The 51,421-nt window shown below is 48.0% G+C and carries 51 protein-coding genes and 1 tRNA gene (1 of these 52 running past the window's edge); 26 read left to right on the top strand and 26 right to left on the bottom strand.

The window, feature by feature from the left end; genetic code table 11:
- The 11 genes from HAL07_RS04420 to fliW all read right to left on the bottom strand — a co-directional run.
- The coding region (locus tag HAL07_RS04420; protein WP_162200575.1) for a restriction endonuclease subunit S at positions 1-585 on the bottom strand (585 nt) is incomplete at its 3' end.
- Positions 586-623: 38 nt separating this feature from the next.
- Positions 624-2,681 carry an HsdM family class I SAM-dependent methyltransferase gene (locus HAL07_RS04415; RefSeq protein WP_053945247.1) on the bottom strand — a complete coding sequence of 686 codons (2,058 nt, stop codon included), beginning with the start codon at positions 2,679-2,681 and terminating at the stop codon, positions 624-626.
- 109 nt (positions 2,682-2,790) lie between these two features.
- On the bottom strand, positions 2,791-5,163 hold the full coding sequence (locus HAL07_RS04410) for a hydantoinase B/oxoprolinase family protein (protein ID WP_053941626.1): 2,373 nt from the start codon (positions 5,161-5,163) through the stop codon (positions 2,791-2,793).
- Positions 5,164-5,173: 10 nt separating this feature from the next.
- Positions 5,174-7,315, bottom strand: a complete 2,142-nt coding sequence (locus tag HAL07_RS04405; protein ID WP_053945246.1) for a hydantoinase/oxoprolinase family protein — start codon at positions 7,313-7,315, stop codon at positions 5,174-5,176.
- Between the two features lie 9 nt (positions 7,316-7,324).
- Positions 7,325-7,744, bottom strand: coding sequence for an acetone carboxylase subunit gamma (locus HAL07_RS04400; RefSeq protein WP_053941622.1), 420 nt, complete (start codon positions 7,742-7,744; stop codon positions 7,325-7,327).
- Between the two features lie 9 nt (positions 7,745-7,753).
- Positions 7,754-9,664 carry a hydantoinase/oxoprolinase family protein gene (locus tag HAL07_RS04395; RefSeq protein WP_053945245.1) on the bottom strand — a complete coding sequence of 637 codons (1,911 nt, stop codon included), beginning with the start codon at positions 9,662-9,664 and terminating at the stop codon, positions 7,754-7,756.
- Between the two features lie 72 nt (positions 9,665-9,736).
- On the bottom strand, positions 9,737-10,345 hold the full coding sequence (locus HAL07_RS04390; protein WP_053945244.1) for a 3-oxoacid CoA-transferase subunit B: 609 nt from the start codon (positions 10,343-10,345) through the stop codon (positions 9,737-9,739).
- Complete coding sequence (locus tag HAL07_RS04385) at positions 10,346-11,041, bottom strand: CoA transferase subunit A (protein WP_053945243.1); 696 nt, start codon at positions 11,039-11,041, stop codon at positions 10,346-10,348.
- Between the two features lie 8 nt (positions 11,042-11,049).
- Positions 11,050-12,225, bottom strand: coding sequence for a thiolase family protein (locus tag HAL07_RS04380; protein ID WP_053945242.1), 1,176 nt, complete (start codon positions 12,223-12,225; stop codon positions 11,050-11,052).
- A 122-nt stretch (positions 12,226-12,347) separates the two neighbouring features.
- On the bottom strand, positions 12,348-13,118 hold the full coding sequence (locus HAL07_RS04375; protein WP_202903474.1) for a pyrroline-5-carboxylate reductase: 771 nt from the start codon (positions 13,116-13,118) through the stop codon (positions 12,348-12,350).
- Positions 13,108-13,515 (bottom strand): flagellar assembly protein FliW, encoded by a 408-nt coding sequence (gene fliW / locus HAL07_RS04370; RefSeq protein WP_053941330.1) that lies wholly within the window; start codon positions 13,513-13,515, stop codon positions 13,108-13,110. The genes HAL07_RS04375 and fliW overlap by 11 nt, the downstream gene beginning before the upstream one ends.
- A gap of 129 nt (positions 13,516-13,644) precedes the next feature.
- On the opposite strand from fliW, the gene bamD reads away from it, so the two are divergent.
- Genes bamD through fliQ form a run of 4 tightly spaced genes read left to right on the top strand, consistent with a single transcriptional unit; the run spans position 13,645 to position 17,800 of the window.
- Complete coding sequence (gene bamD, locus HAL07_RS04365; RefSeq protein ID WP_053941329.1) at positions 13,645-14,286, top strand: outer membrane protein assembly factor BamD; 642 nt, start codon at positions 13,645-13,647, stop codon at positions 14,284-14,286.
- 8 nt (positions 14,287-14,294) lie between these two features.
- Complete coding sequence (gene lon, locus HAL07_RS04360; protein ID WP_197271595.1) at positions 14,295-16,691, top strand: endopeptidase La; 2,397 nt, start codon at positions 14,295-14,297, stop codon at positions 16,689-16,691.
- On the top strand, positions 16,691-17,524 hold the full coding sequence (locus HAL07_RS04355; protein ID WP_053941327.1) for a prephenate dehydrogenase: 834 nt from the start codon (positions 16,691-16,693) through the stop codon (positions 17,522-17,524). Before lon ends, HAL07_RS04355 begins: the two co-directional genes overlap by 1 nt.
- Positions 17,525-17,533: 9 nt before the next feature.
- Positions 17,534-17,800, top strand: a complete 267-nt coding sequence (fliQ, locus tag HAL07_RS04350; RefSeq protein WP_053945240.1) for a flagellar biosynthesis protein FliQ — start codon at positions 17,534-17,536, stop codon at positions 17,798-17,800.
- 58 nt (positions 17,801-17,858) lie between these two features.
- On the opposite strand, the gene HAL07_RS04345 is transcribed toward fliQ, so the two are convergent.
- Complete coding sequence (locus HAL07_RS04345) at positions 17,859-18,158, bottom strand: hypothetical protein (RefSeq protein ID WP_053945239.1); 300 nt, start codon at positions 18,156-18,158, stop codon at positions 17,859-17,861.
- A 174-nt stretch (positions 18,159-18,332) separates the two neighbouring features.
- On the opposite strand from HAL07_RS04345, the gene HAL07_RS04340 reads away from it, so the two are divergent.
- A complete protein-coding gene (locus tag HAL07_RS04340) occupies positions 18,333-19,097 on the top strand; it encodes a UDP-N-acetylmuramate dehydrogenase (protein ID WP_082355828.1) in 765 nt (254 codons plus the stop codon).
- 29 nt (positions 19,098-19,126) lie between these two features.
- Here HAL07_RS04340 and HAL07_RS04335 read toward each other — a convergent pair whose 3' ends face one another.
- The 4 genes from HAL07_RS04335 to rpoD all read right to left on the bottom strand — a co-directional run bounded on the left by HAL07_RS04335 (position 19,127) and on the right by rpoD (position 24,152).
- On the bottom strand, positions 19,127-20,482 hold the full coding sequence (locus HAL07_RS04335) for an FAD-dependent oxidoreductase (RefSeq protein WP_053945237.1): 1,356 nt from the start codon (positions 20,480-20,482) through the stop codon (positions 19,127-19,129).
- Positions 20,483-20,552: 70 nt separating this feature from the next.
- Positions 20,553-21,788, bottom strand: coding sequence for a C40 family peptidase (locus tag HAL07_RS04330; protein WP_233702695.1), 1,236 nt, complete (start codon positions 21,786-21,788; stop codon positions 20,553-20,555).
- Positions 21,789-21,813: 25 nt separating this feature from the next.
- The gene (locus HAL07_RS04325) at positions 21,814-22,218 is read right to left on the bottom strand and encodes a low molecular weight protein-tyrosine-phosphatase (protein ID WP_238374484.1); all 405 of its coding nucleotides are present in this window, start codon (positions 22,216-22,218) and stop codon (positions 21,814-21,816) included.
- Positions 22,219-22,259: 41 nt separating this feature from the next.
- The gene (gene rpoD, locus HAL07_RS04320) at positions 22,260-24,152 is read right to left on the bottom strand and encodes an RNA polymerase sigma factor RpoD (protein WP_053945234.1); all 1,893 of its coding nucleotides are present in this window, start codon (positions 24,150-24,152) and stop codon (positions 22,260-22,262) included.
- Positions 24,153-24,291: 139 nt separating this feature from the next.
- Here rpoD and tatB point away from each other — a divergent pair, with 139 nt between their 5' ends.
- From tatB to HAL07_RS04250, 14 genes are all read left to right on the top strand, one after another.
- Entirely contained in the window at positions 24,292-24,717 is a 426-nt protein-coding gene (gene tatB, locus HAL07_RS04315; RefSeq protein ID WP_053945233.1) for a Sec-independent protein translocase protein TatB, read from the top strand.
- The gene (tatC, locus tag HAL07_RS04310; protein ID WP_053941319.1) at positions 24,710-25,417 is read left to right on the top strand and encodes a twin-arginine translocase subunit TatC; all 708 of its coding nucleotides are present in this window, start codon (positions 24,710-24,712) and stop codon (positions 25,415-25,417) included. Before tatB ends, tatC begins: the two co-directional genes overlap by 8 nt.
- Positions 25,410-26,438, top strand: coding sequence for a tRNA preQ1(34) S-adenosylmethionine ribosyltransferase-isomerase QueA (gene queA / locus HAL07_RS04305; RefSeq protein WP_053945232.1), 1,029 nt, complete (start codon positions 25,410-25,412; stop codon positions 26,436-26,438). Before tatC ends, queA begins: the two co-directional genes overlap by 8 nt.
- The gene (gene rsmG / locus HAL07_RS04300; RefSeq protein ID WP_053945231.1) at positions 26,435-26,962 is read left to right on the top strand and encodes a 16S rRNA (guanine(527)-N(7))-methyltransferase RsmG; all 528 of its coding nucleotides are present in this window, start codon (positions 26,435-26,437) and stop codon (positions 26,960-26,962) included. Before queA ends, rsmG begins: the two co-directional genes overlap by 4 nt.
- Complete coding sequence (locus tag HAL07_RS04295; protein ID WP_053827917.1) at positions 26,959-27,171, top strand: PP0621 family protein; 213 nt, start codon at positions 26,959-26,961, stop codon at positions 27,169-27,171. Before rsmG ends, HAL07_RS04295 begins: the two co-directional genes overlap by 4 nt.
- Positions 27,165-27,548, top strand: coding sequence for a hypothetical protein (locus HAL07_RS04290; protein ID WP_053941317.1), 384 nt, complete (start codon positions 27,165-27,167; stop codon positions 27,546-27,548). The genes HAL07_RS04295 and HAL07_RS04290 overlap by 7 nt, the downstream gene beginning before the upstream one ends.
- 39 nt (positions 27,549-27,587) lie before the next feature.
- Positions 27,588-27,675, top strand: a tRNA-Ser gene (locus HAL07_RS04285).
- 163 nt (positions 27,676-27,838) lie between these two features.
- Positions 27,839-28,543, top strand: coding sequence for an urease subunit alpha (ureA, locus tag HAL07_RS04280; RefSeq protein ID WP_053941316.1), 705 nt, complete (start codon positions 27,839-27,841; stop codon positions 28,541-28,543).
- Between the two features lie 14 nt (positions 28,544-28,557).
- Entirely contained in the window at positions 28,558-30,267 is a 1,710-nt protein-coding gene (gene ureB, locus HAL07_RS04275; RefSeq protein ID WP_053945230.1) for an urease subunit beta, read from the top strand.
- A 159-nt stretch (positions 30,268-30,426) separates the two neighbouring features.
- A complete protein-coding gene (locus tag HAL07_RS04270) occupies positions 30,427-31,014 on the top strand; it encodes an AmiS/UreI family transporter (protein ID WP_053941314.1) in 588 nt (195 codons plus the stop codon).
- 3 nt (positions 31,015-31,017) lie between these two features.
- Complete coding sequence (locus tag HAL07_RS04265) at positions 31,018-31,554, top strand: urease accessory protein UreE (protein WP_053945229.1); 537 nt, start codon at positions 31,018-31,020, stop codon at positions 31,552-31,554.
- A gap of 7 nt (positions 31,555-31,561) precedes the next feature.
- Positions 31,562-32,257 carry an urease accessory protein UreF gene (locus HAL07_RS04260; RefSeq protein ID WP_053945228.1) on the top strand — a complete coding sequence of 232 codons (696 nt, stop codon included), beginning with the start codon at positions 31,562-31,564 and terminating at the stop codon, positions 32,255-32,257.
- Positions 32,258-32,284: 27 nt separating this feature from the next.
- Entirely contained in the window at positions 32,285-32,884 is a 600-nt protein-coding gene (gene ureG / locus HAL07_RS04255; RefSeq protein ID WP_053945227.1) for an urease accessory protein UreG, read from the top strand.
- A 1-nt stretch (position 32,885) separates the two neighbouring features.
- Entirely contained in the window at positions 32,886-33,710 is an 825-nt protein-coding gene (locus tag HAL07_RS04250) for an urease accessory protein UreD (protein WP_053945226.1), read from the top strand.
- 14 nt (positions 33,711-33,724) lie between these two features.
- Here HAL07_RS04250 and HAL07_RS04245 read toward each other — a convergent pair whose 3' ends face one another.
- From HAL07_RS04245 to HAL07_RS04200, 10 genes are read right to left on the bottom strand one after another with little or no spacing between them, the layout of a single operon-like run.
- Complete coding sequence (locus tag HAL07_RS04245; RefSeq protein WP_053945225.1) at positions 33,725-35,341, bottom strand: tetratricopeptide repeat protein; 1,617 nt, start codon at positions 35,339-35,341, stop codon at positions 33,725-33,727.
- A 9-nt stretch (positions 35,342-35,350) separates the two neighbouring features.
- Entirely contained in the window at positions 35,351-37,069 is a 1,719-nt protein-coding gene (locus HAL07_RS04240; RefSeq protein ID WP_053945224.1) for a DUF262 domain-containing protein, read from the bottom strand.
- Between the two features lie 60 nt (positions 37,070-37,129).
- Positions 37,130-38,263 carry a glycosyltransferase gene (locus HAL07_RS04235; protein ID WP_053941307.1) on the bottom strand — a complete coding sequence of 378 codons (1,134 nt, stop codon included), beginning with the start codon at positions 38,261-38,263 and terminating at the stop codon, positions 37,130-37,132.
- Positions 38,260-38,685, bottom strand: a complete 426-nt coding sequence (locus HAL07_RS04230) for a PaaI family thioesterase (RefSeq protein ID WP_053941306.1) — start codon at positions 38,683-38,685, stop codon at positions 38,260-38,262. The genes HAL07_RS04235 and HAL07_RS04230 overlap by 4 nt, the downstream gene beginning before the upstream one ends.
- A gap of 10 nt (positions 38,686-38,695) precedes the next feature.
- Positions 38,696-39,472, bottom strand: coding sequence for a tRNA 5-methoxyuridine(34)/uridine 5-oxyacetic acid(34) synthase CmoB (gene cmoB, locus HAL07_RS04225; protein ID WP_370695962.1), 777 nt, complete (start codon positions 39,470-39,472; stop codon positions 38,696-38,698).
- A 28-nt stretch (positions 39,473-39,500) separates the two neighbouring features.
- Positions 39,501-40,457 carry a hypothetical protein gene (locus HAL07_RS04220; protein ID WP_053941304.1) on the bottom strand — a complete coding sequence of 319 codons (957 nt, stop codon included), beginning with the start codon at positions 40,455-40,457 and terminating at the stop codon, positions 39,501-39,503.
- A complete protein-coding gene (gene metG / locus HAL07_RS04215) occupies positions 40,457-42,328 on the bottom strand; it encodes a methionine--tRNA ligase (RefSeq protein WP_053945222.1) in 1,872 nt (623 codons plus the stop codon). Before metG ends, HAL07_RS04220 begins: the two co-directional genes overlap by 1 nt.
- Before the next feature lie 59 nt (positions 42,329-42,387).
- Positions 42,388-43,404, bottom strand: coding sequence for a sensor histidine kinase (locus tag HAL07_RS04210; RefSeq protein WP_053941302.1), 1,017 nt, complete (start codon positions 43,402-43,404; stop codon positions 42,388-42,390).
- Positions 43,401-43,721, bottom strand: coding sequence for a hypothetical protein (locus tag HAL07_RS04205; RefSeq protein ID WP_053945221.1), 321 nt, complete (start codon positions 43,719-43,721; stop codon positions 43,401-43,403). The genes HAL07_RS04210 and HAL07_RS04205 overlap by 4 nt, the downstream gene beginning before the upstream one ends.
- A complete protein-coding gene (locus tag HAL07_RS04200) occupies positions 43,718-44,761 on the bottom strand; it encodes a flagellar basal body P-ring protein FlgI (protein ID WP_053945220.1) in 1,044 nt (347 codons plus the stop codon). Before HAL07_RS04200 ends, HAL07_RS04205 begins: the two co-directional genes overlap by 4 nt.
- Before the next feature lie 90 nt (positions 44,762-44,851).
- On the opposite strand from HAL07_RS04200, the gene HAL07_RS04195 reads away from it, so the two are divergent.
- The 7 genes from HAL07_RS04195 to gad form a co-directional block, all read left to right on the top strand.
- Positions 44,852-45,751 carry a TrbG/VirB9 family P-type conjugative transfer protein gene (locus HAL07_RS04195; protein WP_053945296.1) on the top strand — a complete coding sequence of 300 codons (900 nt, stop codon included), beginning with the start codon at positions 44,852-44,854 and terminating at the stop codon, positions 45,749-45,751.
- Positions 45,748-46,875: a DNA type IV secretion system protein ComB10 gene (locus HAL07_RS04190; protein WP_053945219.1), complete on the top strand. Its 1,128-nt coding sequence runs from the start codon at positions 45,748-45,750 to the stop codon at positions 46,873-46,875. The genes HAL07_RS04195 and HAL07_RS04190 overlap by 4 nt, the downstream gene beginning before the upstream one ends.
- Positions 46,876-46,968: 93 nt before the next feature.
- Positions 46,969-47,700 carry a (Fe-S)-binding protein gene (locus tag HAL07_RS04185; RefSeq protein WP_053945218.1) on the top strand — a complete coding sequence of 244 codons (732 nt, stop codon included), beginning with the start codon at positions 46,969-46,971 and terminating at the stop codon, positions 47,698-47,700.
- A gap of 1 nt (position 47,701) precedes the next feature.
- Complete coding sequence (locus HAL07_RS04180; protein ID WP_053940902.1) at positions 47,702-49,153, top strand: LutB/LldF family L-lactate oxidation iron-sulfur protein; 1,452 nt, start codon at positions 47,702-47,704, stop codon at positions 49,151-49,153.
- A complete protein-coding gene (locus HAL07_RS04175) occupies positions 49,146-49,787 on the top strand; it encodes a LutC/YkgG family protein (RefSeq protein WP_053945217.1) in 642 nt (213 codons plus the stop codon). The genes HAL07_RS04180 and HAL07_RS04175 overlap by 8 nt, the downstream gene beginning before the upstream one ends.
- Before the next feature lie 9 nt (positions 49,788-49,796).
- Positions 49,797-50,252 carry a thioredoxin-dependent thiol peroxidase gene (gene bcp / locus HAL07_RS04170; protein ID WP_053945216.1) on the top strand — a complete coding sequence of 152 codons (456 nt, stop codon included), beginning with the start codon at positions 49,797-49,799 and terminating at the stop codon, positions 50,250-50,252.
- A 46-nt stretch (positions 50,253-50,298) separates the two neighbouring features.
- Positions 50,299-51,421 carry the 5' portion of a glutamate decarboxylase gene (gene gad, locus HAL07_RS04165; protein WP_053945215.1) on the top strand. Its footprint extends 326 nt past the window's final position, so only the first 1,123 of its 1,449 coding nucleotides appear in the window; its start codon is at positions 50,299-50,301; the stop codon falls past the right edge of the window.

Genomic DNA, 51,421 nt, shown 5'->3' with positions numbered 1-51,421 from the left:
CCCCCCCCCCCCCCCCGATTTCCAAACAAAATAGTTTGTGAAAATATTTAAGGCGTGTGCTTCCTCTGGGGTTAGCATAGTGTCCTCCAATCCTGTTACTTTTAGATACGCTTGAAGTTCCCTCAAGCGCTCCGCTTGAAGTTCCCTTATAAATACCTCTATCACTTCAAAAGCGATTTCCCCATTCTTGGCAAAGGGCAAAAGGATTTTCTCTTGGCTGACCTTAGCCCAGCCGGATTTGTTGTTCCAGTTAAACTTAGCCAAGACCTTATTTAGGCACACGACCAAAAACAAATATTGCAAGCGGTTTAGCTCTTTGCCCTTAAATTTTAGGGCGTAACAATCTTGCAAAAGCGCAAATTCTCTAGGTTGGTAAAAGGCGGGCGCATCGCCATTAGCCCCCACAGAAATCATATTTTCCAGCACCAAAGCCCCCTCTTTTGGCATATAACAGGCGATGCCGTTGTTTTGCGTGGTGCAAGTGATGGCGGGGATATACCCCTGGCGTGGGCTTGTGGGTAAAAGCCGTTTTTGGTGGCTGTGTTTGGCAGGCTTAAACACCTCAAAAATCTCCCCTAATTGCACCCCACGCCACTCTAGGGCACACAAAGCTTGCCAGCTTTTTAGGCGTGGGTTAGGGGCTTTCCCTCTGTGCCTTTGAGCACTAAGGACACTTCATAGGCTAAAAACTCCGCCACACTCCCGCTAAAATCGCCCAGCTTGGGCGTGGTGTCTATCTTTTGGTGTTGGGCATAGGTCCAGTCCTTGCCGTCTAAATTGATTTTATCCTTAATGCAATGATCTTTATAAAACTTAGGTTCTCCATTATGCGCCACAAGTTCGATCAGTTCGGCGTAACGCTCTTTAGCGTGGTCGGTGTCGCGTAAATTCGTGCTCGCCCGCGCCTTTTTGCGCGCCGCGCGGGTGTAGCCATCATTGCTAAAATCTATGAAAAGCACATTGTCATTAGGGTTGTGGGCTTTCCCCACCTCAAAAACATAGATCGCCGTTTGCACGCTAGATTTACCCACGAACAAATCTAGGGGCATTTTAATGCTCGCCACTAGGCTGCTGTGCTCTAAAATCTTTTTGGTGTAAATGTCGCCATTGCCGCTTCCGGCATTTTCTTGGATGATCACCACCGCGCGCCCCTTCTCCATCCTCTCTAATGCCCGCTCCACAAAAATAAAGCCCTTGCCCTTTGCGCTGTAGGGGGGGTTGAGTAAAAACACATTGGCCTTAAAAGGTTCGTCCTTAAGATCGCCTTGTTCGTAGTAGATAGGCTTTTTAGCTTCAAAATCCTCTAGGCTATCCTTGTGTAAAAAATTTGCACTCCCATCGCCTAGCAAGAGCATATTTAAAATCCCCATTAAGAAAATATCAATGTGTTTCTCAATGCCTAGCAGTTGTTCGTTTTTAATCTTAAGGATCTTCTCCTCCCTAGCTTTAGGGTCGGCGATCTTGTCCTCGCAATCTTTAATCATTTTATTCATGCTAGAGATCAAAAACGCCCCTGATCCGGCGGCATAATCCCACACGAAGGAATCTTTATTGACTTGGGCTAACTCCACCATTAAATCCACCACCTCACGGGGGGTTAAAACGACATCGTTTTTCTTGTTGTCGGGGACATTAAGCCACTTGGTGAGCACATTAAAGAGCCTGCCCGCAATGTCTGCCGTGCTGGTGAGCTTTTTAACCAAAGGATAAACCCCCTCTAAAAACCGCCCATAAATCTTTTTCAAGGGGCTTTCGGCGGTGTTGGCGGTGGTGTAGCTGTTTAAAGACCACAACTTGGAATGGATAAAAATGGTCTCGAGTTCATTAAGGATTAGCTCGTTTTTTTCTGGGGGCAATTTTTTGGCGTTTAAAAAGGCTTTGATTTTTTTAATGAACTCATGCCCATCGTGGGTATCCTTGTCTTGTTCGCTTTTTAAATCCTCTAAGCCCAAAGCCCCCACTCCGGGGCGATCCTGCATCGCCGCCACGCCTGTAGCTGCCATAATCATCCCTACAAGCAGGGGTACCCGCTTATTTTCCTCAAGGTCTAAAATGTCATCACGCAAGAACTGGTTAAGCTTGTTGAGTTGTGCCTCTGTTTCGCTCTCTAAGTCCTCAATGGCTTTGTTGCGTTCTGCCTCGCTTAAGGTGAGCTCATTTAAGGTTTTTTCTAACTTTTCTAAATCCGCCAAAATCCCCAAATCACTAAATTCCCCGATCCTTTGAGGCACGGCTAGGTGCTTGGTGTTGAGGTAGTAAAGGGCGTATTCTTTGTAAAGCTTGCCTTCATTCTCATAGCCATTGATCCCTATGGCGATCGCCTCGTTGTAGCTATAGCTATAATCTAAAATCGCGTTGGCGTAGTGCAACGCCCCATTGAGGGCGTAATTTTTAATGGCGTTAGTGCTTAAATCTGGGCTGTGATCCTTGCCAAACTTGGCTAAACGCCCCTTAAGCCCCTTGACCTCAATCATCACGGGCAATTTGCGTGCGCTGGGCGTGCTTAAAAGCAATTTGAGATCGGGGTAATTCTTGCCACTCCCCCCGCTCTTTGAAGGGGCTTGTTCTAACGCCCTTTGGGTTTCCTCATTGATGGGGGCAGTTTTGGCGTAGTAGGCAATGTTAAGGGCTTCTAGTTCTTTTTTGATTCCGTATTCTATAGTTTCTTCTTGGCTGGGCACGTTTCTCCTTTATAAAAGGGGACATTATAGGGGATTTAAACAAAGAAAGATTTTAAAACAGCCCCAAAAGCGCAGGGGCTAGCCAAGCTTGAAAGCTTGGCAACAAAGGCTAAACCAATTTGGGTTTGACCCCACCCTCGTATTTGATCTCTAGCTCTTCGACTCGTTTTTCTAGCTGGGCGATTTTGACCACATGGCGGTTTGGCATCACCACTAGGGGGATGTCTTTAAGCTTGCCTTTAATGCGCTTGGGTCCGTGGTGATCCCACACGGTGGCGATCAACTCGTCAGGGTTTTCCTCACCCCAAGAGCCGTAATAATAAAGGTCTTTGGGCGGTTCGTCCTTGACATGTTTTTTAACAAACTCATCGTAGGGCAAGCCTCTTTTGAGGCGGGCTTTGCGCTCATTGGCGCGCAACTTGGCGGTGGCCTCTACATCCACCACAAAAGTCTCCTTATCCCACACGACTTTATAAATTTCAGAGGCGACATGTTCAGAGATGCGCCCAATTTGCAAATCCTCCATGACCATCTCAGGGTCGCGCTCAAGCACATCCCCATAACCACCCCCACAGCCTTGGGCAATCATATACAACTCGCCCTCTTGGGAGCGGTCAAATTGCAAGCCCATGTGGTAAGTGGTATAAACCCCGCCCTTAAAGGGGCGTTCATTCATCACGCGCTCCATCGAGAGATCAAACTCTTCAGGGTTCTTTTTGATGATCTCAAAGATGTTGATCCCCTTGACCATCGCTAGGGGGTAAGTCGCACACCCATAACCCCCAAAGAGCCCGGGAACGCTGGAAAACTTCGCCCCAGAGGTAACGGTCATAAAGCCCCATTCAGGGGTGTTGCGGGCGGCCACAATCATCTCATAGCCCATCCCTCCGCGGTACTTGCCAAAGCCTTGGTTATCGCGCACCACGCGCTTACTCACCAACTGCAAAAAAGGCACTTCTTCTTCCATCACCTCTTGTTCGCCAATGTCTGCCATCGCACAGAAAAGCGGGGCGACCGCGTCCTCGCCATCTCTAAAGGCTTTTGCCCCCCCGCCCATGCCATTCAAATCCGCGCAGAGATTGCCCACCTGTTCGCCATGTTGGGTTTCCCCGCCCCATAAAAAGTCGTTGATCTGGTTAAACCAAGGGGCTAGGACATTGGCGTACTTGGTGTGCATGGAGAATTGCAATTTAGCATAAGCGATTTGCAACGCGCTAAACGCCCTAAAAGAAGCTTGCAAGTTTTGCCCATTGGGCGCGTCATAAGAACAATCCCCCCAAGTGCCTTCATCAGAAATGATCTCAATGGGAGAGAGCGCGCCCGTGGAGCGGGGCAAGTCGGGCCACCAGTGGTTTAAGATCGCTTGGGCAAAGAACGCCTTAGTGGAGGCTAGAGGAGAGTTGATGGCGCGGTTGATGATCTCTTTGCCCGAGCCTCTTAAATCCACGGTCATGTGATCGCCCTTAACCGTAATCTTGCAAGCAAATTTGATGAGAATGTTCTCTTTGAGGGTAGAGTCGACAAATTGCTCGACTGTAACCATGCCATCGGGCATGGCAGCGATGCGCCGGCGCACTTCATTTTCCACATCCTCCACAGTCATGCGGATTGCCCCTACGAAAGCGTCAATTCCGTATTCATCGATCATGCGATCCACAATGTCCATGACTCGGCGCACCGCCCCCATTTTGACTTTAATGTCGGCGAGCATGAGTTTTGGATCGCGTGTGGAGTGCTGTAAAAAAGTGAGCAAGTCGCGGCGCAACTTGCCCCGCTCTACAATTTTCATGGGACTCCCACGCAGGCCATCGTCAAAGGGCGTTTCTGAGCCTGAAGGCATCCCACCGGGCTCACACGCCCCGTTTTCTCCCTCGTGAATGGTCGCGCCCACCCAAGCGATGATTTCCCCATTGCGAATCACGGGAGTGAGCATGGACTGGTCCGTGTTGTGCACGCACCCAAAGCGCGCGTCATTGTGGAAAAAGCCATCGCCCTCGTGGATGCCCACGGTTGGTTCGTCTTTCCAATACTTCATGATGTAGCGGATAGGGTGGTGCAAGACGGCGGCAAAGGCGATCACCCCGCGATTAGACATGTAGCACACATCCCCACTGGAGGTATAGACCGCTACGGACAAGTCCGCCCATTTTGCCCCAGGCGCTGCCCCCATGCTCTCGCACATTTCAAAGGCTTCATCTAACGAGCCACTAAGGCGGCGGCGAATCCTATCATATAAAAGCGGATCGCCCCCTTTTTTAAGCACCTCTTCTTCTAGGGGGGTGCGCTTTGCAATGGAGTGGTGGCGCATGATTTTTGGATCAGGGCCTAAAAAGAGGGTGGTTTCATTCATAAAATCATCCACCCAAGCCTGCTCTTCAGCGCTGAGTACCTTTTTATCACTCCCTTTCTCGTGGGAGTGGTGGTTGTGGGCGTGGGGGTGGTTGTGGGCGTGGACATGAGTCCCTTTATTGTTGTTTGGCATGGGGTTCTCCTTATTTTGCATTGACATTGTCTTTGAGCAACCAAACCGCCCCTTGTGGGGTGGGCTCGATACGCCAGTTCTTTTCGACCAAATAAGTCGTGCTTTTTGTGGTGACGATGGCGGGACCATAGATCACATAGTCGGCTGTGAGCACGCTCTCATCGTAAATAGGGGTGTCGATGGGGTCTTTCTCATCGACATAATGGACTTTGCGCGCACTTTTGGCTGGGGGGGTGGTGCGCTTGTGGTCGGTGTAGAGCTCCTTAAAATGCACCACATCGGTATCGATAAAGGTTGCCACCCGGACAGTTTGCACGCGCACGCCCGCCTCTGGGGCCTCTACGCCCTTGCCATAGCGTTTGGCATAGACATCTGAGAAAGTGCGGATAGCGCGCAACACATCGCCCACATGGTTAAAGCGGTTGATGTCAAGCACCACAGAGGTGGTAACCCGTTGGTTGCCATAGCGCATGTCCATCTCCAAGCGGTGTTGCACGCCTGAAATGTCGTAACCTTGCCGTTTTAAATCCTCCTTGCCTTTGCGCTCGAGCTCTTCAATGTATTCGTTCATGCGCTCATACTCGTCAAAGAGTTTGCGCTCAATGGGCTCGTAAAGCACGATGTAACCGCTGCGCTCGTGGATGTGTAAAGGCTTCATATTGCCCGCCCCAAGAGCCGAAAAGACGGAGGCGAAGGGAGGGAAAAGAATCTTATTGATGCCCGCATGGTAGGCGATCCCACAGGCATGCAAGGGCCCATTGCCCCCATAGGCAACCATGGTAAATTCATCCACATTGCCCCCATTTTTGCGCAGCTCCATTTCAATCCCAATCGCCATTTGCTCATCCACCGTGCGCTTAATCACTTTGGCCACTTCGATCACATCTAGATCGAGATGATCGCAAAGTTTGTCTTCGATCACAAATTTAGAGCGTTTTGGGTTGAGCTTGATCACCCCATTGGCGTAGTTGTCCGGGTCTAAATAGCCTAGCAGAAGGTCTGCATCGGTTACTGTGGGGTTAAGCCCACCCCGATCGTAGCAAGCAGGCCCGGGATCAGAGCCCGCACTTTCTGGGCCCACTTTGACGGCTTGGTGGATGCGATCGTAAGTGGCAATCGACCCGCCCCCAGCACCCAAAGTGTTTAAGTGAATCATAGGCAGAGTAACCAGCCAGCGACAAATCACGGGTTGGAAGTCGTAGTGCTTGACCCCCCCTTTGGGTAAAATGCCTATGTCAAAGGAAGTCCCGCCCATGTCCATACACACCACATTGCCAATGTCTGTAGCTTCTGAAAGGTGCTGAGACGCGCTCACCCCGCTTACAGGCCCGGAGTGGATGGTTTGCAGGCTGTCTGTGGAGTTGCTTTGTGCCATCCCTCCGCTATTGTGGATGACGAGCATGGGCTTGCCATACCCGCTATCGCGCAAGTTAGAGCTTAATTGTCCCAAAGCGTGGAACATGATTTCATATAAAAAGGCATCGATGATGGTGGTGTTGGCGCGCACATATTCGCCCTTGCGCCCCGAGACCTGCGAGCTTAAAATCACCGGGATTGCGCCTAGCTCATGCGCGGGGTATTCTTCTAAAATGGTTTCTAGAACCAGTTGCTCGTGGCTAGGGTTTTCAGTGGCATTGGTGAGCGCGACCACGATCGCTTGCGCCCCATTATCCACCAAATCGCGCACCTGCTTACGCACATCTTCTTTTTGCAAAGGCACGAGGATTTCGCCCACGCTATCCACCCGCTCTTTGACGGATCGCACCATGCGCCTAGGCACTATTGGATCAGGGCGTTGGGCATTGGGCATATTGCCCTGCTCGGTAACATCTAGCCCCTCGCCATAACCCTTACCACGAGATAGGTGAATGGTGTCCTCAAAGCCGTGCGTTACAATGGCCCCAACTCTAGGGCCCTTGCCCTCAATCAAGGCGTTCGTGCCCAAAGTGGTGGCGTAGCGCACACTATCGACTTCTTTTAGCACTTGCTCCCTTGTTAAGCCCGCGATCTTACAGGCGTTGTCTAAAGCGGCGTTAAAGCCCAAAGAGAGGTTATGGTGGGTGGTCAAGGATTTGGATTCAATGTACTTGCCATCCCACGCAAAGAAGCAGTCTGTGAAAGTCCCGCCAATATCTACTGAAATGCGTTTCATGCAACCTCCTTATTTTTTGTCAAACTTGGCGCGCAAGTCTGCTTGGGCGTTTTCGCCCGGGCCATAGTGGATCGAAGTTTCAGGGTCCTCGCCAATTTCTTTCCACCGCCTCTTTAAGTCGTCAATGTCCCAAAGCATGTCGATGGTGGGCGGGTAGTTGGGTGGGACATATTCGGTTTCAATTTGAGTCCCGCAAGTGGGGCAGTAGTACTCGTAAATGCGACAGAATTTGGGGTCGGGCGAAAAGGTGTACTGGTAGCGTTTGGGGTCTAAAATGGGAGGGTGAATCTCCTCCGGGTTGCGATCGTAAATCAGCGTGCCCTTTTTGTAGGTGTCTCTGGCATCCCCAAAGTCATGCCCACACACACGGCACAGCCACCGCTCGCTGTTTAAGTCGATCATTAAGTATTCGGTCATTGGAACGCGCATGCTTTCTCCTTATGCTTTCAGGTCTTCTAAAATCAAATCGCCGTTGTCTGTTACGGCCAAACTCCACCCCTCAGGCACCCTTGCAGTGAAAAAAGGACCCTCTACAATAGCGGGTCCCTCCATGTAAGCCCCCATCTCTTGCTTTTCTAGCACCAACACCAACTCTTGGTGTGTGCCGTTTAAGCCAACCACCTCCCTTGCCCCGCTAATTTTTGGCTCAATCTTGTGTTTAGGCAAGCTGGCACGCAAGTTAGGGTGAGAGAGTTCGTAGCGTATATGGTAGGCCAAAATGCGTTTTTGGTCTTTGTTGGTTTGGGCGGTGTCCTCTAGGCTTGTAGTGTAGTCTTCCGAGCCATCGGCGTTTTCCACAATGACTTTCCACTCACCCTTGCACTCCTCAAAGTTATAGCCTTCTTGGAACATGTGTCTTTTGGCCCGCTCTTTCATGTGGGCTTTGATTTTCTCAATTTCTCCCCTGTCTAAATCCGTGATGTCGCGCTCGAAAGTCTGCGCCACATCCGAAAAGCTGATCCCATAGGCAGAGAAAACCGCCGCAAGCTTAGGTACAATCACCCGCTTAATGCCGGCCTTTTTAGCGGCTAAACACGCGCTCATAGGGCCTCCACCTCCAAAGGCGGCCAAGACCGTGTCTTTTTGCACCTGATCTTTTAAACATGCGGCGAGCCTATCAGCATAGGCTTCCTCCATTTTAAACAAAGCCTCTTCAAATTTGAGTCCCAAGGGTTGGGCGATTTTTTCTTTGATGGCTTGGATCGCGCGCTCTTTGTCGAGCTTTTGTTGCCCGTTTAAATAGGTGTCTGGATCGATGATCCCTAGAGCCACATTGACATCTGTGATCGTGGCCTCCTTGCCCCCAAAGCCAAAGCAAGCCGGACCGGGAGCTGCCCCCACGCTATCAGGGCCCACTAAAATCTCGCCCTTGTCGTTCAGTCTAAAAATGGACCCCCCGCCCACACCAAAGGATTTCACATCACTAAGCTCAAAGGAGATTTGCACTCCCTCGATGTGTCCGCGCCTCTCCGTCTTGATCTTGTGCGCCTCCACTTCGCCCACATCTGAGGTTGTCCCCCCCACATCGACCATGAGGACATGGTTAAAACCATAGGCTTTGGCTAAGGCTTTTGTCCCCTCAATGCCCCCCCTAGGCCCTGAAGAGTAGGTTTTTAAAGCCACAGATTTAGCCACCCGTGAAGATGCCCCATCGTTGCGGTAGATCAAGAGCGGGTTTTTCACTTTGTGGGCGCGCAAGCGGTGCTCGGCGGAGTATAAAAAGCGCTCCATCGTGGGGTGTAAAAAGCTGTTTAAGAGGGCCGACCAAATGCGCCGAGTGCGGCTTGTGTCGTTGGTAAATTCCCAAGAGAAAAGCACGGGCACAGAGCCTAGCAGGTGTCTTGGGAACTGCAATAAAAAGGTGTGTTTAAAGGCTTTTTCATCGTTTTTGTCTTCAATGGCGACCACAAGCCTTTCAGACCCCTGATTGGTTAGGGTATTCACGGCGTTGGCTAAATCCGCCTCGAAGTTTTCGCCCCCCAAGTGCTCCACCACAAAGATCCGATTGCCCACTAGGCTTTTAAATAATTCTTTTTGGTTTGTGGTTTGCGTGAGTTTATCCACCATAGCGGCGTTGTTGGTGATGAGCCCTAGCTTGGGGCCTTTGCGCTCCACTAAAGCGTTGGTGCCTTGCGTGGAAGAGTAGCGGATCAAATCCGTGCTGTGCAAAAGTTTGACAAACCCATCGGGGCCAAAAATTTCCTCGCTCGCCTTTGTGATGCCCTTGAAAAAACACTCAGAGAGATCCACGGGGGTGGTTAGGGTCTTGGTGTAGCGCACCTCTGAGCCTTGCACCACACAAATATCTGTGAGAGTCCCGCCGTTGTCTAGGTTGATTAAATATTTCATGCCGATCCTTTCAAATTTTAAAGTTGCCGATGCCCAACACCTGACCTATACGCTTTCTTTGGTACACCTCCTTTAAGGCAAGGGTGGGTTAGAAACACCCGGTGCCAGCTCTAGGGGGACAAACTTGCCTTTTTGGATAGCAAACACGCCTAAATTTGTGATGACCTTAGACACGCATTTAGGCCCTGTCAAAGGCAAAGAGCATTCTTTAACCAGCTTGCAATTGCCCTTTTTATCTGTGTGTTGCATCAGCACGATGACCTTTTTCGCGCTCGCCACCAAGTCCATCGCCCCTCCCATGCCCTTGACCAATTTGCCCGGCACCATCCAACTGGCTAGGTCCCCTTGCGCGGAAACCTCCATGGCCCCTAAAATCGTTAAGTCGATGTGTCGGCCTCTAATCATGGCAAAGCTCTCTGCCGAGCTAAAATAGCTCGCGCCCAAACTCTGTGTGATGGTCTGCTTACCTGCATTGATTAAATCCGCATCCACCTGTTCTTTTGTGGGAAAGGGGCCCATGCCAAGCAGGCCATTTTCACTTTGCAACATCACCTGAATGTTCTTAGGGATGTAGTCGGCTACTAAAGTGGGGATGCCAATGCCCAAATTGATCGAATAGCCGTCCTTAATGTCCTCTACCGCCTTTTGCGCCATCTGCTCCCTGCTCCAACCGCTCTCCATTCATTCCCCTTTTTTCAGTGTGAGCTGTTCGATGCGTTTTTCAAACTGCCCTTTAAAAATGCGATCCACATACACGCCAGAGACATGGATAAAATTAGGATCTAGTGCGCCCAGCTCTACAATCTCTTCGACCTCAACCACCGTAACTCTGGCCGCCTTTGCCATCATTGGGTTAAAGTTCATGGCGGTTTTGTTGAAAACTAAATTACCGTAGGTGTCTGCCTTTTGCGCCTTGATGAAAGCAAAGTCCGCTTTAAGGGCCCTCTCTAAAATGTAGGTGCGCCCATCAAAATCCTTATGCTCCTTGCCCTCAGCGACAATGGTGCCCACTCCTGTGGGTGTGTAAAAGCCGGGGATGCCCGCCCCCCCGGCCCTAATGCGTTCAGCTAAGGTGCCCTGTGGGTTGAACTCCACCTCCACCTCGCCGGCTAGGAATTGTTGCTCAAAAGTGGCGTTCTCCCCAACATAGCTGGCAATCATCTTTTTAATCTGTTTGTTTTTCACCAACAACCCCAAGCCAAAATCATCCACACCGGGGTTATTTGAAATGCAAGTGATGTTTTTCACTCCGCTTTGGCTCAGGGCCAAAATGGAATTCTCAGGGATTCCACACAGCCCAAAGCCCCCAAACATGATGGTCATGCCATCTTGCACGCCTGCGATCGCCTCTTGGATTGTGCTGACTACTTTATCCACAGCCAAACCTACAACCGCTCGATTAAAATTGCCAAAGCCTCGCCTCCACCCACACACAAACACGCCACACCTAGGTGTTTGTCATGTGTGTGCAACGCATGCACCAAAGTTGTTAAAATCCTAGCGCCACTCGCCCCGATGGGATGGCCCAAAGCAATCGCCCCTCCATGCACATTCACCTGACTATCTTTCAAGCCCAAATCCTTTTGGGTTAAAGCCCCCACAACGGCAAAAGCCTCGCTGATCTCGTATAAATCGATGTCCCCGGGCTGTTTGTTGTTGTTCTTTAAAAGTTTTCTAATGGCTGGGGCTGGGGCGGTGGTGAAAAGGTGGGGATCGTGGCTAAAAGAAGCGTAATCGATGATTTTAGCTAGCGCCCTTGTATGGGTGTCCTTAGACATGTCAGCCGCACCCAAGACGAGCATGCTTGCCCCATCGCTGATTTTACTGGCATTAAAAGCGGTGATGGTCCCCTCGGGATCGAAAGCGGGTTTGAGCTTTAAGCCTTTATCAAAATCCACCCGTGTGGGCTCCTCATCTACACTCACCACAGTTTCTCCCGTGCGCCCTCGCATAGACACGCTCACAATTTCATGTTTAAAGGCGTGGTTTTCAATGGCCTTTAGGGCTTTTTCATAGCTGTTTTTAGCAAAAGCATCCTGTTCTGCTCGGCTTAAGTGGTTTAATTTGGCGCAACTTTCGGCAAAGTCGCCCATCCGTGCTTTCTTGTAGGCATCTTGCAGGCCGTCTTTGAGCATGCTATCTTCTAGGATGGTGTCGCCCATTTTAAAGCCCGCCCGACTTTTCATCAACAAATGCGGGGCAAGACTCATGTTCTCCATGCCCCCCACTAACGACACCCGACTACGCCCAAGCGCAATTTCATTAGCCCCCAACATCACAGCCCTCAAGCCCGATCCGCAAGCTTCATTAACCAACCAACAAGCCACAGACTTAGGCAAATTCGCATTCAAAGCAACTTGTCTAGCCGGGGCCTGCTTTAACCCGCTACTTAGCACATTCCCCACAATGCAAGTATCTACCAAACTCATGTCAAACCCGCTGGCTTTTAGAGCTTCTACGCTTGTTAAGCTCCCCAGTTTGGTGGCCGCTACACTAGATAGAGTTCCTTTAAAAGACCCAATGGGGGTGCGCTTGGCGCTGTAAATATGGACTGCATGCATTTTTGCTCCTCGTGTTAGATTGGAGGCATTGTTACATAGAAAAAGTAGGTGTTTTGCAAACAAAAGGGAGGATGGGGCCTAAAAAAGGCCTAGAGATTTACATTTAGTAACAGGTCGGCCGGTCAAGACTTGGGTTTGTACCTCTGTGCCACAGCGTGGCAAGCCTGCATGATGGCCCCGCGCACGCCCTTTTCCTCTAGGACACTAAGGCCCTCAATGGTGGCTCCAGCGGGGGTACAAATAGATTGGCTGATCTCTTGGGGAGATTGTTTGGCAAGCAACGCGCCAAAACCTTTAAAACTTTGCTCCACAAGCTCTCTAGCTTGGGCGCGAGGCAGGCCCGCGCGCACCCCCGAATCGATCAAACCCTGCGCAAAAAGGCTTAAGAAAGCTAGGCTACTGCCATTGGTGACCATGGATGCGTCTATCAACTCTTCTTTATCCACTTGCACGGCTGTGCCAAAGCTGGCTAATAAGTCTATCAGCTCTTTAGGGGCTTGCTTTGGGCTGTAAAAAGTCGTGGCAGAAAGCCCTAAAAAAGCGGCGACATTGGGCATGAAGCGCACAAAAATGGGGGCTTGTAAGCGGGCTTGTAAAAGCTCGATAGACACGCCTGCCAATGCGCTTAAAACGGCTGTGGCCTGCCCTGTGTAGCTAAACTGCCCTAGGGCATGGGGTTTTAAGGTTAAAAAGACAACGCTGTCTGTAATGTCTATACTCTCACAGGGTTTAAGACTGATAAACTCTAAGCCCTCTTGTTTTAAAAAGGGGGCGATTTTAGCGGGATCTTTGCCGACTATGCTGACAGATTGCCCGGATAACACGCCCCGCATGCCCCTTAAAATCGCTTTGGTGATTTGGCCATAACCGATGAATAAGATTTTATCTTTCATGGACGGGCCTCTTTTCTTGGTAAAAACTAGAGATTTTCTCAGATATTTTATAGTTGGGGTATTTGGCGCTGTCTAAAATGACCTGCGCCATGAGTTGGTGATCGAAGTTAAAGACTAAGGGGGCTAAAAAATTGATGGTGGATTCTTTAAGGGGGCTTTGGATCACCATGATATTGGCAATCAAAATATTTTGGGCTTGGTCTAGGTCTAAAAGAGTTTGTAAAGCCATAGGGATTTCAAACTCATAAGAGCGCAGGGCAAAAGGATTTACTAAAGTGAAAGTCGGGGTGGGCGCATCGGCGTTGCGCAAACGCATAAACACCTCATCGATCTTTTCTAAGTCCATCGCAACGACTTCTTCAAACCCCAAAATGGGGGATTTTACACTAAAAAGCATTCAAACCCTTGAATTTGTGTCACTAAATCGAGGATTTTACTACAACTGCCCCAAAAAATCAATCCGATTAAGCTAGGGTTTTTGGTATAATGGTGATTTTAGCTTATTTTGGCTTTAATAAGGAAGAGGATGCGTGTATTTTTATTCTCGGCTGTGGTTTTGGCCCTATTTTTTGGATGCACTAAGAAGACAAAAGAGTCCATTTACAACCGCCCGGCGATCTTTTGGTATCAAGGGATTTTGCGCGAGATTTTGTTTTTAAACTTGGAGACGGCGGACAATTACTATTCCTCTTTGCAAAGCGAGCACATCAATTCTCCCCTAGTGCCAGATGCCATGATCGCACTGGGTCAAGCCCATTTGAAAAAGAAAGAATTTGTTTTGGCAGAATACTACTTTGATGAGTATATTAAGCGTTTTGGCAACCAAGATAACATCGATTATTTGAAGTTCATGAAGTTGCAAGCCCGCTACTACGCCTTTAAAAACCACAGCAAGGACCAAGAGTTCATGTCTAACACCATAGGCATGTTAAACGACTTTGTGGATAAATACCCCAACAGCCGGTTTTTAAACCAAGTGGAGTACATGCAAGTCAAATTCATTTTAGGGCAAAATGAGTTGAATAGGGCGATCGCCAATGTTTATAGAAAACGCCACCAAAAAGAGGGGGTGAAGCGCTATTTGGAGAGGGTAGATGAGATTTTAGAGAAAGAAACCCACCCCAAAAAATCCTACATGCCTTGGTATGTAGCTATCTTTAACTGGTAAGGGTCAAAATGACAGAAAAGTTTCCGAGTGTATTGCCTGTGATTGTGGAGGAAGAAACCTTTATGTACCCCTTCATGATCGCGCCTATTTTCATCAACAGCGAGGCAAATATTAAGGCGGCAAATAAAGCCACGCAAGAAAAAAACGACTTGATTTTTGTAAGTTGCACCAAGAGCGACTCTAATGCAGTGGGTAAGGATAAGTTTTACGATGTGGGCGTGATTGGCTCCATTGTGCGTAAAGTGGTCTTGCCTGATAACCGCATGAAAATTCTTTTTCAAGGCATTTGCAAAGGGCAGATTTTAAACATCGAATCTACCGACCCTTTGGAGGCGATGGTCGATGTCATCGTTTATAAAGAATACGACACCGATAAAATCAATGCCATCATCGATATTCTTAAAGAGAAAGTTGTCAATTTAGCCAATATCAGCCAATTTTTCCCCCCAGACTTACTAAAAGCCATTGAGGACAACAGCGATCCTAACCGCATTGTGGATTTGGTCGCCTCCGCCCTGCGCCTAAAAAAAGAGCAATCCTACACGCTCTTTGTCAGCAACGATACAGAAGAGAGGCTTTTAGGCCTGATCGATTTAGTCATGGAGGAGATCAAAACCCAAAAGCTCCAAAAAGAGATTAAAAGTAAAGTCCATAGCAAAATGGAGCAGGTCAATAAAGAATACTTCCTCAAAGAACAGCTCAAGCAAATCCAAAAGGAATTGGGCATCGACAAGCAAAGGGATGAGGAGATTCAAGAGTATTTTCAGAAGTTAAGCAGCATTGAACCCTTCATCACTAAGGAAGTGCATAAAGAGATTAAAAAACAAATCGAGCGGCTTAGTCGCATCCATCAGGACAGCTCAGATGTGGGGATTTTGCAAAATTACATTGAGTGGGTGCTAGACATCCCTTTTGGGCAATACAGCGATAAAACGCTCTCCATCAAGGAGGTGGAAAAGCAATTAGATGCCGACCATTACAGCCTAGAAAAACCCAAAGAACGCATCGTTGAATATTTTGCAACTATGGAGCTATCGCGCCTACGCAAACAAGAAAACAAAGAAACCAAGGGCACGATTTTATGCTTTTATGGCCCCCCCGGGGTGGGTAAAACGAGTCTAGCCAACTCCATCGCCAAAGCCATAGGACGGCCCCTTGTGCGAATCGCGCTAGGCGGGTTAGAAGATGTTAATGAGCTTAGGGGACATCGACGCACCTATTTAGGCTCTATGCCTGGGCGCATTGTGCAGGGCCTCATCGAGGCGAAGAAAATGGATTGCGTGATGGTGCTGGATGAAATCGATAAGGTGGATAAGAGCATGCGTGGCGATCCAGCCAGCGCGCTTTTAGAGATTTTGGACCCCGAGCAAAACACCAGCTTTAGGGATTACTACACGAACTTTAACATTGACCTATCTAAAATCATTTTCATTGCTACGGCTAACGACACAGCCACAATCCCCGCCCCCCTAAGGGATCGCATGGAGTTTATCAGCGTATCCAGCTACACTCCCCAAGAAAAAGAGCAGATCGCCACGAACTATTTGATCCCCCAAGAGCTCAAAAAGCACGCCCTTAAACCCAATGAAGTTGTTTTGACCTCCGAGGCGGTCAAACTCATCATCGAAAAATACACCAGAGAGGCGGGCGTGCGTGGCTTAAGGCGCACGATTGCCACGATCATGCGCAAATGTGCCAAAAAGATTTTGCACCACCAAGAGGAGGGCAAGAAGCGCAGCCGCAAAATCACCATCACCACAGATAATATCCCCGAGTTTTTAGACAAAATCGTGTTTGAGATCGACCCTGTGGATAAAGAGGACGCGCTAGGCATCGTCAATGGGTTGGCATGGACAAGTGTGGGCGGTGATGTGCTCAAAATCGAGTCCATTAAAATTAAGGGCAAGGGGAATTTAAAACTCACCGGCTCTTTAGGCGAAGTGATGAAGGAGTCTGCGCAAATTGCCCATTCTGTGGTGAAAACGCTCTTAGATGAGGAAGTTTTAGTCAGCAAGAAAAAAAGGTCCAAAGAAAAAGACAAAGAGAACAAAATTTACAATCTCTACGACATACACTTGCATGTGCCAGAGGGGGCCACGCCTAAAGATGGGCCCAGCGCCGGGATCACGATGGCAACCAGCATCGCCTCTATCTTGTGTGAAAAAAAGGTGCGCTCAGATGTGGCGATGACGGGCGAGCTCACCTTAAGCGGACGGGTTTTACCCATAGGCGGGCTTAAAGAAAAGCTGATCGCCAGCTTTAAAGCGGGCATCAAAACCGCGCTGATCCCAGAGAAAAACTACCAAAGGGATTTAAAGGACATCCCTAAAGAGGTGCAAGAGCACATGGAAATTAAGGCCGTGCAAACGATTGAGGATGTACTCGGCGCGGCGCTGGTGCCTTGATGCAAGTTGGCATCGTTGGGCTGGGCCTTATGGGGGGCTCTTTGGGGCTGGCTTTGCAGGAAGTGCGCCAAGAATTAGGCATTAAGCGCATTTTAGGCTGTGATAGCAACCCCCTACACGCCCAAATGGCACTCAGTTTAGGGCTTGTGGAAGAGTGCGTGGATTTACGCGCTTTGCAAGATTGCGCGGTGGTGTTTTTGGCAACCCCCCTTGATGGCATCATCCAAATCTTGCAAAGTTTTAAACCCAGTTTGCAAACCACAATCATTGAAATTGGCGGGGCAAAAGAGCAGATCATCAACGCCATTTTGCCTGCCATCCGCCCCCAAGTGGTCGCCACGCACCCCATGTGTGGGACAGAGTTTTACGGACCAAAAGCCGCACTTAAGGGACTTTATCGCCACAAGATTGTGATTTTTGTGGATTGTGAAAAGAGCGCACCCGAACATGTAGAAAGGGCTAAAGAAATCTTTAGCGCCATTGGCATGCAATTAGTCAAAATGGATGCAAAGAGCCACGATGCGCACATCGCCTTTGTAAGCCACTTGCCCCACGCCATCAGCTACGCTTTGGCGAATGTCGTTTTGTCGCAAAAGAGCCCGCAGACGATTTTATCCTTAGCCGCCGGGGGCTTTAAAGACATGAGCAGATTATCCAAAAGCTCGCCCGTGATGTGGCGCAGTGTCTTTAGCCAAAACACTGAGCAGGTGCTAAAGGCCATGGATGCGTTTTTAGAGGAAATGCACGGGGTGCGGGCCTTGCTTGAAAACCAAGAGTGGGACGCTTTGCAAAAGTGGATGGGGCGGGCCAATAAGTTGCAAGAGTTTATGTAAGGAGGTTTTATGGAGGCGCAACTGATGAAACTTGCCATTGAAACCTATAAAATCACTCTAATGATCTCTTTGCCCGTGCTGTTGGTGGGCTTGGTCGTAGGGCTTTTGGTGAGCATTTTTCAAGCCACGACCCAAATCAACGAGATGACTTTATCTTTTGTGCCTAAGATTTTAGCCGTGATCGCCGTGATCATTTTTACCATGCCATGGATGCTTAACATGCTTTTAGATTACACCACCACGCTTTTTAAGCTGATCCCCAAGGTGATTTCTTAAGGTGCGAAGAGCACCCATCCATGTCCCCCGCCTCCAAACTAAGAGACCCTACAGCATGTCAGTTATAAAGTCTAAGAAACGCTCCCATCATCTTTTTCAATTCTCGTTTGACCCCTTTTTCTATCTCTTTACCTATATCTATCTGTTGGCTCTCAAGGGTACAAACTTGGGCAGTCAATTCAACATCTTTTTGTTTTAAGCGATTAATTTCCTCATCACACTTGCGCTTGCTTAGATAGTTGGATACTGTGGATTGGGAAACTTTCACATCCTCATGTTGAGCGATTTTTGTTTCGGTCAAACCCCCATCTCTAAGTTCGTATATACGCTGTATTTTTTCATTAGGTGTTTTTCTCATTTAATGTCCTTTTATAAGAATTTTAAGGAGTTCTAGCGAATTTGCTCGCACATTCCGAATCATCGAGTGTCCTTTGTTGTAGATTCACAGCCGATAAGCTATGTTTTAAAACCTTAGCACAACTTAACTTAAACTTGCTAAAATGTGAATTTAGTCTAATTGTGGTGGTGTGTTGTGGTTGTAGACTTTTCTAAATACTCCAGTGTGAAAATCGGTGGGCTTGTGAAAGTGCAAGTGCTCGATATGTGCGCCCCCTATGCGGGCTTGCGAATGGTGGGTTTGGCCAACAATCTCTTGGTGGCCCCTGAGGCCAAAAATCTAGCCATTCTTTCCAAAAACTTTGACTGCATCACCGACTTAGGCACTTGTTTAGAAGTGGGGGCAAAGACAAACGCCCAAAAACTTTTTTCTTATTACAAAAACCATGATTTACAGGGGTTAGAATTTTTGGGAGCACTGCCGGGCAGTTTAGGCGGGCTTGTCAAAATGAACGCGGGCATGAAAGCCTATGAGATGAAAGAGGTTGTAGAGGCCTTAAATATCAATGGGGAGTGGGTGGAGGCTAAAGATTTAGGCTTTGGCTACCGCACGAGCAGCATTGAGGGCGTGGTGTTTAAAGCTCGCCTTAAAAAGCGCAAGGGTTTTAGGCAAGAAGTTTATCAAGATTGTCAGTGCATGCGATGCCACCCTAAAAAGCCCAGTTTTGGAAGTTGCTTTAAAAACCCCCCGGGGGACTTTGCAGGGCGGCTTTTAGAGGCGGTGGGGCTAAAGGGCTTTAGTTTAGGGAGGGTGGGTTTTAGCCCGTTGCATGCAAATTTCTTAATCAATCTTGGAGGGGGGCGTTTTGAGGAGGTGGTCAAACTCATTGCCCTAGCCAAAGAGCGCGTTTTCAACGCCTTTGGCATCGCTCTAGTTGAAGAGGTTTGTATATACTATTAGAGCCCATAAAGCCCAAGGTGGGCTTTTGGTTACAGCGTGTCTAACTCCTCGGGAGATAAATCTTCATAGAAGCGCTCTAGGGCAAAATCCACACCCAAATATTTGGCGATCTCTTGTGCGTCGATCAAGGCGTTTTGCAAACAGCTTGTGGCCCCGGGGGAGGGGGTCATGTTGAAAGTGAGCCCCTGATTGGTTTTGATCTTTTTCTCCCCTAAGACAAGCTTTTTCTTAGTGCGATCGAGTACTTGGGGACGCACTTCCCCAAAGCCGTGCGCATAGCGTAAATCGCTCAAAGAGAGGGAGGGGATGATTTTACGCGCGTCTTTTAAAAACTTGCGCTTGCCGATATAGGGCACCTCAAAGACCATGTTTTTAAAGACATAGTTACGGATGTCCCTTTCCACAAAGAGATCAAACACAATGCTAAAAATGTCTGTGTTGCAATCCATTTTTAACAACTCCCAGCTGATGCCCTTGAATAGGTGCTTGTTGCGCTCGAGCTTTGGCATGGCTAAAGCGGTGGGCCCTATGCGGGTGCGCCCCTTAATCACCACATCCGGGTCGCCATGCAAGGCGGCAAAGGGCAGTTTAGGATTTTGCACGGTATAAACCTTGCCCCGTAGCAAGTCAGGCACAAAATAAAAGCTCCCCGCCACAGGCAAACAGCCTAAATCTAGGCCATACCCCATTTGTTGGGCTAGGGGCAAAGCGTAAGAACCTGCATTGACTAAAATATACTTTGCATAAATCTCGTCCGTTTCATCAGAGATCAAGGCCCAATCGCCTAGCCGTTTTTCAATGCTCTCTACATGAAAATTCAAAAACACTTGGTTGTGGGGCTTGATCGCTATTGCCTCCTCCACGAAACTTTGACTAAGCATAGCGTAATTCATGGCGCACCAATTCTTTTCAAACCCGCTCCCCACGATATTCTCGGGGCGCTCTAAGCCGTGGTCTTCTAAAATCACCTGCGGCTCAATTTCTTTAACCTTCTTCTTGTCAAAAAAAGTGAGGCCGGGGTAGATTTCTTGAAACTCTTCGTGCCTTTGGGTGATGAAAGCGCATTCCACATCGCCCACACCGATCGCCATTTTTTGGCACTCAAAAATCGCCTTGTTTTGTAAGCCCTTATTTAAGGCGTAGTGGCGGACTTTATCGGCAGAAAGTTTGACTGTGCGTGCCTTTTGGGCAGTGTAGTTGGTTTCAATCGAGCCATCGTGGATTGTTTGCGAATTTGCCTTTGCACTTGAACTCACTTTAGCCAAAGCGTCTCTTCTCTCCACAATGGCGATTCTCTTTAAGTCGGTGTACTGGCTCAACACCCAAAAAGCGGCGCAACCAGACACCCCGCCCCCGATGATCGCCACATCAAATTCATGGTTCATTGTTTTCCTTTTTTTACAGAGCAGTAAAGGGCGATTTTAGCATATTTGTATATGAAAACCTTTAAGCCCTCTAAAAACCGCCGGGCAACTTAGACGCATAGCGGTATAAGTCCGACATCCCCAAAACCCTTGCTAGAAGCGAAAAAGCCGGGGGGTGCTTGGCGTGTTTGTATCCAATGTCTAAGGTCGTGATCGCCGTTTTGCCAATGTTGTAGCTGTTGTTTTTAGACACCAACACAGACCACACATTGTGCGCCACGATCGCCCTGTGGTGCTGCGCGCCCAAGTAGAGCATGATGTGCCCCTTAAGCCATAAAATCGTGGCAAAGGGGGTGGCGTGCTTAATGATGTAAGCCTCTTTTTGTCTAGGGGGCAGATGACTTAAATCGACCATGTTATGCGCGTAGCGCACTTGGGCTAAAGAATTGCGGGGCAGTAAAATCCCGAAACTGGCAAAGCTGTCCCTTGTAAAGGCCGAGCAATCCCGATTTTGTCCCGCTCCACCCCAGCCATAGGGTTGGCCTAGCATGGTGTCTATCACTTTTGCCATGCCCTGTGTGGTGAGCGGGCGGGGAAAAGAAGCGAAACTAGGGGAGTTTAGGCGAGTGGGGACAAGTTTGACGAAACCCTTAGAGTCTTTAGCGTAGGTGTAAATTTGTCTTATGCGGTGGGGGACTTTAATGAAAATCTCTCCCATGTGCGCCACAGATCCATTGTCTAAAGGGATTTTGTCCTTTGTGGGGGTGAGGTAGTGTTTAAAGTGCAAGAAAGTTTGCACCTGCTCAGAGCTAATGGCGGCGAGTTTGTCTAAGCGCACCCAGCCAAATACAAAACTACTTTGTATGTGGGCGTAAGTTTTTGCCTTGTTGTAGTGGGTGATGAGTACGGGCGTGCCTGCAAAAATCAAAGAGTTTTGCCAACGATCAAAAGGTTGCCCATCTTTGAAGTAGTAAGGCGCATCGGTGGGCACAGCCCGCACATTAGCATCGGCGATCACAATTGCTCGGAGCCTTACGCTAGGGTAGTCTGGCATGTCTAAGTCGTTTGAGATTTCTTGCAATTTATCTAGGCTATAAGGCTGTAAATCCTTATCGTAGCCCACCTGATGCAAGGTGTCTTGCATCCAAAAGACTTCGTCTAAATTATCCATCACTTGCATGCCCGTCCAAGGAGCGTACCATTGCTCTAAGTAAGACTTTTTAAGCTTGACTTTGGAGGGGACGGGCAAAGTGTGGCGGGGCAGATAGTGGCGCGCCTCTTGAGGCAAGCCTAGCAAACTCTCAGGAGTGGCGCGCAAAAGGGGCACAAAGATCAATAGGCAGAGCAAACCCTTAAGCATGCACGCTGGCTAGGAGATTTTGCACCCCTAGATCGATCAAGGCATAAACCTCTTCAAAATCCCTCTCCTCTGTATAGGTGTAGGGGTCGGGAATATCCACACCCTGCAAGCCAAAATCCCCCAATTTGCAGATATTAGGGTGCGCGATGCCTAGACTCTTTAAAGCCTCGACATTGCTACGATCCATCGCCACAATGCGATCAAACCTGCTTGCCAAATCTTGGCTAATGGGTTTGCTTCTAAAGGGGGTCAAATCGATGCCATGCCTTTTGGCTAAAGCGATGATGGGTGGGTGGGCCAGCTCGCCCTCGTGGTAGCTAGAGATGCCCGCCCCATCCACAACCAGACCCAGCCCTTGCTTTTTAATGATGTCGGCAGCAATCCCCCGTGCGAGCATCGAGCGGCAAATATTGCCCAGACACAGGAATAAAAGACTCTTCATATGCGTAAATAACTGCGGAGCAAACGCCCATACTGCGGGCTTCTTAGTTTTTTAATTGCGCTGCTTTCAATTTGGCGCACCCGCTCACGCGTCACATTGAGCTCTTTACCAATCTCCTCTAGTGTGCGATCGCTCTCATCTTCTAGCAAGCCAAAACGCATGCGAATCACGGATTTTTCTCGCTCATTGAGTTGGTCTAAAACCCCATCAATCTGTGCTTTTAAATCCTCCCTCATGATGTGATCCATAGAGCTCACGACATTGCGATCTTCTACGAAATCCCCAAATTTGCCATCATCATCGTTGCCTACGGGCGACTCTAAACTGATGGGTTCTTTGGTGATCTTAATCACATTTTTTACTTTATCTAAAGGTAGGCCCACTTCTTTAGCCACGAGGTCTAGATCCGGCTCTTTGCCATTTTCTTGCATGTGCTTGCGCATGACTTTATTGATGCGGTTAATGGTGTCGATCATGTGGATGGGGATACGGATGGTGCGGGCCTGATCGGCAATGGCGCGGCTGATGGCCTGTTTGATCCACCACGTAGCGTAAGTGGAGAATTTATAATTTTTTTCGTGCTCGAATTTATCCACCGCTTTCATCAGTCCGATATTGCCCTCTTGGATCAAGTCTAAGAAGGGCAAGCCCCTAGAAGTGTAGCGTTTAGCGATGCTCACCACAAGGCGCAGGTTGGAACGCGCCATTTTGTTTTTGGCTTTATCCGAGATGAGCTTGCCCCGCTTGATTTGGTTTAAAATCTCCTTGAGCTTTGCGGGCTCTAAATTAAAGCCATCTTCGCTCGCCTCTTTGGTTTGGAAGAGTTTTTTAATTTCCATATAAATGCTAATCATCGTGGCTTCGGGCACCATCGCGGCGATCTCCTCGCGACTCATGGTGGTGATGTTTTTTAAAATATTTCTGTGATTCTCAATCAGGCTCTCGTTAAAAAGCGAGAGTTTGTATTCCAAGCGTTTTAACTCTTTTTCAAAGCCATCCCCACTTTTGAGCGAGGTTTCCATCGCCTTGACCAGCTCACCAATGAGCTTGCTTGTGGGCCCTAGGTCGTAAAGCTTTTCTTTTAAAATGCGGCATTTATAGGCTAAGGTCAAGGCGTGTAAAAGCGGGTCCTCTTGCTCCTCTTTGGGGGTATTTAAGAATTTGAGCCAATCTTTTTTAGCCTTGATCAAAGCTTTAAAGCTCTCTAAGACCTTCTCTACCCGTTTTTTGTCTTTTTCAGAAACATTTTTTTTTATCTCTAGAGCGTCTTCTTCCTCGTTCTCCTCCATCTCGCCCTCTTCGTCTTTCTTAGGCAAGCTCCCCTCATCGTCAAAGTTTCTAAACAACTCCTTGACCCTTCTTTCGCGGTTAATCAAGGCCTCTTTGTAGTTGTAAATAAAGTCGATGAGATAGGGCACAGAGCAGATCGCGTCTAAAATGATGTTTTCGCCCAGCTTGATCTGCTTGCTTAAATGCACCTCCTCCTCTTTGCTAAGAAGAGGGATCTCGCCCATTTCGCGCAAATACATGCGCACAGGGCTATCGCTTCTGGACCACTCGGGCAATTCCTTTTCTTTAAAGTCTAGGTTCTCCTCGGGCTCCTCCTCAAGAGGCTTAGATTTTTTGCTCCCCACCTTGCGCTCAAGTGAAGATAAAGAAGTGTGGGCGTACTCTGAAGAGTGGATAAAGGTTTTGTTGTATTTGTGCGCCCACTCTTTAAGTTTTTTAAGCTGGGAAGTGCTAGGGACTTTTTGCAGAATGTCGATGATGCGCTCGTAAGAAACGCTGGGCTGACTCTCTTTAAAAAGTTGTTCCAACTCCTCTTGGGCCGAAGCTTGTTTGGTGGGGGTTTTTTGGGGTTTGGGGGCTTTGTTGTCTTTGTTTTCCATGGTGTCCTCACTTTAAACGGGTTGCAGTCTGATAAGCGCTTGGGAATTGGTCTTTATAGCAAAGTATGGCTTATAAAACCATAAAAAGTTAAAATTGCCTGTGCTATAATGTGGCCTTTGCTTAAAATAAGGTTAGTAGATGTTTGGGATGGGATTTTTTGAGTTGGTGGTGATCGTGGTGGTCGCTATCATTTTCTTAGGACCGGAGAAGTTTCCACAGGCGATGCTCGATCTTGCCCGCTTTTTTAGAGCGGTGAAGAAGAGTTTAAACGAAGCCAAAGAGAGCCTAGATAAAGAAATCCACATGGAGGAGCTGAAAAAAGAAGCCCTTGAGTACCAAGAGTTTTTTAAGCAACAGGCCAAACCCCTAGGGGATTTAAAACAAGAACTAGAAAACATCCCCCAAATGCCCGAAGTGCAAGACTTGCAAAAAAGCATGGAGAGCATCGCTAAAAGCAACCCCCTAGAGAGCCTAAACGCCCCCAAAAAAGAAGAAAAAACAGAAGAGGTAGAAAAACCCAAAGTGAGTTTAGAAAAAACCCCAAAAAGCTCTCTAGATGCTTGAAGATTTAAAACCGCATTTAGAGGATTTACGCAAACGGCTTTTGATCTCGATTTTGGTGTTGGTGTTGGCCTTTGGGCTGTGCTTTAGCTTTTGGCAAGAAATTTTTGCGTGGATCAAAGCGTCTTACCATGGAAAACTCATCCAAATCTCGCCCATTGAGGGGGTGATGGTGGCGATTAAAGTGAGTTTTTTGGCCGCTCTGGCCGTGTCCATGCCCGTGATTTTTTGGCAAGCATGGCTTTTCATCGCCCCCGGGCTTTATAAAAATGAAAAAAAGGTGGTCTTGCCCTTTGTGTTCTTTGGGAGCGTGATGTTTGCTTTGGGAGCGTGTTTTTCTTACTATGTGGTTTTTCCCTTTGTGATGCACTATTTGGCAAATTTTGGGGCGGCGATGTTTGAGGCAAACATTTCGGCTTCTAGCTATGTGAGTTTTTTTACCCGCTTGATTTTGGGCTTTGGGCTGGCGTTTGAGTTGCCCGTTTTGGCGTTTTTCTTAGCCAAAGTGGGGCTAATCACCGATGCCACTCTCAAAAACTATTTTAAATACGCCATTGTGGCCATTTTTATTGTGGCGGCGATCATCACCCCCCCCGATGTGATGAGCCAGATACTCATGGCAATGCCTTTAATCGGGTTGTATGGGCTCTCAATCTTGATCGCAAAAATGGTTAATCCAGCCCCCAAAGACGATAATGCCTAATATCCCCAAAGAGTTTAAGCGCGCCAGCTACGCCTATCACTTGCCCCAGCACTTGATCGCCACACACCCCATCAACCCCAAAGAAAACGCTAAATTAATGGTCTATGAAAGGGCAAGCGATCGGCTGACACACACCACCTTTAAAAAAATCTTTGATTTTTTCCCCAAGGACGCTTTGGTGGTGCTCAACGACACTAAGGTGATGAAAGCCAGATTATTTGCCCACACCGCCCAAAAACGCCGAGTAGAAATTTTATTGCACCACGCGGCTAGCCCCACGGCGTGTTTGGCCCAAGTGCGCGGAAAAGTGCGCCCCGGACTTGTTTTAGAGCTAGAGCAGGGTTATTCTTGCGAAGTTTTAGAAGTGCTTAATGATGGCTTGCGCGTGCTGGGCTTTAGACACGAGGGCAAACCTTTAGAGTGGGCCAAAGTGCTTGGCATGCTTGAACTCTTAGGGCATATGCCCATCCCGCCCTATTTAAAGCGCCCCGACACAAGCCAAGACACACAGGATTACCAAAGTGTGTTTGCCAAAAATCTAGGGGCGATCGCCGCCCCCACCGCGTCTTTACATTTTTCGCAAAGCGCAAAGGACCACCTATTAAAGAACTTTAAGCATGTCTTCATCACCCTACATGTAGGGGCGGGGACTTTTTTAAGCGTGCAGAGTGAGGACATTAGAGAGCACCCCATGCACGCCGAATTTGTAGAAGTGTCTTTTAAGGCGGGGCAAGCCCTAGATGAAGCCCGCTATATTTTATGTGTCGGCACCACTGCTTTAAGAGCCACAGAGCATTATAAAAGGGGCTTGGGGCTTGAACCTTGCAATCTCTTTTTACACCCGGGCAATCCGGTTAGAGCAGCACAAGCCCTTTTAACAAATTTCCACCTGCCCGAATCGACCTTAATCATGCTCGTTGCGTCTATGGTGGGCTTGGATAAATGCCTCGAGCTCTACAAAATCGCCATAGAACACCATTACCGCTTTTATTCCTACGGCGATGGGATGTTGATTTTATGAAAGACAAATTAGATTTATTTAGTAACTTGCTTTTAGAGTGGAATAGGGTACATAATTTGAGCGGGGCTAAAAACCGCCAAGACATCGAGCGCAACATTGCGGATAGCTTGCAGGTTTTGGACTTCATCGCCCCCTTTAAGAGTTGTTTAGATGTGGGCTCTGGGGCGGGCTTTCCAGCGATCCCCTTAAGCCTAGCCTGCCCTCATGCTCGTTTTATTTTGTTAGAGCCCAATGCTAAAAAAATAGCGTTTTTACACCATTTAAAAGCGAGCCTAGATTTACAAAATGTGCGTTTAAAACGCCTGCGCTTGCAAGAGTTGCCCGCTTTAAAAGTGGATTTAATCACTTCTAGGGCTTTGATGCCAGCACAAGAGCTGCTAAATTTAAGCGCCCCCTTCTTAGAAAAAGGCGGGCATTTTCTCTTTTATAAGGGGAGCAATTTAAGCACGGAGATTTCTTGTTTGCCCGAAGAGTGTTTTGCCTATGGCAAACGAGTTTACTTCTATCGCAAGGGGGCAAATTGAGATTGTTATTTTTATTAGCCATTGTGGTGGGGCTGTTTTTGTGGCTAAGACCTAAAATGAAAACCCCCCCGCCTAAAAACGACTCCAACGCAGAGCTAGACATGCTCGAGTGCGCCCATTGCAAAACCTATGTAACCAGCCAAGAAGCCATCCACTCTCAGGGCTGTGTCTATTGCTCTAAGGCGTGTTTAAAGGAAAGTGCATGTTGATTTTCGGGCATCCACAAATTCCCACAAGCCCCTTTGTGTGGGTCAAAGAAACCGAACAAATCGCCCAAACTTTGGCGAGCGCTGTCGTGTATTTTCACGCCACAGACAAGAAAGCCTTTGAGCTGTCCGCGCATTGCAGCACGAATGGGGTGAAATACGCTGTGTGCGTGCGCTCTCCCTTAGAGTGGGCGTTGATGCATAATTTTAAACCAAGTTATATCCTTGTAGAAGACGAGCCTAAGACCTACCAAGAATTGGCGGATGATTATTTGAGCGATGCAAGGGTTTTATGGGTGATCGACCATGAAGGGCAGATTGAGCAAGCCTTAAAAATGAGAATAGATGGGGTGGTGTTTAGGCCATTTTTGGGGTTTTAGGTTTTTTAGGCAAAATGTGTTAAAATAGCCGTTTTTCTTGGAGAGATGTCCGAGTGGTTGAAGGAGCACGCCTGGAACGCGTGTAAGGTGCAAGCCTTCAAGGGTTCGAATCCCTTTCTCTCCGCCATTTCTCCCTATTTTCATGCTTTTTGTGAATAAGATTAACAAAGAATAAATAACATTATCTTTGGCTAACAAAATATTAACAACCATTAGCCAAAAGATACTAAAATTTGCCTCGTTGATAGCTTGCGCTATTCAATAACACCATTTTATAAGAGGAGTTTAGGATGAAGCTTACCCCTAAAGAGCTAGATAAATTGATGCTCCATTATGCGGGAGAACTAGCCAAACAACGCAAAGCCAAAGGCATTAAGTTGAACTACACTGAAGCTGTGGCTTTGATCAGTGCGCATGTGATGGAAGAGGCCCGCGCAGGTAAAAAAAGCGTGGCAGATTTGATGCAAGAAGGCAGGACCTTACTCAAAGCCGATGATGTGATGCCTGGCGTGGCGCACATGATCCACGAAGTGGGGATTGAAGCGGGCTTTCCTGACGGGACAAAATTGGTAACCATCCACACTCCCGTAGAAGCTGGCAGCGACAAACTCGCTCCCGGCGAAGTGATCCTCAAAAACGAAGACATCACCCTCAACGCCAGCAAACACGCTATCCAATTAAAAGTGAAAAACAAAGGCGATCGCCCTGTGCAAGTGGGCTCACACTTCCACTTCTTCGAAGTCAATAAGCTTCTAGACTTCGATCGCGAAAAAGCCTATGGCAAACGCCTAGACATCGCTTCAGGTACTGCTGTGCGCTTTGAACCCGGGGAAGAAAAAACCGTGGATTTGATCGACATTGGCGGCAATAAACGCATCTATGGCTTCAACTCCCTAGTGGATCGACAAGCCGATCACGATGGCAAAAAACTTGCTGTAAAACGCGCCAAAGAACATGGCTTTGGCACCATCAACTGCGGTTGCGACAATAAATAAGGAAAGGAAGACCGATGAAAAAAATTTCTCGCAAAGAATATGTTTCTATGTATGGGCCCACTACGGGCGATAAAGTGCGCTTAGGCGACACTGACCTAATCCTAGAAGTCGAACACGACTGCACCACTTATGGCGAAGAAATCAAATTCGGGGGCGGTAAAACCATCCGCGATGGTATGGGCCAAACCAACAGCCCCAGCAGCCACGAACTTGACCTCGTCATCACCAACGCTTTGATCGTGGATTACACCGGCATTTACAAAGCCGACATTGGCATTAAAAACGGCAAAATCCACGGCATCGGCAAAGCCGGCAACAAAGACCTCCAAGATGGTGTTTGCAACAGGCTCTGCGTAGGCCCTGCTACTGAAGCTCTTGCCGGCGAAGGTTTGATCGTAACGGCTGGTGGGATCGACACACACATCCACTTCATTTCTCCTCAACAAATCCCCACAGCATTTGCTAGCGGAATCACCACAATGATCGGAGGCGGTACAGGCCCTGCAGATGGCACCAACGCCACCACCATCACTCCCGGCCGCTGGAACTTAAAAGAAATGCTCCGCGCTTCTGAAGAATACGCCATGAACCTTGGCTACCTTGGAAAAGGGAATGTGTCTTATGAACCCTCTTTGACTGACCAACTTTACGCTGGGGCCATTGGCTTTAAAATCCACGAAGACTGGGGCAGCACACCCTCAGCCATCAACCACGCTCTAAACATCGCTGACAAATACGATGTGCAAGTAGCCATCCACACCGACACCCTAAATGAAGCCGGCTGTGTGGAAGACACCCTAGAAGCCATCGCTGGACGCACCATCCACACTTTCCACACTGAAGGTGCTGGCGGCGGACACGCTCCCGATGTGATCAAAATGGCAGGCGAATTTAACATCCTTCCCGCTTCCACAAACCCCACCATTCCTTTCACCAAAAACACAGAAGCCGAACACATGGACATGTTGATGGTGTGCCACCACTTGGATAAAAACATCAAAGAAGATGTGGAATTTGCCGACTCTCGTATCCGCCCCCAAACCATCGCGGCTGAAGATAAACTCCACGACATGGGGATTTTCTCCATCACCAGCTCCGACTCTCAAGCCATGGGCCGTGTGGGCGAAGTGATCACCCGCACTTGGCAAACAGCGGACAAAAACAAAAAAGAATTTGGCCGCTTGCCTGAAGAAAAAGGCGACAACGACAACTTCCGCATTAAACGCTACATCGCCAAATACACCATCAACCCCGCCATCGCACACGGCATTTCTGAATATGTCGGTTCTGTGGAAGTGGGCAAATACGCTGACTTGGTGCTTTGGAGCCCTGCGTTCTTTGGCATTAAACCCAACATGATCATCAAAGGCGGATTCATTGCGCTTTCTCAAATGGGCGATGCCAACGCTTCTATCCCCACTCCCCAACCCGTTTATTACCGCGAAATGTTTGGCCACCACGGCAAAGCCAAATTTGACACCAACATCACTTTCGTGTCTCAAGTTGCTTATGAAAACGGCATCAAGGAAGAATTGGGCTTGCAAAGAATCGTGTTGCCTGTGAAAAACTGCCGCAACATCACCAAAAAAGACCTTAAGTTCAACGATGTGACCGCGCACATCGAAGTCAACCCTGAAACCTACAAAGTTAAGGTGGATGGCAACGAGGTTACCTCCCACGCGGCGGACAAATTACCTTTGGCACAACTCTATAACCTATTCTAGTGCCTGACACGAGGGGGGAATTTTTGCCCTGCTTTTTTAAGCGGGGCTTTTGTTATTTATGGGGGTTTTGATTTACTTTATTGGTTTATAATAAAAGCTCCTTGGGGTTTTTCGTTATAAAACGATAGACGCTCTGGTTATTTCACAATAAGGATAGGAATGTTAGGACTCGTGTTATTGTATGTTGCGATCGTGTTGATCAGCAACGGCGTTAGCGGGCTTGCTGGAGTGGACGCTAAAAGCAAAGCGATCATGAACTACTTTGTGGGCGCGCTCTCCATTGTGTGTAATATTGTGGCGATTGTGCATTCCACTTTCCACGCCACCCCTATGGTCGAAGGGGCAGAGAATATCCAGCAAGTGGCGCACCATCTGATTAACTTCTATGGCCCTGCAACTGGTTTATTATTCGGCTTCACCTACCTTTATGCCGCCATCAACAACACCTTTAATCTTGATTGGCGTCCTTATGGGTGGTATTGCTTATTTGTTACCATCAACACCATCCCCGCAGCCATTCTTTCTCACTACTCCGATGCCCTAGACGATCACAAAATGCTAGGCATCACTGAGGGCGACTGGTGGGCTTTCATTTGGCTCGCTTGGGGTGTGCTCTGGCTAACTGGCTGGATTGAATGTGTGTTGAAAAAGAGCTTGGGTAATTTTGTACCTTGGCTTGCTATCATCGAAGGGATCATCACGGCTTGGATTCCTGCTTGGCTTCTTTTCATCCAACACTGGGCGTAAGACATGCGCGCTGAGGCTATCTTAGGCAATCTACACACCAACCCCCCAAATGGGGAGGACGGTGTAGCCACCGTGGATTTCATTGACCTAGAGTGGTTTGATAGCCAAAAGCGCATGGGGCGTTTTAAGACAAGAGGGGGCGAGGAAGTGGTGATGAAACTAGAAAACCCCCCTAAGATGGGGCTAGCCGATGGGGACATTTTGTTCCAAGCCCCCGGTAAAGTTGTCGCCATCAATATCCTGCCCACTGAGGTGCTTTGCGCCTACGCCTCCAGCATGCACGAAGTGGCGAAAATCTGCTATGAAGTGGGTAACCGCCACGCCTCTTTATACTACGGCGAAGAAAATTTGAGTTTTAAAACCCCATTTGAAAAGCCCCTGCAAGTTTTGTTTGAAAGGCTGGGCGTGAAGCATGCGGTTTTAAAGAGCAAATTAGACGCTTCTAAACGCATTTCTGTGAGCGCATCGCCCCACAGCGAAATCTCTGCTCCGCTCAAATTCTTTGACAGCACTGACTTACAGATTGTGATTAAAAAATAGGACTCCCATGCACACCGATTTTTTACTGCTCCAAATCAACGATGCCGTGTTTCCCATCGGCTCTTACACCCACTCTTTTGGGCTAGAAACCTATATCCAACACAAAGAAGTCAAAGACAAAGAGAGCGCGCTTGCCTACTTGCAAGCCAACCTAGGCACGCAATTTTTATACAGCGATCTACTCAGTTTAAAACTAAGCTACCAACACGCTACACAAGGGCTAGAGAACCAAGACCCCCATTTGGGGCACATTTTAGACATTGAAGAAAAGGTCTGTCTAGCCACCCCCCCTTTAGAGCTAAGGAGCGCGAACCAAAAGCTGGGTAATCGCTTTTTAAAGACCATTTTACAGCTAGATTTGCCCTTTGTGCGCTTTTTTAGAGCCTACGCTAAGGCGACCACCACCCCCACACACGCCACAGCCTACGGAGTCTTTTGTGCCTGCTTTAACATTGCCCTAGACACCGCCCTCAAGCACTACCTCTACGCCCAAAGCTCCAATATGGTGATCAACTGCGTGAAAACCATCCCCTTAGCCCAAAATGACGGGCAGCGCATTTTATTAGCTTTGCAAGAAACCTTTAGCAACTTGCTAGACACTTTAGAAAACCTAGATGAAAGCCATTTGTGTGCGGCGAGCATCCAAAACGACATTAAGGCGATGCAACACGAGCATTTATACTCCCGCCTGTATATGTCTTAAATCTTAAACTTTTTACAAAGGATTACAATGGTAAAAATCGGTGTTTGTGGCCCTGTGGGCAGTGGCAAAACGGCTTTGATCGAAGCCTTGACTAGGTCTATGAGTCAAAATTACAGCATTGGCGTGATCACCAACGACATTTACACCAAAGAAGATGCCGAGTTTTTATGTAAAAACTCTGTGATGCCCCGCGAAAGAATTATTGGTGTAGAAACGGGCGGCTGTCCGCACACCGCCATTCGAGAGGACGCGTCCATGAACCTAGAAGCGGTCGAGGAAATGCATCAACGCTTCCCCGACATTCAGCTTATGTTTATTGAGAGCGGAGGCGATAATCTCTCCACCACCTTTAACCCCGAGCTGGCTGACTTCACGATCTTTGTGATCGATGTGGCTGAAGGCGATAAAATCCCCAGAAAAGGCGGGCCGGGCATCACCCGCTCCGACCTACTCATCATCAACAAAATTGACCTAGCCCCCCATGTGGGCGCGGATTTGGGCGTGATGGAGCGCGATTCTAAAAAAATGCGTGGGGACAAACCCTTTTTGTTCACCAACATTAGAAGCAAGGACGGCTTAGACCAAGTGATCTCTTGGATTCAAAAATACGCGCTTTTAGAAGATTAAAATGGAGCACAAGAGCAGTTACGCCCAAGCCTCGCGGCTAAAATTAAAAACCAAAATCGGGCACAATGGTAAGTGTGTCATCGCAGATAACTACTTCACCCCGCCCTTTAAGCTCATGCCCCCTTTTTATGCCAAAGACAGCCTAGCCGAAATCATGCTCATTGCCGTGAGCCCGGGGATGCTCAAAGGGGACGCGCACGAGATAGAGATCGAAGTGGGGCAAGATTGCCAACTCAAACTCTCTAGCCAAAGTTTTGAGAAGGTGCAAGATACCGAAGACGGGTATGCGAGCCGTAAAACGCACATTGAGGTTAAAGAAAACGCGCTTTTAGACTTTAGCCCCCTGCCTATTATCCCTTTTGCTAACGCGCATTTTCAAAACCACAGCCAAATCGTGTTGCACGAAAACGCCCAACTGCTTTATAGCGAGATCATCACCGCCGGACGCATCGCGCACGGCGAAGCCTTTGCCTTTAAGCGGCTGCACTCCACGCTCAACATCGCTTATTCGCAAGAAAACAGCGCGCACCCCTTGTTTGTGGATAACACGCTTTTAGAGCCAGCCAAAATGGATTTAAAAAACCCGTGCATGTTTGGCAATTACACCCATTATTTAAATTTAGTGGCTTTCACCAAGCACCTAGATCAAGACAGCTTGCTAAGCTTTTTAGAAGGCTTTGAAGGGCAAGCGGGGGTCAGCACCCTAGCCTCTAAGCTGCCTGAAGGCTATACGGGTTTATGCCTTAAAGCCCTCGCTTGTGGCTCGGAGCCCCTCTTAAACTTGCGTAAGTCTATCAGCCAAGAGTTGTTGGGGCGTTTAGAATAGGTTGCCCCTAGGGGCTAGCCCTCATCTCCCCACCAATTCCACATCCCGCAAGCCCTTTTAAGGTATTCAAACGCCTTGAGGGGGTCGGGCGTAACACCCAAGCCTTTGTCGTAGATTTTGCTTAATCTACGCAAAGCTTCATCGTAACAAGGCCCTTCGCAATCCGCCCCGTTAGCGACTATGGTGTAATGCTCTAGGGCTTTGGCGTAGTCTTGCTGCACCACCTCGCCGCCCTCAAAATACAACTCGGCTAAATTAAAGTGGGCTGTATAATCCCTAGCATTGACCTCTATGGCCTTGTTAAGGTATTCTAGGGCTTTTTTCTCATCTTTGACACACCCACTGCCCGTAAGATATCTTTCGGCCACATAGCCATAAAGGCGCGTGTTGCCTAGCTCTATAGCCTTTAAACACCATTCTAAAATTTGGGTCTTGTCATGCGTCCAGCCCAGCGACACTAAGCGGGCATAAGCCTCTGTGCCAAAGACTTCTTCGGCAAGGCTTATCGCCTTTTTGTAATGAGCGGTTGCCTTTTTACGATAACTCTTAGAGCTTAAACCCTCACTACGCCCCATGTATTGCCGAGAAATGGCATAGCAAATATCCGCTTTTTCTAGCTTGGTTTGACACATTTTAAGGGCTTTGTCGTAATAATCCTTTGCTTCTTTAGGGTCTTTATGCAAGACATCCTCAAGATAAAAGTCAGCTAATTTAAAGCAAGCATTGGTAGAGCCCATATCCACCGCCCTGTTAAGATACTCTAAGCCCTTGTTTATATCCACAGGCACCCCCTTACCATTTAGGTAAAACCCCCCGAGTATTTCATAAGACCTCGTGTCCCCCATGTCGCCTGCTTTTTTCAAGTATTCTAGGGCTTTGGTGAAGTTAGGACACCCTTTAAAAGAGCGTAGCGTCATATCATTGCTATAGAGCTTGCCTAGCTCGTAGAAACTCTCCACATCGCCCAGTTTTGCGCTCTTTTCATAGCACTCTATAGCCTCATTAATGTATCCTTTCTCGCGCGCCTGTGTGCCCCTTAAGAACAACACATCTGCCCTTCTAGGGAAAACTTGCCTAGAGCCCACACCCCCCACTTTAAAATCCTGCACGGGCAAATCGTTAAACAACGCCACCAGTCTTAACAAACTAAGGGGGTAGTCGTAGTGGTCTAAGCGAAATTTCGCGCCGTATTTGTTGTGGTATTTGGCTTTGTCGTTTTCAAAGAGTTTTTTAAAGGCAGGGGTGCTTTGGGCTTCTTTGAGATTTGCAACCCCACAAGTGATGATGAAAGAACAGCGGTATTCACAATGCCTTAAGGGGGCAAAGCACACATAAAAGCCATGCGCACTCTCTAGCTTGTTGGTATTCACCAAATCCTCTTGCAAGAGATTTTGGGGGGCAAAAATCAACACCCCCCTAACCTCCTCTGCCACCCCTTTATGGTTTAAAATTTTAAAGGGCTTTTCACAAAACGCCCCCACCCACTCGATCCCCCTTAAGAGTTTGTTTAACTTTTGAATAATGCCCTTAACAGAGCTAAAATCCTCCTTGCTGACGCACTTATCAAAGGCATCAAGGCATTCTTCAAGCTCTTTTCTCTCTTTAAACTCTAAAGCCACTCTTTCTATCATCGCGCCTCCTTAAACGGCGTATTCTTTAAAGAACGCATACAAGCGTTGGTAAATCTCCTCCGTGCGGGCTTTGATGTCCTCTAAGAGCCAATCGCTTTTGGGGAACTTGGCTAAGTCCTGTGCCTCTAAAAATTTAGACTTGGCGTATTTGGGCTTTTTGGCATCAAAGTAGCCATTGCTCGCCTTGATGTTGAGCGGTTTTTCTAACAAGATTTTATTGCCAATGGACTCCACTAAAGCATTTGCCTCTTTTTGGCTAAGCTTGACATAATTTGTCTGCCATTTTTTGGGGAAAATGTGCTCGATCTCGGGTTTTTCGCAAACCTCTGTGTCTTGCTCGGGGTATTTTAAATACATGTTGAGAGCCACAAGGGCTTTTGTGAGCCTTTTGGTTTGCGCCGCCTCAAAGAAGGTGCGGAAAGTGTATTCGCTCCTTTGGGTAGTAACCACGCTCTCTAAAATCTCTTGGCTTCCTGCTTTAAAGTCTATGCTCCCCGTTTTGTAAAGCGAAGTGTAGGCGTTATAGACGAGGTCTTTAATCTGTCCTGAATGCCGACTAATGGTATAGACCAAAAAGTGCGCGCATGTCCGCATTAAAACCTCCTCAAGCCCTTTAAAATAATCCTTGCCCTTCTGCTGACAATAGGCGTAATAAGCCCCGTCTAAAAATTGCCAATACCCACTTTCCAAAGTCCATAGGACATCGTAAAACTGATGGGCGCGGTGTGAGCGTTTGGAATGAACCTTACTGCTATACCAATATTCTCGCATTGTGGCAATTTCTTGCATGATCGAGCCGTCTTTGAGTAGGTTGCGATGCTTACTATAAAAGAAAGGGCGCAAGCCGATTTCTCGGCTTTTCTCCCCATTGCGCGCCCGCAAGACATGCATACAAAGCCTAAAAAGATAATCAATCTCGCACTCTTGCTCTAACTCTTGCCACTGCTCAATAAACGCCTCCCTCTCTTGCCCACTTCTGCTAGAAAAAATCACGCTTTTAAAAATGTCTGTGTCGTTTAGAGGGAGCCCTCTAGTATTCAGCGTGTTAAAGACCCGCAAAGCATATTCTAGGCGATCATCTTCACTGGCTGAGCCCCCACACTCCACAGAGAGCACAATACAAGAGTGCAACACACATAAACACAGATTGTGGAAAGTCGTGGGGTGCTCTGCGGTAAATTCATCTAAGCGGGCGCAAAAATAGCGGTAGTTTTTCTCATAATTTGAGCTATCTTGCTCCTCGTCCTGATCCAAGCCCTTTTCTAGGATGTTTTGCAAGATTTGGTGTTTGTCTCCGCTGATGGCGTGGCTGACTAAATGGGGCTTAGTGGGGTCGGGCTCGCCTGTAACGCCGTCAATCTCCCACAAACAAGAGGCGATGTTGTCTAGCAGGCGTTGCATTTTGCCATTGTTTTCACGGGTGAGCTTGGCGTGCATGGCTTTAAGCAACAACATTAAAGTCGTGGTGCGTTGCTGCCCATCCACGATGTGCTTTTTATCCTTAATGGGGTAAATGACAACCGAGCCTAAGAAATAGGGGTTTTGATAGGTAGCTTCACCCCCCCCCCCCCCCCCCTCAAAAAACGCCGTGATGTCCTCCCACAACTGAGAGCATTCCTTTAACTCCCACGCATAATCTCGTTGGTACTCCGGCACCACAAACTTATTTTTAGACAAATAGTCTAAAATATCCATTTGTAAAGTATCCATTTGCAACTTATTCGCCATAAAAACCTCCATTAAAAGATGCGTTTTGATTCTAGCACCTCTTATTTCATGGATGGTTAATCAATGCTTATAAATCCCCTTAAAATCGTGGATGGCCTCCTCGTACATTTCTATGGCTTGTTGGATCGAGTTTTCTAAAGTGTAGTTTTGGGTGCTTGCGGCGTAGGCACTCTCGGCTTTAGCGCGCTCCTCGGGGTTTTCTAACCAATAGTCGATTTTTTGGGCTAGGTCTTTGGGGTCGTTGGATTTAAACAGCGAGCGATCGTCTAAGGCGAATTGGTTGGTTGCGCTGATTTTGCTATCTGAAATGATGGGCACAACCCCGCAACTCATCGCCTCTAAACAGGCGATCGCCTCGCCCTCCACATCGGCCGTGTGGATGTATAAGTCGCATTGATAGAGCAGGGCCAATAAGTCTTTAGGCTCTAAAAAGCCAAAATCCACAGGGTGGGCTAGCCCCTCGGCGCATTTTTGCAATTTGGTTAAGTTTGGCCCAATGCCTTTTAAGTGGAGCTTGATTTGCGCGGCGTGGCGGCTTAGGCGCACCGCCTCTATTAAAACTTGTTGGTTTTTCTCATTAGAATAACGCCCGATCATGATGATGTGGTAAAGCCCATCTGTCTTGGTGTTGTGGGGGCGTTTGGTGTAAAGCGGGTCGAAGCCATTAGAGATGACATATTTTTTCCCCCCATAGCCATGCCTTTCTAGCTCGGCTTTAATGAGGGGCGAGGGGCAGTGGATGTGGTGTATGTGTTTATAATGGCTTTGCTTAAACCACCAAAAAATAAAGCGGTTGAGCCACCCTAAATTTTGTAATTTTATGTTATAGGTGATGTGCTCGGGCTGTAAATGAAACGCCCCTATGTAGGGGATTTTTAAACGCTTTGCCACCTCAACAGCGACCTTTTCTAATTTAAAGGGCAAAAACACATGCACCATGTCCACGCCCTCAAAGGCTTGGGCTAGAATCTCCTTGTCGGGCTTGCCAAAAATCATGTGTTGCTTGTGTGAGATCTCAGTAACTAAGGGGATGTAGCGCTCTTGCAAGCCATAAAAACCCTCCCCTTGCACGAAGGGCGCAACCACCCGCACCTCATGCCCCCTTGCTTTTAACGCTTGGTAAAAGCGATAACATGTCATAGAGGTCCCATTGCTCTTATCCTCAAAGCTATCCACCACTAAGGCAACAATCACTGATCTTCCTTAAAATTAAACTTGAAAGGGCGTTTTTCAAAAACCAAAATCTCAAAATCCCCTTCAAAAACTCTAATCTCCATAAACTCCCCCTCCACATGCACGGCGCATTTTTTAGAGCTGGCGTGCATGACCACGGCGTTGAAATAGACTTCTTGTTTCAGCTCAATGGGGGCTAGCAGGCCTAACTTCATAGAAGAGATGAGGCTGTTTTTCTTGTTGAGCGCACACAAAGCGGCAAAACTCGCCGCACTCACAATAAAGCCCGCATGCACCACATCCTCTTCACACAGCATAAACTCCTTAGGCGTGAAGCACACGGTGGCTTTATTGTTCCCAAAGGACACCAAATCGGCGCAAAGGGTTTGATCGAGCTTGGAGCAAACCAGCAAGCCCTCTTCTATTGGTATTGGCGTTTCCATGTTTTTCCTTTCATTTACGCAAGATAAAATACCCCCGAGTGGGAGCAGGATAGCCCTCTATGCTTTTAGTGGAATCTGACGGGTCTAAAAAGGATTCTAGACTCAACCCCTCAATCCAAGGGGTTTTGCGCTGCTCTTGCGTGGTTGTGGGGCTTAAGGCCAAAAGAAAGCACTCTTTAAAGCCGGCTTTAAAAGCCCAGTTTTGCAAGGCTTTTATGCTAGGGATAAAATAGACATTAGACATTTTGGCGTAAGTGCTAGGACAAAGCGCCACCTCTAGGGGGCTGTTAAAAACCAAAGTGTCTAACACCAACACCCCGCTGGGTTTTAAGCCCATGTGCAAGGCTTTTAGCGTGTTATGTGGGTCTTTTCTGTGATAAAGCACGCCCAAACAAAAGAGCGCGTCAAAGCGTTTAGCATAGGTGCGTAAATCCTCCACGCCCAGCCTCTCATAGACAATAGGGGTTTTTAAAAAGCCATTGAGCCATTTAAATTGCTTTTCATAGAGCGCGCTTGGGTCAAAACCTGTTAAACTTTTGGGTTTTAAGCCTTGCATGCAAAAAAGATAGTAGCCATTGTTACACCCGATGTCGCCCACCTCTAGGCCCTCTAAATTAACCGCCGTCTTGATCAAATCCCATTTCATATAACTTTGCCATTCGCTATCAATGCAAAAACCGCGATCGGCATGCCGATCGCCTTGAAAAAAGCAAAAAGGGCCTTTGCGCCACGGCTTTAATGCCAAAGCCTCGCGATAAATTTGCTCCAAAGATGCATCGAGGGGCAAAGAGACACGCACCCCCTTGTGTGCGCCCTCACAACGAGTCAAATAAACTCCTTAAAGGCGGTTTGCGCCAAAGGGCTTGTAAGGGGATTTCTCCTAGCACAAAACCTAAAGAAAAATCTTTTTTGCAAAGCAAATCCTGTAACTCTTGCAGATTTTGATAGCGCACATGCTCTAACGCCAAAGGCTCTTGGCTAAAAATAGCCGGCTTGTGATAGGGGGCGGTTTTTTTGACAAACGCGAGCATGCGAGGCAATTTAGCGACTTGTCTTTCGTGGATTAAAATCCGCTCACTCTGCCCGAAAGCGCAAAGCTCTAGGCGTTTGTTGGTGTAGTGGGGTTGCATGCTATTGAGCGTGCCTAGGTGGCTTAAATTTGCCTCTAGCCCCAAATCCTCGCAAAGATTGAGCACCCGCGCCAACTCTAGGGTGTAAAGTCCTGAGATTTTTAAATCGTGCCGTTGGTCTTTATAACGCAGGGCCATAGAAAATAATTGCGCCTGCAAGAGTGTAAAGGGGGGGGTATTTGCGGGTTTTTTTGCGTTTAACTTAGGCGGGGTGTGGGTCAAAAGCAAAGTGTGTAGGTTGTTTAAATCCAAATTCAACAGTTCTAGCGTGTCCTCTTCAAAGGCGCACACCCCGGGGGCTTTAGCAAGTTTGCTAAACAGCTCCAACTCTAAAGGCGTGAGGGTAAAGATTGTAAGGGGCGCGTCTAGGAATTTGTAATAAAGGAGTTTATTGACCGCCTCTTGTAAATTTTCTACGCAAATCCACGCAATTTCAGGGTCGCTGATGGGCGCGCTTTTTTCAAAGAGCACCCCATAAGCCCCAAGCCGCACGGCCTCCTCAATGCAAGAGGGGTTAAAGGCGGCAAACAGGCTCCCCCTTCTTACCCGATCGAGCTTGGCTGTGGCGTGGGTAAAGGTGCGCACAAAAGGCTCGGTCTTTAAAACCCCCCTTGTAACCGCCACCACTTCACAGACATCCACTAGCCGATTTTCGCCCCATTGCTGGTGGGCACTAGGGGGGCGATGAGAGTTAGCCCCTCTTTGTCACTTGCGCTTAAAACCATGCCCTCACTCACTAGCCCTAGCATTTTGCGGGGGGGTAGGTTTAATAAAGCGCACACTTGCTTGCCCTCTAAATCCTCGGGGTTATAGTGCAAGCCAATGCCCGATAAAATTTGGCGCACCTGCCCGCCAAAGTCTATTTGAAAGCACAAGAGTTTATCGCTCTTAGGCACTCTTTCAGCTTTGGTGATTGTGCCAACTTGGATGTCTAGCTTGCTGAAGTCTTCAAATTTGACCGCCACAACCTCTTTAGATGCATCCACAGCTTGTGCTTTTTGTGTTTCTTGCACTTCTAGCTTGGGGAAAAGTGCTTTGATGGGGGGCAAGCTTAAGGCGGGGAGCAAATAGCTAGGTTGCACACACGCCTTAAAATTCTCATGGTCTAAAGAGAGATTGAGCCACTGGGCCAATTTGTAAGCACTTTCAGGCAACACGGGGTAGAGGAAAAACACGCTTTTAGCTAAAAAAGTCGCCACGAGGGCAAGTAGTGCCATCGCTTTTTGAGGGTCGGTTTTGGCAAGCGCCCACGGCTGTTCTTTGGCAATGGCCGCATTGCACCCCTCAAAGACTCGCCACAGCTCCTCTAAATAGCGGTGCAGTTGCAAATCTAGCAAATAGGGCTCTAGGCTTTCTAATTGCGCTTGCCACTTAGTATACAAGGGGGCGTAGTGCGTGCGGACATGGCCGCTTTCAATGCGCCCGCCAAAGGGCTTTAGCAGGCCTGAGAGCCTTTGTACTAAATTGCCTAGAGTGTTGCTCAAGTCGGCATTAGAGCGGCGCACCAAAGCCTGCACGCCAAAATCCCCATCTTGGCCTAGCGGGGCTTCTCTTAAGAGAAAATAGCGCAAGGGCTCAGAGCCATAGACATTTGCCAGCTCTTGAGCGTTTAGCACATTGCCGATGCTCTTACTCATTTTCACGCCCTCAATCATCCACCACCCATGCACGCAAAGCTGCTTAAAAAGGGGCAGCTCTAGGCTCATTAAAAAGGCAACCCAATAGATGGCGTGGAAGCGCAAAATGTCCTTACCCACAATGTGCATGGCGTTGTCAAAATAGCCCATTTGCGCCCCGCCAGCGCCATAGCCTAGCGCGCTCACATAGCTAAGAAGAGCATCCAGCCACACATACACGACATGTTTAGGCTCGTTTAAGTGGGCAGGCAGGGCAATGCCCCACTCAAAACTCGTGCGGGTGATGGATAAATCATATAACCCCTGCTTGATAAAGCTTAAAACCTCGTTGCGTCTAAAAAGGGGCAAAATGGCACTGGGGTGTTTGTCGTAAAACTCTAAAAGTCTGTCTTGATAACGGCTCAATCTAAAAAAGTAGCTCTCTTCAGCGACCTTTGTTGTGGGTCGGTTGCAATCCGGGCAGGTGGTGCTGTTGGTGGCAAAACTCTCGCAACTCACGCAATACGCCCCCTCGTAAGTACCCTTATAAATGTCGCCTTTTTGGAGCATAGACTCGAAGGCGTGTTGTACGGCTTGTTCGTGCGCCCTGTCTGTCGTGCGGACAAAATAGTTGTAATCGATTTTAAAATGATCCCATTCTAGTTTAAAGTTTTGGCTGATTTTTGACGCATATTCTAGGGGGCTTAACCCGTGCTTGGCCGCGCTCAAAGCGATTTTTTGCCCGTGTTCGTCTGTACCCGTGAGTAAAAACACCTCTTTGCCCTTAAGGCTGTGGTATTTCTTTAGCATGTCGGCGATAAAAGTTGTGTAGGCGTGCCCTAAATGCGGGCTGTCATTGACATAGTAAATCGGGGTTGAAACAAACATCTTTTGCATGGAAGACCTTTAACCTAAAAAAAGGCCTATCATAGCACAAAAGCATAAACTAGCGATGCCTATAAGTCTTTTAAAATGCGGATTTCAAAGGTTTTTTCTGCGCTCTCTAGCAAAGTGATTTTGCCCCCGTGCGCTTGCACGACTTGCAAGGATAAGGCCAAGCCTAGCCCATTGCCCTTCAATTTCGTGGTTTCAAAGGGCTCAAACAACAATTCTTTATCCAAAACTTCTTTGCCATCGTCTTTAATGTGAAACACCACCCACTCGTTTTCCTCAAAGGCGCACACCTCAATATGCCCCTCCTCTTCAGCTCCCTCCTCAATCGCGTCTATGGCGTTGTATAAAAAGTTTTGCAAAGCGATGGAAAGCAGGCTTAAATCATAGGATGCCATCAAGGGGGCGATGGCGGTTTTTAAGCTAATGTCTTTGGTGTAGCTGTATTGGTTTAGAGCTTCTTTGATCTCATCTTCTAGCAGGCTCAAGCTTTGGGGGATTTTATTGGCATGCACGCCTTTAGAAAATAATAAAGTCGCCTTAATGATGCGCTCCACGCGCCACAGCGCGCGTTGCAACTCAAAGACAATGGGTTTGGTCTTGTCATCCACTTTTTTAAGCAAAACCGAAGTTAAAAGCGAGATCGAGCCCACAGGGTTTCTAATCTCATGCGCCAAGTGCGCGGAGATTTTACCCATAGAGACCAAGCGCTCTTGGCGTTTTTGCTTGGTGATGTCTGTGGCGGTGATGATCTCCTTACCTTGGATTTTGTTGTTTTGGAAAAGGTAGTTCTTGCCCGCATGCTCAATCTCGGTGTTAAAACCTAAAGCTTTGGCTTTTTCAAAGACCTCTTGGCTCTCGATCGCCTTGCTGTTTTTGTAAAAAAAGCTTTTGTTTTCATTAATCACCCAAATGGCTTGGGGTAAAATTTCAATCACCCACTCGTAAAGGGCTTTATAGTCTTTAAACTCTTTTTCAACCTTATAGCTTTGCAAGATAAACTCATTCAGCAAACGCAAGAGCTCTTGTCTGTCTTGCCCGCCTATGTTGTCTAAGATGTTTTGATCCACAAGCGGGCTCACCCTTTTTTCTGCGCCTCTTGCTCTTTTAAGAAGTTAAACAACAATTCGCTGTACCCAAAATGCCCGCTTAATTGGTTTGAGAGCGAGTCTTTATACATGGATTGGTAAATCTCGCTGCCCGCTTGCTTAGGATAAAGCGGGTTGTCTAGCTTTAGGGCGGTGTCGAGCATGAATTTTAAGAGCAAAGACTCGAAAGCATCGGTTTGGGTTTTAAGCTGTTGATCCTCTAGCTTGCCCCCCTTGGCGTTTTTAAGCTTGTTCGCGTCTAGTTTATTGGCTAGGTAGTTGTTGTAAATGTCTAGGTTATTTTTGATCATATGACCTCCATTTCTGCGCTGATCGCGCCGCTTTTTTTCATGGCCTCTAGGATAGAAACGATGCTCTTAGACCCCACCCCGATTTTTTGCAACGCCTTCACCACGCTAGCGATCGTGGCTTTGGGCGTGCTTAAAATATTTTCTTTCGTGTCTAGGGCGGTGTTTGGCCCTAGTTTGGCAATGTCCTTTTTCGCCTTACCCTTTTTAGGCTCTAAAGGCTCGGGGGTGATTTTAATCGTGATGTCCCCACTTGTTACAACCACCGGATGCACCTCAATATCCACGCCCGCCACCACCGTGCCCGACTTCTCGTCAATGATGATCTTATTTTGGTTGCTGTAGTCAATATTGACTTCCTGGATTAAAGCCAAAAACTCGACCATGGTGAGTTTTTCGGGCTTTTTTAGCTTGATCGTTTTAGGGTCAATGGCTAGGGCTACGGGTTCTTTAAAGGCTTTGTTTAGGGCTTCTTGGATTTTCACGGCGTTTTTAAAGTCGGGGCGTTTTAGGCTCAAAGTCATGGCATTTTTATGCGCCAAATCATAGACCACTTCGCGCTCAATGGTCGCCCCATTGACAATCGTACCTGAAAGCAAATTAGCCGAGTTGCCTAGACTCACACTCCCTTGCGCGATGGCGTAGATGTTGCCATCAATGGCGGTCAAAGGGGTCATCACCAGCACGCCGTGATCGATCGACTTTGCATCCCCGATGGAGGAGATTTGTACATCAATTTTATCGCCCTGTCTTGCAAAGGAGGGTAGGGTCGCGGTGATCATCACAGCGGCGACATTTTTAGACTTAATGTCATCGGGCGACACCTTGACATTCACACTCTCTAGCATGTTGGCGATGGATTGCATGGTAAATTTTGAGCCCGACTTATCCCCCGTGCCATTAAGCCCGATCACCAAACCATAGCCGATCAGCTGGTTGTCGCGCACGCCCACGATATTGGCGACATCCTCAATTTTCTCGGCGTGCAAGGACACACCTAACGCCCCACACAAGCACAAAACCCAAGCGCATTTTTTAAACATGGTTTAGATTTTACCCAAATATCTTTTAAAAAATCTAAGCCCCTAGACTTTGGCGCAAAAGCGTTGTTTTAGTCTGTTATAATGCCCTCTATGTGGGGATTTCTTAGGTTTTTGTTGTGTGTTGTGCTCCCTTGTGTGTGTTTGGCTCAAGTTTTAGAAAGCGAGGACGGCCAAGAATCCCCCCAAGAGCACACGATCCAAGACCTACACGCCATCCAAAACAGCTTTTTTAGCAGGGCACATGGCGACTTAGATAACACGCTTTTTATTGATTACAAACTCGGGCAGATGCCAAAATTGCGCTTACGCTACGCCATGGTTACGACCCTCGTTTTTAGCGAACCCATCGCTGAGGTGGTGCTGGGAGATGACATCGGTTTTAGTACCAAAACGCTAGGGCGCAATGTGCTCTTAATCAAGCCCCTAGAGGTGGGGATCGACTCGAATTTAAATGTCATCGGAGCGAGCGGTAAAATCTATGCCTTTTACATTTTCTCCACAACTTTTACCAGCCCCAAAAACCCGATTTTAAATGTCTATGTGTCTAACCAGCACTTTTTTATGGACAAGCAGGCGCAGGGCCAGCCCCTAGCCACGCTTGAAAACAAGCCCCAAACCCCCACCAATCAGCAATTCTTAAAAATCGGCACGGGGGGCAATGTGCTTTTAGTGGATAAAAGCCAAATGCAACGGGGTTATCGGGTGCTTGGGGGCAAAAGGCGGGCGTGGTTTTGTTTGTGGCTGTGTAAAGCCGCTTTTAAAGCCCGCATTCAGCCGCTTGACATTTTTAACGACAAGCACTTCACTTACTTTAAATTTGACAGCCACCGCTCCAGCGTGAAATTCCCCGTGGCGTATAAAGTCGTGGATGGCTATGACAACCCCATCAACACCCGCATTGTGGGCGATTACCTCATCGCCGAGGACATCGCCGCTAAGTGGACTCTAAGAGAGGGCAAAATCCACGCTTGCGTGCGTAAAGTTAAATGAAGCCCTTTGTGAAAAAGGCTTTGTTTTTTGGGGGCGCAATGGTGGCGGTGTTTGTTGCTTCCTTAATCCTCAACAAACCCAAAAAAGCCCCCGAAGTGTTGGATTTAAAAGACACCAATTACCCCCTAGCCGACTATCTTTTTACACCCCCGCCTAAAGAACCCCCACCTAAAGAGGACCCCAAGATTGCCCACTTGCAAGCACTCTTGCAAGAAAATGCCAAAGAGATCGCCAATTTAAAAGCACAATTAGAGCAAGCCAAAAAAGCCCCCCCGCCCCAAGAAGTAGAGCCCCCCCAAGAAGCCCAGCCACAAGAAGAGCAAGAACAAGAGCTAGAGCCCGCTGAACCCACCCAAGAGGAATTAGACATTGAAAACGCTCTCAATGAGCGCATTCAAGGCTTTGAAGAGTCACAAGAAAAAGAGATCGACTATGGGGCAAGCCACTTTGAAAATTTAAAAACCCACGATTTAGCCACGCATGAAAACCGCCTGCTGCGCACCATCACTGCCGATAAAATGATCCCCGCGTTTTTAGTAACGCCCATTAGCTCCCAGCTTGCCGGCAAGGTTGTGGCGCAAGTGGAGAGCGACATTTTCGCCAACATGGGGAGGGCGGTGCTCATCCCTAAAGGCTCAAAAGTCATCGGTTATTACAGCAACAACAACAAAATAGGCGAATACCGCCTAGACATTGTGTGGAGTCGCATCATCACCCCGCAAGGGGTCAATATCACGCTCACCAACGCTAAGGGGGCGGATGTCAAGGGTTATAGCGGTTTGGTCGGGCAAATGATCACGCACAACTTCCAACGCTATGGCATGCCCTTATTGGTCTCCACCCTCTCTAATGGGCTGTTGATCGCCTTGACCTCAGCCCTTGCCAATAAAACAGGCAAAAATAATCTCTTTGGCGACTTCTTGCTCATGCAACTGACCCGCCAAACGGGGATGGGCTTAAACCAAATCATCGCCCAAATCTTAAAGGACAAGAGCAACTTAAAGCCCATTATCATCGTTAGGGAGGGCTCTAGGGTGTTCATTTCGCCCAACTTAGATATATTTTTCCCCACTCCCACAGAGGGCGAGGTGGTGGCGAAGTTTTTTAAACACAACCCGCCTTAAACAAGTGTTTTAGCATTATTATAGTCTAGTCGGTATATTTGTGGGAATTTTGTATATAATGTAATTTTGTTGATTTTAACGCAAGGAAACCTAATGAAAGTCTATTTTTTTGCCACTTGTCTAGGGGGGGCTGTGTTTAGCCAAACGGCACTAAATTGCATTAAACTTTTGCAAAGGGAGGGGGTGGAGGTGATCTTTAAAAAAGATCAAACCTGTTGCGGACAACCTAGCTACAACTCAGGTTACTACGAGCAGACTCGCCAAATTGTGTTACACAATGTCCGCCTCTTTAAAGAGGATTACCCAGTCATTGTGCCTAGTGGCTCGTGCGTGGGGATGATGGCGCACGATTATTTAGAGCTGTTTGAGGGGCATAAGGAATACGAGGAAGTGAAAAACTTCGCTTCAAGGGTGTTTGAACTCTCCGAGTTTTTAGACAAAAAACTAGAGGTGCGCTACACCGACACGGGCGCGCCCATTAAAGTTACTTGGCATTCGAATTGCCACGCTTTAAGGGTGTCAAAGGTGATTGAAAGCGCGAAGAAAATCATTGCCCAGCTGTCTAATGTCGAGTTAGTGCCTTTGCAAAGGGAGGAGGAGTGTTGCGGGTTTGGGGGGACTTTTGCGGTCAAAGAACCCGAGATTTCTAACGCCATGGTGCAAGAGAAAATCCACGACATTGAAAGCCGCCAAGTGCAGTGTGTCCTCTCGGCCGATGCGGGCTGTTTGCTCAACATCAGCGGCGCGATGGCTAAAATGAATAGCAACACAAAGGCCATGCACTTTTACGACTTTTTAGCCCAAAGAGTGGGATTAGGAGTTTGACATGACACACACCACCACACACAGCGACCACGATTACGAACAAGTCATCGGCGAGAAGTTAAACGATGCGCAATTACGCACCAACTTGCGCTCAGCGATGGACACTTTAATCCACAAGCGCAAAGACCTACTAGAAGATCGTTACCCAGAGTGGGAGCAATTACGCACGATGGGGCAAAATGCAAAATTAAAAGTCTTGGCCCAACTAGACACCTATGTCCAACGCTTTGAGGAAAACGCCACAAAAAATGGCTTTGTGGTGCATTATGCCAGCACGGCAAAAGATGCCAATGAGATCATCTACAAGCTCGCCAAAGAGCGGGGCGTTGAGCGCATTTTAAAGGGCAAGTCGATGGCGAGCGAGGAAATCGAGCTCAACCGGTATATGAAGGAAAAGGGGATTGTCGCCAAAGAAACGGATTTGGGCGAGCTCATCATCCAGCTGATTGATGAACACCCCGTACATATCGTGGTGCCTGCCATCCACAAAAACCGCCACCAAGTGGGTAAGATTTTCCAAGAAAAGCTAGGCGCGCCCCTAGAGAGCGAACCTGAAAAGCTCAATGGCATTGCCAGAAAGCACATGCGCGGCGAGTTTGAGGGATTTAAAATGGGGATTTCGGGGGTGAATTTTGCCATCGCCAATGAGGGGGCGATTTGGCTTGTGGAGAATGAGGGCAATGGGCGCATGTGCACCACCGCCTGCGATATCCATGTCGCCATTTGTGGGATTGAAAAAATGGTCGAAAGCTTTGAAGATGCTTCGATCTTAAACAACCTGCTTTGCCCCAGTGCCGTGGGCGTGCAAATCACCTGTTATCAAAACATCATCACGGGTCCGCGCCAAGAGGGCGAGCTAGACGGGCCCAAAGAGGCGCACATCATTTTACTCGACCACAACCGCAGCAATATCCTAGCGGATGAAAAATATTACAGAGCCTTAAGCTGCATCCGCTGTGGGACTTGCTTGAACCACTGCCCCGTGTATGACAAAATCGGCGGACACGCTTACTTAGCGACCTACCCCGGACCCATCGGGGTTGTCATCACCCCCCAGCTTTTTGGGCTAGACAATTACGCCCACATCGCCAATTTATGCAGCCTTTGTGGCCGGTGCGGGGAGGTGTGCCCGGTCAAAATCCCCTTGCCCGAACTCATTAGAGATTTGCGCGCTGAAAAGAGCCATGAGGGGCGGGGTGTGGTGCGGGGCTATAAAGACACCAAGCACAGCAAATTAGAAGAGCTAGGCATGAAGGCGTTTGCCAAGATCGCCAGCAATGGCACGGCGTGGCGGGCGGTCATGGCCATGAGCGGCGTTTTCGCCCCTTTAGGCAAGGTCTTCGGGCATTACACGCCGGTGTTGAAAAAGTGGCTCAGATATCGAGAAATGCCGACAATCCATGGCAATTTGCACGCTGAGGTGAAAAAATTAACGGGGGTGATTTATGAGTAAGCAAGTGGTCATTGAACGCATCCAAAATGCCCTAAAACGGCACGCTATTAGCCATGAAAATCTGCCCTATCAAAATATGATTACAGACGCGAAAGCGGATTTGATCGAGCAATACAAGCACCTTCAAGAGCTTAACCGCTCCCAACTCACAGAGTGCGCTAAAGAGGACTTGCCCGGGGCGATCCAAGAGGCTTTAAAGGGTTTTGAAACCCAAAAACTCTTGTGCGCCACGAATTTACCCTGCTCTTTAGAGGAACTAGACCCCCAAAATCTTTACCAAAAAATCCCCTACGATAAGCCCGTAGAGGCGTTTAAAGAGGAGTTGTTTAACATCGACACGGCGATTTTAGAGGCGACTTGTGGCGTGGCGAATTTAGGCATTGTGGGCGTGGTGTCTTCTAAGTTTGCCCCGCGTTTGACTTCTCTCATCACCCTTAAATGCGTGATTTTGTTAGATAAATCTAAAATCGTGCAAAATTTGGCGCAGGGGCTAGAGGCTCTTAAAAACGCCGGGGAAGGGCGTTTGCCGACAAATATGCTTTTTATTGGCGGGCCTAGCCGCACGGCAGACATTGAGCTAAAAACCGTCTTTGGCGTGCACGGACCTATGGCGACCCATGTCATCTTATACTAAGGAGCAAACATGCGTTTAGAAAAAGGGAGCCCAGCTCCCGCCTTCACTTTAAGCAATGCCACAGGGCAGAGCGTTAGCCTTAAAGACTTTTTAGGCAAGGTTGTGGTGCTTTACTTTTACCCCAAGGACAACACCCCGGGTTGCACCCTTGAGGCGCAAGATTTCACCAAGTTAAAAGCAGAGTTTGGGGCGAAGGGAGCGGTGATTTTAGGCGTGAGCGCGGACGATGCCAAAAGCCATTGCCATTTTATCGAGAGTGAAAGTTTAGGCATTGAATTACTCAGCGATCCTAACCACGAAGTGGCAAAAGCTTATGGGGCTTATGGCGAGAAAAATTTGTATGGCAAGGTGAGCGTGGGGCTGATTCGCTCCACTTTTGTCATTAACCAAGAGGGCAAAATCGCCCATGCCCTTTACAATGTCCAAGCCAAAGGACATGCTCAAAAAGTGTTGGGGCTTCTTTAGCCTCATTGGCTTGAAGCTCTAATCATTAGGCCACAAGGAGGTTTTAATGCTACACAAGAAAAGCCATATTGAAAGAGATGAAGAAAAATTTGTCTTCAAAGCGGACAATTCCTGCACCCCCATTTTTGGGAGCATAGAAAGCGATGTCTTACTGCCCCGCGACACCATAGGGCAAAAGATGATGGACCCGCGCATCGCCTACCAGCTGGTTGCCGATGAGATGATGCACGATGGCAATCCCCGCTATAATCTTTGTACCTTCGTGCAAACCTATATGGAGGAGGAGGCTAGGAAAATCATGCTCGATTCGATGGCGACTAATGCCATTGACAAATCCGAATACCCCCAAACCACAGAGATAGAAAAGCGCTGTGTCAATATCATCGCCAACCTTTGGAATGCCAATCCTCAAGAAGACTACATGGGCACCTCCACTGTGGGCTCTTCAGAGGCGTGCATGTTGGGCGGGATGGCGATGAAGTTTCGCTGGCGCAAGAGGGCGCAAGAGCTAGGCATGGACACCGCAAAGAAAAAACCTAACCTCATTGTGAGCTCGGGCTATCAAGTGGTGTGGGAGAAGTTTTGCGTGTATTGGGATATTGAGTTGCGCGAAGTGCCCTTAAGCGATTTTAACAACCTCACCCTAGATCCTAAAAAAGCCATTGAGCTTTGCGATGATTACACGATTGGCATTGTGCCCATCATGGGAATCACTTATACGGGCGGTTTTGACGACATCATCGCTTTAGACAAGCTTTTAAGTGCTTATAACCAAACGGCCAAAATCAGCGTGCCTATCCATGTCGATGCGGCCTCTGGGGGGCTTTACCTCCCCTTTATGGAGCCTAATTTGGCGTGGGATTTTCGCTTAAAAAATGTCGCTTCTATCTCCACTTCGGGGCATAAATACGGGCTTGTGTATCCGGGGATTGGTTGGGTGCTGTGGCGGGATAAGGAGTTTTTGCCCGAAGAGTTGATCTTTAAAGTGGCGTATTTGGGCGATTTTGAGCCCACTTTTCAGATCAATTTTTCCCGCTCAGGCTCGCAAATTTGGGCACAATATTATTGCTTTGTGCGCTGGGGCTTTGAGGGCTATAAAGCCGTGCATGCCAAAACCCGCGATGTGGGGCTCTTTTTGGCAAAGGGGATCAAATCTTTAGGGCTGTTTG

Origin of the sequence: Helicobacter ailurogastricus (assembly GCF_001282945.1) — a bacterium.
GTDB lineage: Bacteria > Campylobacterota > Campylobacteria > Campylobacterales > Helicobacteraceae > Helicobacter > Helicobacter ailurogastricus.
The sequence above is the reverse complement of the archived record's forward strand: the minus strand, read 5'-3'. Positions and strand labels throughout refer to the sequence as shown.

What these genes read in the sequence shown, in the direction of transcription:
- ureG (WP_053945227.1), top strand. Translation starts at nt 32,285, where the DNA reads ATGGTAAAAATCGGTGTTTGTGGCCCTGTGGGCAGTGGCAAAACGGCT.
- rsmG (WP_053945231.1), top strand. Translation starts at nt 26,435, where the DNA reads ATGAAAGACAAATTAGATTTATTTAGTAACTTGCTTTTAGAGTGGAAT.
- HAL07_RS04270 (WP_053941314.1), top strand. Translation starts at nt 30,427, where the DNA reads ATGTTAGGACTCGTGTTATTGTATGTTGCGATCGTGTTGATCAGCAAC.
- metG (WP_053945222.1), bottom strand. Translation starts at nt 42,328, where the DNA reads ATGCAAAAGATGTTTGTTTCAACCCCGATTTACTATGTCAATGACAGC.
- queA (WP_053945232.1), top strand. Translation starts at nt 25,410, where the DNA reads ATGCCTAATATCCCCAAAGAGTTTAAGCGCGCCAGCTACGCCTATCAC.
- HAL07_RS04265 (WP_053945229.1), top strand. Translation starts at nt 31,018, where the DNA reads ATGCGCGCTGAGGCTATCTTAGGCAATCTACACACCAACCCCCCAAAT.
- HAL07_RS04230 (WP_053941306.1), bottom strand. Translation starts at nt 38,685, where the DNA reads ATGGAAACGCCAATACCAATAGAAGAGGGCTTGCTGGTTTGCTCCAAG.
- HAL07_RS04375 (WP_202903474.1), bottom strand. Translation starts at nt 13,118, where the DNA reads ATGAAAGATAAAATCTTATTCATCGGTTATGGCCAAATCACCAAAGCG.
- HAL07_RS04185 (WP_053945218.1), top strand. Translation starts at nt 46,969, where the DNA reads ATGAAAGTCTATTTTTTTGCCACTTGTCTAGGGGGGGCTGTGTTTAGC.
- HAL07_RS04190 (WP_053945219.1), top strand. Translation starts at nt 45,748, where the DNA reads ATGAAGCCCTTTGTGAAAAAGGCTTTGTTTTTTGGGGGCGCAATGGTG.
- HAL07_RS04175 (WP_053945217.1), top strand. Translation starts at nt 49,146, where the DNA reads ATGAGTAAGCAAGTGGTCATTGAACGCATCCAAAATGCCCTAAAACGG.
- HAL07_RS04205 (WP_053945221.1), bottom strand. Translation starts at nt 43,721, where the DNA reads ATGATCAAAAATAACCTAGACATTTACAACAACTACCTAGCCAATAAA.
- ureA (WP_053941316.1), top strand. Translation starts at nt 27,839, where the DNA reads ATGAAGCTTACCCCTAAAGAGCTAGATAAATTGATGCTCCATTATGCG.
- lon (WP_197271595.1), top strand. Translation starts at nt 14,295, where the DNA reads ATGACAGAAAAGTTTCCGAGTGTATTGCCTGTGATTGTGGAGGAAGAA.
- HAL07_RS04260 (WP_053945228.1), top strand. Translation starts at nt 31,562, where the DNA reads ATGCACACCGATTTTTTACTGCTCCAAATCAACGATGCCGTGTTTCCC.
- HAL07_RS04345 (WP_053945239.1), bottom strand. Translation starts at nt 18,158, where the DNA reads ATGAGAAAAACACCTAATGAAAAAATACAGCGTATATACGAACTTAGA.
- HAL07_RS04290 (WP_053941317.1), top strand. Translation starts at nt 27,165, where the DNA reads ATGTTGATTTTCGGGCATCCACAAATTCCCACAAGCCCCTTTGTGTGG.
- bcp (WP_053945216.1), top strand. Translation starts at nt 49,797, where the DNA reads ATGCGTTTAGAAAAAGGGAGCCCAGCTCCCGCCTTCACTTTAAGCAAT.
- rpoD (WP_053945234.1), bottom strand. Translation starts at nt 24,152, where the DNA reads ATGGAAAACAAAGACAACAAAGCCCCCAAACCCCAAAAAACCCCCACC.
- fliW (WP_053941330.1), bottom strand. Translation starts at nt 13,515, where the DNA reads ATGCTTTTTAGTGTAAAATCCCCCATTTTGGGGTTTGAAGAAGTCGTT.
- bamD (WP_053941329.1), top strand. Translation starts at nt 13,645, where the DNA reads ATGCGTGTATTTTTATTCTCGGCTGTGGTTTTGGCCCTATTTTTTGGA.
- HAL07_RS04400 (WP_053941622.1), bottom strand. Translation starts at nt 7,744, where the DNA reads ATGCGCGTTCCAATGACCGAATACTTAATGATCGACTTAAACAGCGAG.
- HAL07_RS04240 (WP_053945224.1), bottom strand. Translation starts at nt 37,069, where the DNA reads ATGGCGAATAAGTTGCAAATGGATACTTTACAAATGGATATTTTAGAC.
- HAL07_RS04405 (WP_053945246.1), bottom strand. Translation starts at nt 7,315, where the DNA reads ATGAAACGCATTTCAGTAGATATTGGCGGGACTTTCACAGACTGCTTC.
- HAL07_RS04355 (WP_053941327.1), top strand. Translation starts at nt 16,691, where the DNA reads ATGCAAGTTGGCATCGTTGGGCTGGGCCTTATGGGGGGCTCTTTGGGG.
- HAL07_RS04325 (WP_238374484.1), bottom strand. Translation starts at nt 22,218, where the DNA reads ATGCTCGCACGGGGGATTGCTGCCGACATCATTAAAAAGCAAGGGCTG.
- HAL07_RS04180 (WP_053940902.1), top strand. Translation starts at nt 47,702, where the DNA reads ATGACACACACCACCACACACAGCGACCACGATTACGAACAAGTCATC.
- HAL07_RS04200 (WP_053945220.1), bottom strand. Translation starts at nt 44,761, where the DNA reads ATGTTTAAAAAATGCGCTTGGGTTTTGTGCTTGTGTGGGGCGTTAGGT.
- HAL07_RS04195 (WP_053945296.1), top strand. Translation starts at nt 44,852, where the DNA reads ATGTGGGGATTTCTTAGGTTTTTGTTGTGTGTTGTGCTCCCTTGTGTG.
- HAL07_RS04410 (WP_053941626.1), bottom strand. Translation starts at nt 5,163, where the DNA reads ATGCCAAACAACAATAAAGGGACTCATGTCCACGCCCACAACCACCCC.
- HAL07_RS04250 (WP_053945226.1), top strand. Translation starts at nt 32,886, where the DNA reads ATGGAGCACAAGAGCAGTTACGCCCAAGCCTCGCGGCTAAAATTAAAA.
- HAL07_RS04380 (WP_053945242.1), bottom strand. Translation starts at nt 12,225, where the DNA reads ATGCATGCAGTCCATATTTACAGCGCCAAGCGCACCCCCATTGGGTCT.
- HAL07_RS04335 (WP_053945237.1), bottom strand. Translation starts at nt 20,482, where the DNA reads ATGAACCATGAATTTGATGTGGCGATCATCGGGGGCGGGGTGTCTGGT.
- tatC (WP_053941319.1), top strand. Translation starts at nt 24,710, where the DNA reads ATGCTTGAAGATTTAAAACCGCATTTAGAGGATTTACGCAAACGGCTT.
- HAL07_RS04245 (WP_053945225.1), bottom strand. Translation starts at nt 35,341, where the DNA reads ATGATAGAAAGAGTGGCTTTAGAGTTTAAAGAGAGAAAAGAGCTTGAA.
- fliQ (WP_053945240.1), top strand. Translation starts at nt 17,534, where the DNA reads ATGGAGGCGCAACTGATGAAACTTGCCATTGAAACCTATAAAATCACT.
- ureB (WP_053945230.1), top strand. Translation starts at nt 28,558, where the DNA reads ATGAAAAAAATTTCTCGCAAAGAATATGTTTCTATGTATGGGCCCACT.
- tatB (WP_053945233.1), top strand. Translation starts at nt 24,292, where the DNA reads ATGTTTGGGATGGGATTTTTTGAGTTGGTGGTGATCGTGGTGGTCGCT.
- HAL07_RS04395 (WP_053945245.1), bottom strand. Translation starts at nt 9,664, where the DNA reads ATGAAATATTTAATCAACCTAGACAACGGCGGGACTCTCACAGATATT.
- HAL07_RS04390 (WP_053945244.1), bottom strand. Translation starts at nt 10,345, where the DNA reads ATGGAGAGCGGTTGGAGCAGGGAGCAGATGGCGCAAAAGGCGGTAGAG.